The organism is Nocardia sp. NPDC004860 (genome assembly GCF_040609015.1).
In the GTDB taxonomy this organism is placed as follows: Bacteria; Actinomycetota; Actinomycetes; order Mycobacteriales; family Mycobacteriaceae; genus Nocardia.
Window position 1 is genome coordinate 341,736 of record NZ_JBEXJI010000002.1, and the last position, 57,671, is coordinate 399,406.

Annotated in this window: 50 protein-coding genes and 1 pseudogene (2 of these 51 cut by a window edge); 31 read left to right on the forward strand and 20 right to left on the reverse strand. The window is 69.2% G+C overall.

What is annotated here, in order from left to right; all coding sequences use genetic code 11:
- Positions 1-605: the 5' portion of an alpha/beta hydrolase gene (locus ABZV44_RS05530; protein WP_354832355.1), read on the reverse strand. The gene continues 247 nt to the left of window position 1, outside the view; only the first 605 of its 852 coding nucleotides appear in the window; the start codon lies at positions 603-605; its stop codon lies beyond the left edge, outside the window.
- A 37-nt stretch (positions 606-642) separates the two neighbouring features.
- Here ABZV44_RS05530 and mmuM point away from each other — a divergent pair, with 37 nt between their 5' ends.
- From mmuM to ABZV44_RS05565, 7 genes are all read left to right on the forward strand, one after another.
- Positions 643-1,542, forward strand: a complete 900-nt coding sequence (gene mmuM / locus ABZV44_RS05535; protein ID WP_354832357.1) for a homocysteine S-methyltransferase — start codon at positions 643-645, stop codon at positions 1,540-1,542.
- Between the two features lie 240 nt (positions 1,543-1,782).
- Positions 1,783-2,046, forward strand: coding sequence for a hypothetical protein (locus tag ABZV44_RS05540; protein WP_354832359.1), 264 nt, complete (start codon positions 1,783-1,785; stop codon positions 2,044-2,046).
- Positions 2,043-3,296, forward strand: coding sequence for an FAD:protein FMN transferase (locus ABZV44_RS05545; RefSeq protein ID WP_354832361.1), 1,254 nt, complete (start codon positions 2,043-2,045; stop codon positions 3,294-3,296). The genes ABZV44_RS05540 and ABZV44_RS05545 overlap by 4 nt, the downstream gene beginning before the upstream one ends.
- 58 nt (positions 3,297-3,354) lie before the next feature.
- The gene (locus tag ABZV44_RS05550) at positions 3,355-3,924 is read left to right on the forward strand and encodes a ferric reductase-like transmembrane domain-containing protein (RefSeq protein ID WP_354832362.1); all 570 of its coding nucleotides are present in this window, start codon (positions 3,355-3,357) and stop codon (positions 3,922-3,924) included.
- Positions 3,921-5,153 carry an NADH-ubiquinone oxidoreductase-F iron-sulfur binding region domain-containing protein gene (locus ABZV44_RS05555; RefSeq protein WP_354832364.1) on the forward strand — a complete coding sequence of 411 codons (1,233 nt, stop codon included), beginning with the start codon at positions 3,921-3,923 and terminating at the stop codon, positions 5,151-5,153. Before ABZV44_RS05550 ends, ABZV44_RS05555 begins: the two co-directional genes overlap by 4 nt.
- Complete coding sequence (locus tag ABZV44_RS05560) at positions 5,150-5,368, forward strand: ferredoxin (protein WP_354832366.1); 219 nt, start codon at positions 5,150-5,152, stop codon at positions 5,366-5,368. The genes ABZV44_RS05555 and ABZV44_RS05560 overlap by 4 nt, the downstream gene beginning before the upstream one ends.
- A gap of 31 nt (positions 5,369-5,399) precedes the next feature.
- The gene (locus tag ABZV44_RS05565) at positions 5,400-5,921 is read left to right on the forward strand and encodes a hypothetical protein (protein WP_354832368.1); all 522 of its coding nucleotides are present in this window, start codon (positions 5,400-5,402) and stop codon (positions 5,919-5,921) included.
- Between the two features lie 73 nt (positions 5,922-5,994).
- Here the strand turns inward: ABZV44_RS05565 and katG are convergent, their stop codons facing one another.
- Both katG and ABZV44_RS05575 read right to left on the reverse strand, forming a co-directional pair.
- A complete protein-coding gene (gene katG / locus ABZV44_RS05570; RefSeq protein ID WP_354832370.1) occupies positions 5,995-8,202 on the reverse strand; it encodes a catalase/peroxidase HPI in 2,208 nt (735 codons plus the stop codon).
- Between the two features lie 64 nt (positions 8,203-8,266).
- On the reverse strand, positions 8,267-8,707 hold the full coding sequence (locus tag ABZV44_RS05575; RefSeq protein ID WP_354832372.1) for a Fur family transcriptional regulator: 441 nt from the start codon (positions 8,705-8,707) through the stop codon (positions 8,267-8,269).
- 334 nt (positions 8,708-9,041) lie between these two features.
- On the opposite strand from ABZV44_RS05575, the gene ABZV44_RS05580 reads away from it, so the two are divergent.
- The 5 genes from ABZV44_RS05580 (at position 9,042) to ABZV44_RS05600 (ending at position 14,176) form a co-directional block, all read left to right on the forward strand.
- Complete coding sequence (locus ABZV44_RS05580; RefSeq protein WP_354832374.1) at positions 9,042-9,266, forward strand: hypothetical protein; 225 nt, start codon at positions 9,042-9,044, stop codon at positions 9,264-9,266.
- A gap of 951 nt (positions 9,267-10,217) precedes the next feature.
- Positions 10,218-11,858, forward strand: a complete 1,641-nt coding sequence (locus ABZV44_RS05585; protein ID WP_354832376.1) for a GMC family oxidoreductase — start codon at positions 10,218-10,220, stop codon at positions 11,856-11,858.
- 10 nt (positions 11,859-11,868) lie between these two features.
- Positions 11,869-12,261, forward strand: a complete 393-nt coding sequence (locus ABZV44_RS05590; RefSeq protein ID WP_354832378.1) for a hypothetical protein — start codon at positions 11,869-11,871, stop codon at positions 12,259-12,261.
- 48 nt (positions 12,262-12,309) lie between these two features.
- The gene (locus tag ABZV44_RS05595; protein ID WP_354832380.1) at positions 12,310-13,809 is read left to right on the forward strand and encodes a cytosine permease; all 1,500 of its coding nucleotides are present in this window, start codon (positions 12,310-12,312) and stop codon (positions 13,807-13,809) included.
- On the forward strand, positions 13,796-14,176 hold the full coding sequence (locus ABZV44_RS05600) for an aldehyde dehydrogenase family protein (RefSeq protein ID WP_354832382.1): 381 nt from the start codon (positions 13,796-13,798) through the stop codon (positions 14,174-14,176). The genes ABZV44_RS05595 and ABZV44_RS05600 overlap by 14 nt, the downstream gene beginning before the upstream one ends.
- Here ABZV44_RS05600 and ABZV44_RS05605 read toward each other — a convergent pair.
- On the reverse strand, positions 14,121-17,363 hold the full coding sequence (locus ABZV44_RS05605) for a protein kinase (protein ID WP_354832384.1): 3,243 nt from the start codon (positions 17,361-17,363) through the stop codon (positions 14,121-14,123). The genes ABZV44_RS05600 and ABZV44_RS05605 overlap by 56 nt on opposite strands.
- A gap of 540 nt (positions 17,364-17,903) precedes the next feature.
- Here ABZV44_RS05605 and ABZV44_RS05610 point away from each other — a divergent pair.
- Positions 17,904-21,026 (forward strand): NAD-glutamate dehydrogenase domain-containing protein, encoded by a 3,123-nt coding sequence (locus tag ABZV44_RS05610; RefSeq protein WP_354832386.1) that lies wholly within the window; start codon positions 17,904-17,906, stop codon positions 21,024-21,026.
- Here the strand turns inward: ABZV44_RS05610 and ABZV44_RS05615 are convergent.
- Positions 21,010-22,536, reverse strand: a complete 1,527-nt coding sequence (locus tag ABZV44_RS05615; protein WP_354832388.1) for a PucR family transcriptional regulator ligand-binding domain-containing protein — start codon at positions 22,534-22,536, stop codon at positions 21,010-21,012. The genes ABZV44_RS05610 and ABZV44_RS05615 overlap by 17 nt on opposite strands.
- Positions 22,537-22,677: 141 nt before the next feature.
- Between ABZV44_RS05615 and ABZV44_RS05620 the strand changes: the two genes are divergently transcribed.
- The 7 genes from ABZV44_RS05620 to ABZV44_RS05650 all read left to right on the forward strand — a co-directional run bounded on the left by ABZV44_RS05620 (position 22,678) and on the right by ABZV44_RS05650 (position 32,219).
- Positions 22,678-24,108: an aminobutyraldehyde dehydrogenase gene (locus ABZV44_RS05620; protein WP_354832390.1), complete on the forward strand. Its 1,431-nt coding sequence runs from the start codon at positions 22,678-22,680 to the stop codon at positions 24,106-24,108.
- A 47-nt stretch (positions 24,109-24,155) separates the two neighbouring features.
- On the forward strand, positions 24,156-25,496 hold the full coding sequence (gabT, locus tag ABZV44_RS05625; RefSeq protein ID WP_354832392.1) for a 4-aminobutyrate--2-oxoglutarate transaminase: 1,341 nt from the start codon (positions 24,156-24,158) through the stop codon (positions 25,494-25,496).
- 20 nt (positions 25,497-25,516) lie between these two features.
- Entirely contained in the window at positions 25,517-26,974 is a 1,458-nt protein-coding gene (locus ABZV44_RS05630; RefSeq protein ID WP_354832394.1) for an NAD-dependent succinate-semialdehyde dehydrogenase, read from the forward strand.
- A gap of 143 nt (positions 26,975-27,117) precedes the next feature.
- Positions 27,118-28,671 carry an APC family permease gene (locus ABZV44_RS05635; RefSeq protein WP_354832396.1) on the forward strand — a complete coding sequence of 518 codons (1,554 nt, stop codon included), beginning with the start codon at positions 27,118-27,120 and terminating at the stop codon, positions 28,669-28,671.
- A 45-nt stretch (positions 28,672-28,716) separates the two neighbouring features.
- Positions 28,717-29,682: a nitrilase-related carbon-nitrogen hydrolase gene (locus ABZV44_RS05640; protein WP_354832398.1), complete on the forward strand. Its 966-nt coding sequence runs from the start codon at positions 28,717-28,719 to the stop codon at positions 29,680-29,682.
- On the forward strand, positions 29,682-30,707 hold the full coding sequence (locus ABZV44_RS05645) for an agmatine deiminase family protein (RefSeq protein WP_354832400.1): 1,026 nt from the start codon (positions 29,682-29,684) through the stop codon (positions 30,705-30,707). Before ABZV44_RS05640 ends, ABZV44_RS05645 begins: the two co-directional genes overlap by 1 nt.
- A gap of 147 nt (positions 30,708-30,854) precedes the next feature.
- A complete protein-coding gene (locus ABZV44_RS05650; protein ID WP_354832402.1) occupies positions 30,855-32,219 on the forward strand; it encodes an NAD(P)/FAD-dependent oxidoreductase in 1,365 nt (454 codons plus the stop codon).
- A gap of 535 nt (positions 32,220-32,754) precedes the next feature.
- Here ABZV44_RS05650 and ABZV44_RS05655 read toward each other — a convergent pair.
- Positions 32,755-33,273 (reverse strand): hypothetical protein, encoded by a 519-nt coding sequence (locus tag ABZV44_RS05655; RefSeq protein WP_354832404.1) that lies wholly within the window; start codon positions 33,271-33,273, stop codon positions 32,755-32,757.
- 265 nt (positions 33,274-33,538) lie between these two features.
- Between ABZV44_RS05655 and ABZV44_RS05660 the strand changes: the two genes are divergently transcribed.
- Entirely contained in the window at positions 33,539-34,234 is a 696-nt protein-coding gene (locus ABZV44_RS05660; protein ID WP_354832406.1) for a TetR/AcrR family transcriptional regulator, read from the forward strand.
- A gap of 6 nt (positions 34,235-34,240) precedes the next feature.
- Positions 34,241-34,294, forward strand: a pseudogene (locus ABZV44_RS05665) (pentapeptide repeat-containing protein); the annotation flags it as partial.
- Positions 34,295-34,324: 30 nt separating this feature from the next.
- Here ABZV44_RS05665 and ABZV44_RS05670 read toward each other — a convergent pair.
- Entirely contained in the window at positions 34,325-35,053 is a 729-nt protein-coding gene (locus ABZV44_RS05670) for a class I SAM-dependent methyltransferase (protein ID WP_354833118.1), read from the reverse strand.
- A gap of 428 nt (positions 35,054-35,481) precedes the next feature.
- On the opposite strand from ABZV44_RS05670, the gene ABZV44_RS05675 reads away from it, so the two are divergent.
- Complete coding sequence (locus ABZV44_RS05675; protein ID WP_354832408.1) at positions 35,482-36,150, forward strand: hypothetical protein; 669 nt, start codon at positions 35,482-35,484, stop codon at positions 36,148-36,150.
- A 102-nt stretch (positions 36,151-36,252) separates the two neighbouring features.
- Here ABZV44_RS05675 and ABZV44_RS05680 read toward each other — a convergent pair whose 3' ends face one another.
- The 5 genes from ABZV44_RS05680 to ABZV44_RS05700 form a co-directional block, all read right to left on the reverse strand.
- Positions 36,253-37,851, reverse strand: coding sequence for an FAD-binding oxidoreductase (locus ABZV44_RS05680; RefSeq protein WP_354832410.1), 1,599 nt, complete (start codon positions 37,849-37,851; stop codon positions 36,253-36,255).
- Between the two features lie 115 nt (positions 37,852-37,966).
- Complete coding sequence (locus ABZV44_RS05685) at positions 37,967-38,560, reverse strand: TetR/AcrR family transcriptional regulator (RefSeq protein ID WP_354832412.1); 594 nt, start codon at positions 38,558-38,560, stop codon at positions 37,967-37,969.
- Between the two features lie 24 nt (positions 38,561-38,584).
- The gene (locus tag ABZV44_RS05690) at positions 38,585-39,175 is read right to left on the reverse strand and encodes a TetR/AcrR family transcriptional regulator (RefSeq protein WP_354832414.1); all 591 of its coding nucleotides are present in this window, start codon (positions 39,173-39,175) and stop codon (positions 38,585-38,587) included.
- Between the two features lie 278 nt (positions 39,176-39,453).
- Complete coding sequence (locus tag ABZV44_RS05695) at positions 39,454-40,542, reverse strand: dihydrodipicolinate reductase (protein ID WP_354832416.1); 1,089 nt, start codon at positions 40,540-40,542, stop codon at positions 39,454-39,456.
- Positions 40,539-41,363 carry an SDR family oxidoreductase gene (locus tag ABZV44_RS05700; protein WP_354832418.1) on the reverse strand — a complete coding sequence of 275 codons (825 nt, stop codon included), beginning with the start codon at positions 41,361-41,363 and terminating at the stop codon, positions 40,539-40,541. Before ABZV44_RS05700 ends, ABZV44_RS05695 begins: the two co-directional genes overlap by 4 nt.
- 95 nt (positions 41,364-41,458) lie before the next feature.
- Between ABZV44_RS05700 and ABZV44_RS05705 the strand changes: the two genes are divergently transcribed.
- The 5 genes from ABZV44_RS05705 to ABZV44_RS05725 all read left to right on the forward strand — a co-directional run bounded on the left by ABZV44_RS05705 (position 41,459) and on the right by ABZV44_RS05725 (position 45,835).
- On the forward strand, positions 41,459-42,040 hold the full coding sequence (locus tag ABZV44_RS05705; RefSeq protein ID WP_354832420.1) for a TetR/AcrR family transcriptional regulator: 582 nt from the start codon (positions 41,459-41,461) through the stop codon (positions 42,038-42,040).
- Positions 42,041-42,350: 310 nt separating this feature from the next.
- Entirely contained in the window at positions 42,351-42,494 is a 144-nt protein-coding gene (locus ABZV44_RS05710) for a hypothetical protein (RefSeq protein WP_354832422.1), read from the forward strand.
- 82 nt (positions 42,495-42,576) lie between these two features.
- Positions 42,577-44,376 (forward strand): fatty acid--CoA ligase FadD11, encoded by a 1,800-nt coding sequence (gene fadD11, locus ABZV44_RS05715; RefSeq protein WP_354832424.1) that lies wholly within the window; start codon positions 42,577-42,579, stop codon positions 44,374-44,376.
- Between the two features lie 179 nt (positions 44,377-44,555).
- Positions 44,556-45,167, forward strand: a complete 612-nt coding sequence (locus tag ABZV44_RS05720) for a helix-turn-helix domain-containing protein (protein WP_354832426.1) — start codon at positions 44,556-44,558, stop codon at positions 45,165-45,167.
- Positions 45,168-45,181: 14 nt separating this feature from the next.
- Positions 45,182-45,835 (forward strand): enoyl-CoA hydratase-related protein, encoded by a 654-nt coding sequence (locus ABZV44_RS05725; RefSeq protein ID WP_354832428.1) that lies wholly within the window; start codon positions 45,182-45,184, stop codon positions 45,833-45,835.
- A 130-nt stretch (positions 45,836-45,965) separates the two neighbouring features.
- Here ABZV44_RS05725 and ABZV44_RS05730 read toward each other — a convergent pair whose 3' ends face one another.
- Positions 45,966-46,874 (reverse strand): alpha/beta hydrolase, encoded by a 909-nt coding sequence (locus ABZV44_RS05730; protein WP_354832430.1) that lies wholly within the window; start codon positions 46,872-46,874, stop codon positions 45,966-45,968.
- A gap of 127 nt (positions 46,875-47,001) precedes the next feature.
- Complete coding sequence (locus tag ABZV44_RS05735; RefSeq protein WP_354832432.1) at positions 47,002-50,172, reverse strand: crotonase/enoyl-CoA hydratase family protein; 3,171 nt, start codon at positions 50,170-50,172, stop codon at positions 47,002-47,004.
- A gap of 155 nt (positions 50,173-50,327) precedes the next feature.
- On the opposite strand from ABZV44_RS05735, the gene ABZV44_RS05740 reads away from it, so the two are divergent.
- Both ABZV44_RS05740 and ABZV44_RS05745 read left to right on the forward strand, forming a co-directional pair.
- Positions 50,328-50,672 (forward strand): metalloregulator ArsR/SmtB family transcription factor, encoded by a 345-nt coding sequence (locus tag ABZV44_RS05740; protein ID WP_354832434.1) that lies wholly within the window; start codon positions 50,328-50,330, stop codon positions 50,670-50,672.
- Positions 50,669-51,142, forward strand: a complete 474-nt coding sequence (locus ABZV44_RS05745) for an SRPBCC family protein (RefSeq protein WP_354832436.1) — start codon at positions 50,669-50,671, stop codon at positions 51,140-51,142. Before ABZV44_RS05740 ends, ABZV44_RS05745 begins: the two co-directional genes overlap by 4 nt.
- Positions 51,143-51,152: 10 nt before the next feature.
- Here the strand turns inward: ABZV44_RS05745 and ABZV44_RS05750 are convergent, their stop codons facing one another.
- From ABZV44_RS05750 to ABZV44_RS05775, 6 genes are all read right to left on the reverse strand, one after another.
- A complete protein-coding gene (locus tag ABZV44_RS05750) occupies positions 51,153-52,034 on the reverse strand; it encodes a GNAT family N-acetyltransferase (RefSeq protein WP_354832438.1) in 882 nt (293 codons plus the stop codon).
- A 202-nt stretch (positions 52,035-52,236) separates the two neighbouring features.
- Positions 52,237-53,475: a cysteine--1-D-myo-inosityl 2-amino-2-deoxy-alpha-D-glucopyranoside ligase gene (gene mshC / locus ABZV44_RS05755; RefSeq protein ID WP_354832440.1), complete on the reverse strand. Its 1,239-nt coding sequence runs from the start codon at positions 53,473-53,475 to the stop codon at positions 52,237-52,239.
- A 158-nt stretch (positions 53,476-53,633) separates the two neighbouring features.
- On the reverse strand, positions 53,634-54,410 hold the full coding sequence (locus ABZV44_RS05760; RefSeq protein WP_354832442.1) for an SCO1664 family protein: 777 nt from the start codon (positions 54,408-54,410) through the stop codon (positions 53,634-53,636).
- A gap of 4 nt (positions 54,411-54,414) precedes the next feature.
- Positions 54,415-54,999: a DUF3090 domain-containing protein gene (locus ABZV44_RS05765; protein WP_354832444.1), complete on the reverse strand. Its 585-nt coding sequence runs from the start codon at positions 54,997-54,999 to the stop codon at positions 54,415-54,417.
- 26 nt (positions 55,000-55,025) lie between these two features.
- Complete coding sequence (locus tag ABZV44_RS05770; RefSeq protein WP_354832446.1) at positions 55,026-55,760, reverse strand: histidine phosphatase family protein; 735 nt, start codon at positions 55,758-55,760, stop codon at positions 55,026-55,028.
- Positions 55,761-55,776: 16 nt separating this feature from the next.
- Positions 55,777-56,874: an undecaprenyl-diphosphate phosphatase gene (locus ABZV44_RS05775; RefSeq protein ID WP_354832448.1), complete on the reverse strand. Its 1,098-nt coding sequence runs from the start codon at positions 56,872-56,874 to the stop codon at positions 55,777-55,779.
- A gap of 127 nt (positions 56,875-57,001) precedes the next feature.
- Between ABZV44_RS05775 and ABZV44_RS05780 the strand changes: the two genes are divergently transcribed.
- Positions 57,002-57,671: the 5' portion of an aldo/keto reductase gene (locus ABZV44_RS05780; RefSeq protein WP_354832450.1), read on the forward strand. It continues 290 nt past the right edge of the window; the window shows 670 of its 960 coding nt (coding positions 1-670); its start codon is at positions 57,002-57,004; its stop codon lies off the right edge, out of view.

Genomic DNA, 57,671 nt, shown 5'->3' on the forward strand with positions numbered 1-57,671 from the left:
GCAAGCGCTTCGGACCCGTACATGGCCCTGAGACTGGCCTGCGCGGCGGGTTCGGTGGCCGCGGTCCAGCGTTCCTCGACGAGGCTGTCGGTGATCATCTTGGGGTCGTAGATCATGCAGCGCAGCCAGCGCTCCAGGCCCTCGCGACTGGGTTGGTCGGCGAATTCCGACAGCAGCCGGGTGCCCTCGCTGGGGTTGGCGGCGAGCAGGCTGTGGCCGACACCGCCGATGGCGACGATCTTCTCGACCCGCTGCGGATGGTGCACGGCGACATTCACCGCGACGACGCCGCCCATGGAGTTGCCGATCATGGCGGCGGAGTCGATGTGCAACGCATCCATGAACCGGACGACGGAGTCGACGGCGGTGAGGACCGGGTGCCCGGGGACCGGATCGCTGACGCCGAAGCCCGGGAATTCCAGGACGTAGCAGTGGAAATGGTCGGCGTAGAAGCCGAGGTTGCCGCGGAAGTTGCGCCAGCCGTTGACGCCGATTCCGGAGCCGTGCAGCAGAATCAGAGGAGGACCGTCGCCGGCCTCGTGGTAGCGCAGGACGCCTTTGTCGGTGGCGATTTCGCGTCGGGTGCTCTCATAGGTGACATCCACGCCACCCACAGTAGAACAGGTTGCAGTTTGGAGGCCGATGGCCGAGTTCGGAATCCCGGTGGGCGAGGTGACCGTCGCCGACGGAGGAGTGGCGACCGCACTCGAAGCGCGCGGACACGATCTGTCCGACGCGCTGTGGTCGGCGCGTCTGCTCGTCGACGCGCCCGACGAGATCCGAGCCGTGCACACCGCGTTCTTCCGGGCGGGCGCGGTCATCGCGACCACCGCGAGCTACCAGGCCTCGTTCGAGGGATTCGCGGCGCGCGGCATCGATCGAGAACAGACCGCCCGATTGCTGCGGCGCAGTGTCGCGCTCGCGCGTACGGCGCGAGACGAGATCGACGACGGCCGTGAGCGCTGGATCGCCGCCTCGATCGGCCCCTACGGTGCGGCCCTGGCCGACGGTTCCGAATACCGCGGCCGCTACGGGCTTTCCCTGGCCGAGCTGAAGCGCTGGCACCTGCCGCGGCTGGAAGTGCTCGCCGATTCCGGGGCGGATGTGCTTGCGCTGGAGACGATTCCGGATATCGACGAGGCGGAGGCGCTGGCCGGACTGCTCGATGGCAGTGGCGTGCCCGCCTGGCTCAGCTACACCATCGACGGCACCCTGACCCGGGCCGGGCAGCCGCTGCGGGACGCGTTCGCGATCGCCGCCGCGGTTCCGAAGATCGTGGCCGTAGGGGTGAACTGCTGTGCGCCGGACGATGTCGCGGCGGCGATCACCCTGGCCCGGGAGGTGACGGGGAAACCGGTGATCGTCTACCCGAACAGCGGGGAGAAGTGGGACGCCGGGCAACGGTGCTGGACGGGGGAGGCGCGGTTCCCGGCCGGCCTGGCGGAGGAGTGGGCGGGGCTGGGTGCGGCCATCGTCGGTGGATGCTGCCGGGTGCTGCCCGCCGATATCGAGCGGCTGGCCGCGGTCGTCGCCGCAGGCTAGGCGGCAGACACCCGGGTCTGCCCAATGATGAATGTTCGCATGCAGACATGTGCATGTTCGAACATTGTTCAGATTTAAGGAACAAACACAAAAGCGGCCAGGACGGGGCAGTGCCAGGCTCCCGGCGTATTCGCAGCATCCAGGACCCTGCTTCACAGCGCCCTCACAGTGCCGGTTCGCATGCTGAGGTTCGAGCCCATACCGGGAGCGCCCCGGTGATCCGAGCGAACAGGAATCAGCATGCCGTCACATCCGAGCCTGCGGGCCGGGCGTACCGCGACCGCGACCCTGCTCGCGGTGACCGCGGCGGGCACGCTCACCGCGACCGCGCTGGCCTACGTCGACAAGCACGGCAGTCTCCAGAGCGGCGGCAGCGTAACCCAATCCGCCACTCCCGACGCCACCGCGGCCTCCGACGGCACCCCGGCGAACGTCACCGCCGACCCCACCCCGGCGCTGCGCTCGGGTACCGGTCGCGTCCACGCCCGATCGAGCGGCTCATGATCGCCGCCCCCGACCGCACGGCCTCGGCCGAATGGCCGGTATGGAGCACCACCGCGCGCGTGGTCGTCACCGACCCGGCGGCGCTGCGCCCGGCGCGCACCCTGATCCGCGCCCACCTCGCCGAGGTCGACGCCGCCTGCAGCCGGTTCCGCCCGGACTCCGAGATCAGCCGCCTGGCGCGGAGCGCCGGGCAACCGGTGCGTATCAGTGCACTGCTCGCCGGACATCTGCATGCCGCCCTCGGGGCGGCCCGCGACACCGACGGTGATCTCGACCCCACGATCGGTGCCTCGCTCATTGCCCTGGGCTATGACCGTGACTTCACGTTGCTGCTGCCGGGCTCGGCCGCCCGGGCGGCCGAGGACCGTCCGGATGCGGCAGCTCGGAAGCCCGACTCGCGCACCGGGATCCGTGACCTCGCGGACGCGGGCACCAGCCACGAAGTGGGTCGCTCCATACGGGGTAGCCAGACCCGGCGTCCTTCCGCGCCGGCAATCGCGCCGCTGGAAGGTCACCATGAGGAAGGCGGTGTGGCATGGGAGGCGACATCTGCGGAGCGCGTCACCAACGGTGAGGCCGGAGTCGATCGCCGCGGTGAGGCCGACGTCGGCGGGCGTGGCCGAGGGCCTGCTGGGCTGCGGGTACCCGTGGCGCTCACGGTGCGCCCGGACTGGACGCATGTCAGGTTGGATGGCGATCTGCTGAGTGTGCCCGCGGGGGTGCTGCTCGATCTGGGCGCGACGGCGAAGGCGCTTGCCGCCGACCATTGCGCGCAGGTGGTCGCCGATCGGCTCGGCTGTGGTGTGCTGGTGAGCCTGGGCGGTGACATCGCCACCGCGGGCCCCGGCCCGGCAGGCGGCTGGCAGGTGCTGGTCGAGGATCGCCCCGGTGAACCTCGTTCCCGCATAGCCCTTCCCGCAGGCGCGGCACTGGCCACCTCGAGCACGCTGCGCCGCCGCTGGTGGCGGGGCGGCAGTCTGGTGCACCACATCGTCGACCCGCGCACCGGCCTCGCCGCGGATCCGGTGTGGCGGACGGTATCGGTCGCTGCCGGGTCCTGCCTGGCTGCCAATACCGCCGCGACGGCGGCTGTCATTCGTGGCCGTGACGCGCTGACGGGTTTGCGTGGCAAGGGTTTTCCGGCGCGGCTGGTGAGTCGCGACGGTGAGGTCATCACCTTGCGCGGGTGGCCGCAGGCCGCGTCCGGTGACGACGAGCCCGGAACTCGGGAGAACGGAACCGAATCATGAACCGACGGAACCGAATCGTGAACTGGTCGGCGCGGGCGTCCCGGGGCGGTGAATGCTGATGGGGCAGGCGGGGTTCGACGCGGCGTTGTGGGCGTTCGGGCGGGGGACCGGTGTCACGGCGCTGGTGGTGCTGACGGTGGCGGTGGTGGCCGGGATTGTCGCACGGTCGGGGCGGGTCGTCGTGTTGCCGCGGGCCGGGATGGCGGTGTTTCACCGGGGTGCGGCGTTGACCGCGGTCGGGTTGGTGGCCGTGCATGTGGCGAGTCTGCTGGCCGATCCGTGGGCGCAGTTGCGGCTGGTGGATGTGGCGGTGCCGTTCGGCGGGGTGTATCGGCCGGTGTGGGTCGGGTTCGGGACGGTGGCGGTGGATCTGCTCGCCGCGGTGACGGTGTCGGGTCTGCTGCGGCATCGGATCGGCCCGAATGCGTTTCGTGCCGTGCACTGGGCGACGTACGTGCTGTGGCCGGTGACGGTGATCCATGCGCTCGGGGCCGGGACCGACGCGTTCCGGCCGTGGCTGGTGGCAGTGCTGTTGGTCTGTGCGGTCGCGGTGGTGGCCGCGGTGGGCTGGCGGATCAGCCGGGGATTCACCGAGATCGGTGTGGCGGCGGGGCAGGTGGCCCGATGACCGGCGTCGAATCTGGGGGTCGCCGCGCGGTGGCGGTGCGCCGGCTGCTGGCCGCGCCGACGGCTGACCTGGCCGCTCACGAGGCCACGCATGGCCGGTTGCCCGCTGTCACACGGGAATTGATCGATGCGGTGGCGGCCTCGGGGCTGCGCGGGCGCGGCGGCGCGGGGTTTCCGGTGGCGCGCAAGCTGGCTGCGGTGGCCGGTGGGCGTCGCCCGATCGTGGTCGCCAATGGTGCCGAGGGGGAGCCCGACAGCCGCAAGGATGCCGTATTGCTCACTCGCGCACCGCATCTGGTGCTGGACGGCCTGGTCGCGGCGGCGGCTGCGGTCGGGAGCCGGGACTGCCGGGTCTATGCCTCGGAGGCGGTGCTGGAACCGCTGCGCCGGGCACTGGTGGAACGGCGGATGGCGGGGTACCGCGAACCGGCGATCGAACTGACCGCTGCCGCTGAGACTTTCCTGGCGGGGGAGAAGTCGGCGGTCGTGAATCGTCTGTCCGGACGCGCGGCACTCCCGGCCGATCAGGTGGTCTCCACGTCCCGCTCGGGTGTGGGTGGTCGCCCGACGCTGGTCCACAATGTCGAGACGCTGGCCCAGCTGGCGTTGATCGCCCGGCACGGCCCGTCGTGGTTCCGTTCGGTCGGTGCCGGGGATGAGCCGGGCACGATGCTGATCAGCTTGTCGGGCACCAGAATCGCCGGTGTTTTCGAGGTTGCGGCCGGTGCCGAGTTGCCGGAGGTGGTCGCCGGTCTGGGCGGCACCGACCCGGTCCGGGTGCGCGCGGTGCTGGTCGGCGGCCGGCATGGCACCTGGATCTCCGGGTCGGCCCTGCCCGGAGCCGCGTTGTCGGCGCAGGGTTTACGGCATCTGCGTGCAGCCCCGGGCGCCGGGGTGGTGCGGGTGCTGCCGCACGGTGAGTGCGGGTTGCGTGTCACCGCCGAGATCACCGCCTATCTCGCCGCACAGAGTGCCGGGCAGTGCGGTCCGTGCCGCCATGGGTTGCCCACCCTCGCAACCCGATTCGGGCAGCTGGTCGACGGCGTCGGCGATCCCGCCGAGATTGCCCGGGTGGCCCGGCTGGTCGAGGGCAGGGGAGCCTGCCACCACCCCGACGGGACCGCGCGACTGGTGCGGTCCGCGCTGGAGGTGTTCGCCGACGAGGTGGCTCGGCATCGGCACGGCCACTGTGTAGCGGCTGCGCCGGCCCGGACAGGAGCACTGCGATGAGTGAACCGCTTCGCCTGCACATCGATTGGACCCGCTGCGATGGCCGGGGTGTGTGCAGTGAACTGCTGCCCGGCATCTTCGCCCGCGACGACTGGGGATTCCCGCTGACCCGCGATCACCGCGACCCGGTGCTGGAGCACGCGGATCTGCCCGCCGCACGGGATGCGGTGCGGCTGTGCCCGCGCCTCGCTCTACGGTTGCTGCCGCTGGCATGATCGGGGGTCGACAGCGTCGGAAGGGGCAAGCATGGCGACGATGGGCCGAATTCAGCGGCTGCGCAGTCTCATCGAGCATCCGCGCACCGGGCAGGCGGAGCGGGCGGCCGCGCGACGCATGCTGGACCGGTTGCTGGGCAAGACCGGCGGGGGAGCGCACCGGATCGGAGACCGCACCTACGGCGCGCGCCACGATCGTCCCGGACGGCACGCGAGCCTGTCCCGTATCGCCGACATGATCGGCGAGGACATCGCCCTGGCCCGCATCCTCACCCTGCCCGACGGCGAGAGCGACCTCGCCACCCGCGGCGCCCTGCGCGACGCCCCCGACCAGCTCACGTATACCGTCGAAACCCCTTACGACGCAGGCATTCTCATCACGGTCGGCAACCTCCCGCCCGGGTGGGCCACCGGCCCCGACGGCTTCGACACTCCGGCGCTGCGCGCGCTGGTCGAGGAACTGACCGACCTGATGAACGCCTACAACCACGACGGCACCGACATCGCCCGCCGCTTCGTCGGCCGCGTCCGCACCGAGGCGTCCGCCGGCTAGCATCCCCACACGCACGATGCCCCCGAACCGGGTCGGTTCGGGGGCATCGTCCTACTGGTTCAGACGGTTGTCGTCACGCCAGGTCGAAGCGGTCCAGCTCCATGACCTTGGTCCAGGCGGCCACGAAGTCGTTGACGAACTTCTGCTTGGAGTCGTCCTCGGCGTACACCTCGGCCAGGGCCCGCAGCTGCGAGTTGGAGCCGAACACCAGGTCGACGCGCGAACCGGTCCACACGGTCTTGCCGGTGGCGCGGTCCTTGCCCTCGTAGGTGCCGTCGTCGGCGGACGACGGGCCCCACTTGGTGGACATGTCGAGCAGGTTCACGAAGAAGTCCGTGGTGAGCGCACCCGGCTTGTCGGTGAACACGCCCAGCTGCGAACCCTGGTAGTTCGCACCCAGCACACGCAGACCACCGATGAGCACGGTCATCTCCGGCGCCGACAGGGTCAGCAGGTTGGCCTTGTCGAGCAGCAGGTACTCCGCCGGGATGCGGGTGCCCTTGCCGACGTAGTTGCGGAAACCATCGGCGGCCGGCTCGAGCGCGGAGAAGGACTCCACGTCGGTCAGTTCCTGGGTGGCGTCGCCGCGGCCCGCCCGGAACGGCACCTCGACATCGAAGCCGGCGGCCTTGGCGCCATGCTCGACGCCGACGTTACCGGCCAGCACCACCAGGTCGGCGAAGGAGACCGGCTTGCCGAAGGACTCCTGGATGCCCTCGAGCACCCGGATGACCTGCGCCAGCTCGTCGGGCTGGTTGACCTCCCACCCGGCCTGCGGCTGCAGGCGGATGCGGCCGCCGTTGACGCCGCCGCGCATGTCCGAGCCGCGGAACGACGAGGCCGCCGCCCACGCGGTCGACACCAGCTGCGCCACGGTCAGACCCGACTCCGCGATCTTGGCCTTCAGCGCCGCGACATCGGCGGCGTCGATGAGCTCGTGCTCGACGGCCGGGATCGGGTCCTGCCACAGCAGGGTCTCGGCCGGCACCTCGGGGCCCAGGTAGCGGACCTTGGGACCCATGTCGCGGTGGATCAGCTTGTACCAGGCCTTGGCGAACTCCTCGGCCAGCTCTTCGGGGTGGTCGAGCCAGCGGCGGGTGATCTGCTCGTAGACCGGGTCGAACCGCAGCGACAGGTCGGTGGTCAGCATGGTCGGCAGGTGCTTCTTGGACCCGTCGAACGCGTCGGGGATGATCGCCTCGGCGTTCTTGGCGACATACTGGTGCGCACCGGCGGGCGACTTGGACAGCTCCCACTCGTAGCCGTAGAGGGTCTCCAGGAAGGAGTTGTCCCACTGGGTCGGGGTGGGGGTCCAGGTGACCTCGATGCCGGAGGTGATGGCGTCCTTGCCGACACCGGTACCGAAGGTGGACTTCCAGCCCAGGCCCTGCTGTTCGAGCGGGGCGGCCTCGGGCTCGGGGCCGACATTGTCGGCCGGGCCCGCACCGTGGGTCTTACCGAAGGTGTGGCCACCCACGATGAGCGCCGCGGTCTCGACGTCGTTCATGGCCATCCGGCGGAAGGTCTCGCGGATGTCGACGGCCGCGGTCAGCGGATCCGGGTTGCCGTTGGGGCCTTCGGGATTGACGTAGATCAGACCCATCTGGACCGCGGCCAGCGGGTTCTCGAGGTCACGCTCGCCGGTGTAGCGGGCGTCGCCGAGCCACTCGGTCTCCGGACCCCAGTACACGTCCTGCTCGGGCTCCCACTGGTCGACGCGGCCGCCGCCGAAGCCGAACGTCTTCAAGCCCATGTCCTCGAGGGCGACGTTGCCGGCGTAGACGATGAGGTCGGCCCACGACAGCTTCTTGCCGTACTTCTTCTTCACCGGCCACAGCAGACGCCGCGCCTTGTCGAGGGAGGCGTTGTCGGGCCACGAGTTCAGCGGAGCGAAACGCTGCATACCGGCACCGGCTCCACCGCGGCCGTCGTTGATGCGGTAGGTGCCCGCGGCGTGCCAGGACATGCGGATGAAGAACGGGCCGTAGTGGCCGAAATCGGCCGGCCACCAGTCCTGCGAGGTGCGCATGACCTCGACGATGTCCTGCTTGACCGCGGCCAGGTCCAGGGTCTTGAACTCGGCGGCGTAGTCGTAACCCTCGTCCATGGGGTTGGCGACGGCCGGGTTCTTCTGCAGGATGCTCAGGTTCAGCTGGTTGGGCCACCACTGACGGTTGGCGTTACCGCCCTCGGCCGGGTCGTTGAGCCGGCCGTGTACGACGGGGCAGCCACCGGCGGGTTCGGTATTGGCTTCACCGATGGGCGGGTGTTCTTCAGGCACGGTGTGTCCTTTCAGTGAGTGATCATCTGCGTGATCATCTGGCTGTCGGCCACGATTGTGACCGCTACTTGTCTTGTGTCGCAGTAGTTTTCGAGCATTCGGGGCACAGGCCCCAGTAGATGACCTCGGCCTCGTCGAGCGCGAAACCGTTGTCGTCGGACGCGGTCAGGCAGGGCGCGTCGCCCACGGCGCAGTCGACATCGGCGATCACGCCGCACGACCGGCACACCACATGGTGATGGTTGTCCCCGACGCGCGTCTCGTACAGCGCCACGGACCCCATCGGCTGAATGCGGCGAATCAGCCCCGCGCTGGTCAGAGCCTTCAATACGTCGTACACCGCCTGATGTGAAACCCCACCCAGCGTCTCGCGCACGAACCCCAGGATCGAGTCCGTATCCGAGTGCGGGTGTGTGTGCACCGCGGTCAGCACCGCCAGCCGCGGTGCGGTCACACGCAAAGCGGCCCCGCGCAACATGCGCTCGAAATCCGTAGGCGTGGGCACAACCCGAAGTCTGCCCCTTTTTCTGGAATCAATCAAGTCTTTGGGCCGGATCGGCGCCCAAAAAATGATCCCGGCGCCGACCGGCGACACCACCGCCGGCGACCCCGCCCGGCCCGGGAGCCACGGGCGGGTGCAGCCCCTACCATCGAGCGGTGATCACCCGCGACGAGATCCGCACCCGCTCCACCGCCAACCGGTACCCGCTGGTGACCATCGCGGAGTTCTTCGAGGGCAACACCCTCGAAGACTCCATCGCCCCCAACCAGTACGGCGAAGGCCGCCCCGGCCTTGCCGAGATCGCGGCGCGCCCGACCCCGCCGTCGCCTGGATCCGGGTGCAACTGCACGAGGAGATGTTCGACGACGATCACGACGGCATCGCGGCGGAATCGGTGGCGATCTGTACGTCATTGCTGCCCAGCGACATCGACAAGCGACTCGACGTGGGGGAGTTGTGCGCGGAACCAGTATGGGAGGGCTGGTCCTACGACGAGGACACCTACTGCGGTATCCCCGCCATACCCGACGGTCACCGCGTCCTCACCCTCGTCTGGGACTGACCATCTCCCCGCGCCCCGGGCGGCCTCCCGGTACATCGGCGAATTCAACAGCGGCACCGGCGCATTCGAAGGCCGTGGGCGGTTCGAAACCCTACTGACCGCTGGTACACGCAGCCTTTGCCGGCGACGGCCGGGGAGGTATCCCGGTCTGCCCTACTTGACATAATGTCGATTATCGGCGCGGTTACGGCGCGGCAGTTGATCTTGAAACCCGCCATGTGGCCACGCTGTTGTCCGATCCGGAAAAAGGTGCGTGTGAACCACCGCGGGTGCGTGTGCTCCGAGTCAGGTGGATAAATCCGGGAAAACCTGCATGTACAGCGCATTATTCAATGCTGTCTGCATAGTTATGCGTCGAAATGTTGTGTCACTGTGACGAATGTGACTGTTGGTGCGTGTGTGACTTCTTCCGTGACGTGCAGGTCTTTCCGCAGTGAGCGTGCCGACTGAACATCAAGTCCGAGAGGCCTTTACTTGTCGAGCAGACGCGCCTCGACGGGCGTCGTCCCAGCGTCCTGGCGCTTGCTCGACAGTTTGGACTATCCAACACCACCTTCCGTCGCCACTTCCCCGAGGTCGTCAAGGACCTCGGGGAGATCCGTCGGACCCCTTAGCCGTGCAGACCAATTCATTGGCCACTGGCGAGGGGCGTCTTCTCCCCTTCCGGGGCCTAGCCGCTCTCATTACGTCACAGTGACGAACCGCTGGTCGGATTTGGGTTGGTCCCAAGGAACCAGTGCCGTCGTTTGGAGGGGTGTCTCGCGGAATCCGCCGATCCGGTTCACGGCATTGCGGACTGATGATCTGCTGCCTCGACGTCGCGGTGCGTGCGCATTTCATCTCCTTGTGCGTTCGGACAACGCGGGTTCGCCGGTTTGTTGCGGATCGATGGTGGCGGGCAAGGTGTGACCCACGCATCATTGCTCTTGGGCTGACCAGGAGCACCAGCCGATGAACACACAGCACATCGACTACGACACCGCCGAAGGAGCCGACGTCCTCATCGTGGGCGCCGGAGCATCTGGCGGGGTGGCAGCACTCGAGTTGGCCGGCAGAGGCCTCGGGGTCGTGTGTCTGGAGCAGGGCGAATGGACCCTGCCCGACGAGTTCACCGGCGACAAACCGTCGTGGGAGCTCACCCGTCTGAAGCAGTGGAACGCCAGCCCGAATGTGCGTCAGAACCCGGCCGACTATCCGGTCGATGCCACCGAGAGCCCGGTGGAACCGCTGATGTTCAACGGGGTCGGCGGCAGCACGATCCTGTTCTCCGGGCACTGGGTCCGGGCGATGCCGTCGGATTTCCGCGTCAGGACACTCGACGGCGTGGCCGCGGACTGGCCGTTCACCTATGAGGATCTGCGGCCGTTCTACGACGAGGTCACCTACCATATCGGCGCGTCTGGGCTGGAAGGCGACCCCGCCTATCCGGATCCGCACACCTTTCCGCTGCCGCCGCTGCCGATCGGCAAGTACGGGCTGGTCGCGGCCAAAGGGATGGACAAGCTGGGCTGGCACTGGTGGCCGGCACCGAATGCCATCGCGTCGCGCGACTTCAAGAACCGCCCGGCCTGTCTGCGCTACGGCGCGTGTGAATCCGGATGCCCCACCGGGGCCAAGGCCAGCACCGACCTCACACACTGGCGTGAGGCGATCGCGCTGGGTGCGGTGCTGATCACCGGTGCCCGGGTCAGCCGGCTCACCGTGAACGAGCGCGGCCTTGTCACCGGCGCCGAGTACATCGACCGCGACGGGAACCTGCGACACCTGGCGGCCCGGGTGACCGTGATGGCCGCGAACGGTGTGGGCACACCGCGCCTGCTGCTGAACTCGACCTCGTCGCTTTTCCCCGACGGCCTCGCCAACTCCTCCGGGCTGGTGGGCAAGCGTCTGATGACGCACCCGTACGCGTCGGTATTCGGCGCCTACGACGAAGTGCTCGAAACCTGGCTCGGCCCAGCAGGACAGGCGCTGCAGTCGATGCAGTTCTACGAGACCGACACCGACCGCGGTTTCGTGCGGGGAGCGAAGTGGAACCTGATGCCGACCGGTGGCCCGCTCGCCCACGCCCTGTGGGAGCGGGGCCAGGACTGGCGTGGGGGTTTCGGACCCGCCTTCCACAGCCGCCTCGAGCGCACGTTCGGGCGCTGCACCGAATGGGGGATCACCACCGAAGACCTGCCCGACGAGCACAACGCGGTCGTGCTGGCCCCGGACGTCACGGACTCCGACGGGATCCCGGCCGCGAAAATCCACTACACCATCGGTGAGAACTGTGAGCGGATGCTCACATTCAACGTGGAGCGGGCGATCGAGGCGCATCAGGCCGCCGGGGCTGTCGAAATCCACCCGATCCCGGTGGTACGCCACAGCGCCTGGCATCTGCTCGGCACGGCCACCATGGGCACCGACCCGGCCACCTCCGTCGTCGATCAGTGGGGCCGGGCACACGACGTACCCAACTTGTTCATCATCGACGGCAGCGTCTTCGTCACCTCCACGGGTGTGAACCCGACCGCGACCATCATGGCGATTGCTCTGCGCTCGATGCGGCACCTCGCCGAAACCCGCCACAGCATCCAGACCGCGTTCTAAGGACAGCATGATGCTCGATTCCGACCAGCGCCGCACCTTCGCGCTTCTCGCCGACACACTGATTCCCGCGTCCGGCTCCATGCCCTCGGCGAGCGCCGCCGGAGTACCCGACGCGTTGCTCGACCAGGTTCTCGGCTACCGGCCTGATATCGCAGAGGCATTCGCCGCCGCCGTCGCCTCGTGCACCGGCAAGGACCCCGAAGCCGCTCTCGATGAGCTCGCCGCGCACAGGCCCGACCAGTTCGAGGCGCTGACGGTGCTGACGGCAGGCGCGTACTTCCTCAGTCCCGCCGTGAAGGCCGCCATGCCCTATGCCGCGGCACCGCGTCCGGTCCGTGACGACATGGATTCCTACGTCGATCTGCTCGCCGGCGTTGTCGAGCGCGGCTTCGTCATCCGCTGATCAAGCCCGGCCGAAACCTGCCCCGGGGTCCTGCGAAAGGCAACACCAGTGAGTGAAAATCACAGCGGGCGTAAGGAATCTGTCTCCACCATCGAATCGGCCACCATCCAACCGATCCCGGCCGAGCAGCGCCACGGGCGCAACCGGGACATGTTCACGATCTGGTTCGGAACCAACATCATGATCCTGGCGATCGTCACCGGGGCGTTGTCGACGACCCGCTTCGGGCAGCCCGCCTGGTCGGCCGCGCTGGCGATCATCGCGGGAAACCTCTTCGGTGCGATCTTCATGGCGCTGCACTCCGCTCAGGGGCCGCGGCTGGGTGTTCCGCAGATGGTGCAGACCAAGGGCCAATTCGGTTCGCTGGGATCGATTCTCATCGTCGGAGTCGTCGTCTGCATGTATCTCGGGTTCTTCGTCTCGATTCTTGTCTTCGGCGGGCAGTCCCTCGCGTCAGCGATACCGTTCCTGAGCGATGAGGCCGGCATCGTGGTGCTCGCGGCGATCAGCGTCTGCGCGGCCATCTGGGGTTACACCCTGATCCACGCCTACGCGCGCATCATGACATGGGCGTCGGGGCTGGTGCTGCTGATGGCGTTCGTCTGGGTGTTCGCCGTCCACTCGGTGCCCGCTCACTTCTTCAGCACGGGCATCGCGACGCCGGCCGGCTTCCTGAGCACCTTCGGGGCGTGTGCGGTGTGGCAGATCGCCTATGCCCCATACGTTTCCGACTATTCGCGCTACCTGCCGGCAAGGACGGGCTCGAGGCCGGCGTTCTGGATGAGCTACTGGGGCACCTGCCTCGGCTCGATCCTGCCGATGTTCCTCGGGGCAGGTGTCGGAGTGCTGCTCCCCCACGCCGACCCGGTTGTCGCCCTGACCCAGGCCACCGCGGGGATCAGCGTCGTGGTGGTTGTGGTCTTCAGCATCGGAGTCGCCGCGACGAACGCGATGAACCTGTACTGCGGCACGCTGTGCACGGTCACGATGGCGCAGACGATCTTTCCGCGCTTCACTCCACGCGGTCGCGAACGTGCTCTGGTCGCCACCGGACTGGGCGTGCTGGCCACGAGTGTCGCGCTCACCGCGGGCAGCGACTTCGTCGCCACCTACAAGAACTTCCTGGTTCTGCTGCTGGGTGCGCTGGTCCCGTGGACCGCCGTGAATCTCGTGGACTACTACCTGGTCCGGCATGGGGATTACGTCGTCGACGATTTCTACAAGCGCGACGGCGGTCGCTACGGCCGGGTCAACTGGCCCGCGGTCTGTTGCTACCTCATCGGCGTCGCTGTGCAACTCCCGTTCATGATCATCGGGACCGCCTTCGTCGGACCGATCGCGACAATGCTCGGCAACACAGACATCTCGTTCATCGTCGGATTGGCTGTCGTTTCACCGCTCTACTACTTCACAGCCACAGCTCTTGCCCGCCGCAGGAGTCGTTCCGTCGCACGTGACGCCTCGGCGACGCGACCGAAACGAAGAACCTGCCTACAGGCGCCGGACCGGGCGCAGAAAGTACAGGCGAATAATCATGGCATCGACTGAAATTGGGCGATTCACCGTTCGGCGTCCCTCTCCGGATCAGATCCCGGTCGCTGACGTGCCGCCCGCAGGCCACTTCATCGGCGGATCGTTCGTCCAGGGCTCGTCCACGGAAGTCATCGACGTCCTCGATCCGACCACGGAAGAGATCCTCGGATCCGTCCCGGCGGGAACCATCGACGATGTCGATTCGGCGGTGGAGGCGGCCCTCGCGGCTCATGATCAACCACAGCGCATGAGCCCTGGATACGGGGTGGGAAGTCGATGCGTCGCCGGCCGGCCGGACGCAACGCCCGAACATCGATCATGTGAACTCAGGGTGGTCCCGCACCTGCTGCGACCCACCTGGCGATCTGAACCCGCGAGGTGAAACCCAGCTTCGTCAGGATGTGCTCGACGTGCCCCTCCGCAGTGCGCCGTGAGATCATCAGTCGACCAGCGATTGCGCTGTTGGTGAGGCCATCGGCTACCAGTTCGGCGATCTGCTGTTCACGTTTGGTGAGAATCGACGCCGCTCGGTCGGCCAGCGATGGCGGGTCTTCTTCGAGGCCGAAGGCAGCGGCCACGGCGAAACTCATCGCACGGCCCTGCTCGCGGGCTTTCTCGAATTCTCGTGTTCCGAGAGTCTCCTGTGCGCGGCGCTCGCATGCCTGGTGATAGGTGGCCAGGTTGGGGAACAGGATGGAGGAGCTGCCTGCGGCCCGGCCCAGTGCTTCGGCCGCGCCCATCAACACCGAGGCGCGGCGGACATCGTCGCGATCGGAAGTGATCCATGCGAGAGCTTCCAGACTGGTCGCGGCGATGAGTGGATCATCCACCGAGCGCGCATGACGAAGGCTCTGCTTCACCAGGTCCGTGGCTCGGTCGAGCGCACCCTGCCTCCAGACGGCCGTGCCCAGTGCCCACAACAGCCAGGAGCGAAATGACGTCTCTCCTCCGCGAGAGTCCGCGAATGCCAGCGTCTGCTCGTGACAGGCGACCGCGCGCCGCAGATCCCCACCGAGTTGGTATGCCCACCCCAGCAATAGGGAAGAGTCCATTCGCAATACGGGATCACTACAGCCTGTGACCAGTTCCGCGGCCTCCTCCAGGCGGGCGACGGCATGGCCGAGATCGTCGCTGACCAGCGCGGTGTAACCGTCCGCGACGGCCACCCAGGTGGCGATCTCCGGGCCGGCCATCTGCCTGGCCAGCCCCCTGAGTTCCGCCACCCGCGCTGTCGCCGCGGCCAGGTCGGCCTGGGCCGCGGCCAGCATCCCGGCCGAGTAGAGCGCCTTGGCGCGATCTCGACCTTGTGCGACGACGGAGTGGGCCAGAGTTCGGTCGAGCCAGCTGCGGCCCTCGGTGATGCGGCCACCCATGTACCAGAACGAAAACAGAGCTGCCGCGATCCTCATGCCGCCGGTACCGGTCTCGTCGAACTCCATTGCCTTGCGCAGATTCGGCAGTTCCTGCTTCAGGCGAGAATCCCACTCGAGTTGGCGGGGACTGATCCACTCGGCCTCCGCGTCGAACGCCAACCGCTCATACCAATCCCGATGCCGGCGACCGATCTCCCGGTCCTCACCTGCCTCCTCGAGCTTTGTCCTGCCGTAGTTCTGCACTGTGTCGAGCATCCGAAACCTGACCGCGCCACCGGATTCCTCCCGGATCAGGATCGACTTGTCCACCAACGCGAACAATGCGTCGAGCAGGTCGGGGTCGGGTGCGGCGGTGCCGCACACCTGTTCAGCCGCGTCGAGATCGAAGCCGTGAGCGAAGATCGACAGTTGCGACCACAGCTGCTGTTCGCGTGGTGTGCACAGGTCGTAACTCCAGCCGATGCACCACCACAGAGTCTGCTGGCGCGTCGGGACATCCCGATTGCCCGCTGTGAGCAGGGTGTACCGGTCGTCGAGCCGTCGGAGGATCTGATCGACGGACAGCACGCGCAACCGGGCCGTGGCCAGCTCGATCGCCAATGGCAAACCGTCGAGCCGGGCACAAATCCGGGCTACGGCAAGCCGGTTGTCTCGAGTCAGCTCGAACCCGGGCACTACCGCGGCCGCTCGTTCGACGAACAATTCCACCGCATCGTATCGGGACACTTCTCCCAGCGTGGGCATGCTGGACGGATCCGGAAAACCCAGTGGCGTCACCGGCAACACGGATTCGCCGCCGATTCCGAGGACCTCGCGGCTGGTGGCCAAGATCGACAGGTCCACGCAGGCACGCAGCAGCGACTCCGCGAGGTACGCGACCGCCTCCACCAGGTGCTCGCAGTTGTCGAGCACCAGCAAAAGTTTGCGTGTCGAGAGGAACTCGACCAGTACCTCCCTCGTCGGCCTGTCGGCCAGGTTCCGTACGCCGACCGAAGCAGCCACAATGTCGTCCACCAACTCTGGGTCGTCGATGTCGCCGAACTCGACCAATCTGACCCCGTCTGCATAACTGCGGCGCAACTTGCTCGCCGCCCGCGCCGCGAGCCGCGTCTTGCCGACCCCACCGATGCCCGTCAACGTAACCAGACGCGATTCCGACAGCGCCTTCTTCACCTCGGACAGTTGTGCCTTCCGACCGACAAAGCTGGTCAGTTCCAACCGAAGGGCACCCGTATCCCCTCTGCGACGACCTTGTCCTCGCGCCGGTACGTGCGCTTTGGGCACGTTGTCGGGTTCACCGCGGATGGTCATCTCATCGACGGCGTAACCATGGTCGCGCTGGATCTGCTGCAGCTGCTTACCGAGGGCGAGAGCGGAGGGGCGCTGCGCCGGGTCGCGGTCCATCGCGGTCTCGATTGCCGCGCACACATCGTCGGGGATCCCGCCGGTGCGCAGATCCGGCACCGGATCGGTGGTGATCCGGAGAAACTGCGCAACGACCTGTTCGCCGCTGCGGCGTTCGAAAGCGGCATGTCCGGTGAGCGCGCAGAACAACGTACTTGCCAGCCCGTACACGTCCGACGCCACATTGGGCGGATGGCCGTCGAGAACCTCGGGAGCAGCAAACGCCGGCGACGCCGTGACCGTTCCCGTCGTGGTCTCGAATCCGCCGGCGATACGGGCGATGCCGAAATCGCTCAACGCCGGCTCCCCGTATTCGGTGAACAGGATATTCGCCGGTTTGACGTCACGGTGCACGATACCGAGCCGGTGCGCCGTCTCGAGCGCTCCGGCCACCTTGATCCCGAGCCGCAGCACCTCCTGCACAGAGAGCGGACCGTCCCTGCGGATCCGGTCCTCGAGGGATCCGCGCTCGTGGCACTGCATCACCAAATACGGTCTCCCAGGCGAGATCTCGCCGATCTGCAGGACTCCGACGATGTTCGGGTGGCCGGTCAGTCGCCCCATCGCGCGTTGCTCCCGCACAAATCGCGCTCTGCTTTCCTCGTCCGGTTCAGCGGTGGTGAGCACCTTCACCGCGACGACGCGATCCAAGTCGCGCTGGATGCAGCGGCAGACCACGCCGAACCCGCCCCGCCCGATCTCCTCGGCGTCCTCGAACCCCGCCGAACTCAGCTCCGCGACCGGTGTGGCCGCCATATCCCGGCGTGTTCTGAGGGGGTCATCCTCGACCATATGGGTCACCTGCAATTCACACCCCCCGAATTCCCCATGATAATCCGCTGTGCTGCCGAAGGATCCGATCAGGCGCAGCGCTCGGGCGCGTGGTGTGCAGCGGTGAGGTGCAATGATCTGCCGCTGGAGTAGAGGCGGTGCGGTTCCCCTCCTGCTCCAGCGGCAGCCGACCTGCCCGCGTGTCTCGAGCAGGCGGTCCCCGCGATCTCGCCGTCGAGATCTGACGACTACGGGGTGGCCGCGGTGTGGCCGAAGGCGCGCGACTCGGTGAACGACGCGCTGCGAGCGTCGGGCCGTACGCCGACCACGTCGCCGGATTTCTTGCATCTCGCGCTCGCCACTGGATGCGTGTTCCGCTTCTTCTCCGGGTGCAGTCTGGGGCGGCATGGACGCTTCCCCTCGGGCGAGTGGGGTCGGCCGGCAATGGACAGGGCGGCGGATTGGGGTGGGGTGAGCGTGCCGGTTCGTCCACTGTGTCGTGGGTCTCCCATGCGGCAGATTGGCTGCGGACGGACCCATCGCGCACAGGGAGTTGAACGGATGCATCGCGGAGCAGGCACCGGCACGCTGGACGAACAGCGGATCGATGCTGTCCCCCGGCTGGAATTCGAGCGGATCGCGGGTGAGTCGCCGTCGGCGCGATTGGTCTGGCATGGCGCGCCGCCGCCTCTCACCACGCTGATCGAGGTCTTCTCGGCGCTGGGATTGCCGGTGATCACCCATGAGGTGAGCGGCGATGAGTTGCGCGCCGTGCATCGGTTCACCTTCCGCCCCACCGCTTTTCCGCTGCACGAGCGGACGGCCGCGCTGATCGCGGAAGCGTTCCTGGCGGCCGTGGACACCGCCGTGGAGGTCGACGGGTTGATCGGGTTGGTCGGCACGGCCGAGCTGGCCTGGCGGGATGTGGTGCTGGTGCGTGCCGCGTGCCGCTATCTACGGCAGGTGGGACTGCGCCTGAGCGAGGCCACGGTCACCGAGATCCTTTCCGCCCATGCCGAATTCGTGCGCGCGTTCGTGGAGTTGTTCCACGCCAGGTTCGATCCGGCGCGCACTGCCGGGCGGGCCGAGTCGGTGGCCGCCGCCGATGCGGCGGTGCAGCGGCGGCTGGAGGCCGCGGCCACGCTGCCGGAGGATCAGCTGCTGCGCGGCCTGCACACCTTCTGCACCGCGGTGCTGCGCACCAACTGGTATCAGCCCGGTCGCGCGGTGGCCGCGTTCAAGGTCGATCCGGCCCGGCTCTCGATCTCGGCCCCGGTCACGCCCTATCGCGAGATCTTCGTGCACGCCGCCGAGGTGGAGGGCAGCCACGTGCGCGGCGGCGCGATCGCCCGTGGCGGCGTGCGCTGGTCGGATCGCGGCGACGATTTCCGCACCGAGGTGCTCGGGCTGATGAAGACCCAGACGGTCAAGAACGCGGTCATCGTGCCGGCCGGCGCGAAGGGTGTGTTCGTGGCCCGGCGCGGAAGCGATCCCGCCACTGTCGAATCGGCGTACTCGGCGTTCGTCGGCGGTCTGCTCGATGTCACCGACAATATCGTCGACGGCGTGACGGTCCCGCCCGCGCACTGCGTGGTGTACGACGACCACGATCCGTATCTGGTGGTCGCGGCGGACAAGGGCACCGCGCGCTTGTCCGATCTGGCCAATGGCATTGCGGTATCGCGGGGTTTCTGGCTCGGTGACGCGTTCGCCTCGGGCGGTTCCAGCGGCTACGACCACAAGGCGCTGGGCATCACCGCGCGTGGCGTGTGGTGCTCGATCCGGCAGCATCTGGCCGAGCTGGGCATCGACGCCGACGCGCAGCCGTTCACGGTGGCGGGCATCGGCGATATGTCGGGCGACGTCTTCGGCAACGGCATGCTCGAAACCGATCGGATTCTGCTGGTGGCGGCCTTCGACCACCGCCACATCTTCCTCGACCCGGACCCGGATCCGCTGCTGTCGCATGGCGAGCGCCGCCGCCTGGCCGGTCTGGAGCGCAGCAGCTGGGCCGACTACGACCGCGCCCTGATCTCGAAGGGCGGCGGCGTGTGGCCGCGCACCGCCAAGTCCATCCCGCTCTCCCCCGAGGTGCGTGATCGGCTGGGCGTCACCGCGACGGAACTGCCCGCGCCCGAGGTGATTCGGGCGATTCTGAGTGCGGAGGTGGACCTGCTGTTCAATGGCGGCATCGGCACCTATGTGCGCGGCGGCGACGAGCCGGACACCGCGGTCGCCGACCCGGCCAATGACGAGGTGCGGATTGCGGCGTCGCGGCTACGCTGCCGGGTGGTCGGCGAGGGCGGCAATCTGGGTCTGACCCAGCGGGCGCGTATCGAGTTCGCGGTGGCGGGCGGCCGGGTCAATGCCGATTTCATCGATAATGCTGCGGGCGTGGCGATTTCGGATCGCGAGGTGAATCTCAAGATCGCGCTCGCGGCCGCGGTGAGCGCGGGTGCGCTGACCCCGGCCGAACGGGATCGGCTGCTGGCCGACAATGCCGGCGCGGTGGTCGCCGCCGTACTCGCCGACTGTGATCGGCAGGCGCTGGCCATCAGCCTGGCCGAGGCGCACGCCCCGTTCCTGATCGATCGGCACGGCCGTTTGATCGAGAACCTCGAGCAGGCCACCGGTCTGGACCGCGCCGCCGAGTTCCTGCCCACCCCGGCGGAGCTCACCGCCCGCCGCCGCGCGGGAACCGGCCTGGTGCGTCCGGAGATCGCGGTGCTGCTGGCCATGGCCAAGAACCTGGTCCGCGATGAACTGCTGGCCGCCGGAATCCTCGACGATCCGGTGGTGGCCGGGACCGTGTTCGGCTACTTCCCCGATTCGGTGCGCACCGGGCTGGGTGCGGACGTGCTGCGCCGGCACCCGGTGGCCCGGGAGATCGTGGCCGTGGCGGTGGCGAACCAGGTGATCAACCGGGTCGGCCCCGGCATGATCCACCGCCTGGAGGAGCGGCTCGGCGCGGGTACCGCGCACATCGTGCTGGCCTGCACGGTGGTGCACAGCGTGCTCGATATCGACGGTTGGTGGCGCGATGCCCTGGCCCTGCCCGGCGTCTCGCCGCGGGTGCGCATGAGCATCCTCAACGGTATCCAGGCGGCCGTCGAACAGGCCACCGCCTGGTTGCTGACCCAGCCCGGGTCGGGCTCCTGGTCCGAGGAGATCGACCGTCACGCACCGCTGGTCGCGGACTTGATCACGGTGCTGCCGCGACCCTGCGGGCATACCGGACGCGATAAGGCGAACCTGCGTCTGCTGGCGCAGGCGCTGCCGCTGAGCGACATCGCCCGGCGCGCACAGCTTCCGGTGCCGCTGGTTGCGCAGACCTACCGCGAGCTGGGCGATCTCATCGGTTTGGACTGGCTGGCAACGGCTTTCGACGCCGAGCCCGCGTCGGATCGCTGGGAGACCCTGGCTGCCGCCGTGCTGGGCGATGAATTGCAGTCGCGGTGGCACGCGCTCACGGTCGCGGTCCTCGCCGGGGCCGACCCCACCGCCTCGGCCCGCGATCTCGTGAGGGCCTGGGGTGAAACCGATTCCGCGGCCAGGCTGCTGGAACTGGCCGGTGGTCTGCGCCGCTCCGGTGTCGTCGATCTCGCGCGCCTGTGCGTGGTCAACGCCGGATTGGCGGAGGCGGCCAAGCTCAGCGCCGGGCGACAGGTCAGCGCTGGGCGATAACGGCCAGCAGCAGCTCGGCGCGCACCCGGGCGGTGTCGAGCCGGCAGCCGAGCACCGATTCGATCTTGACGATCCGGCTGCGCAGCGTATGCCGGTGCACGCCGAGGGCGTTGGCGGCGGCTTCCCATTGCCCGTGCGCCTCGAGGTAGGCGCGCAGCGAGTCGACCAGGTTGGTGTCGTGGCGCTCGTCGTAGCCGACGAGCGGCGCCAGCATGGCCTCCGACACTGCGCCGAGCACCCGTCGCGCCTCCGGGAAGGTCAGCAGGGAGTGCCCGGCCCGCGCGGAGAGCTCCTGCGGGCTCGCCCCCGGCGGCGCCGCGGACGCGGCCAGCTCCGCGTGTTCGATGGCGGCGGCGAAGCGGCGCAGGGGATGTGGCGCGCTGATCCCGGCACGCACGCTGGCGCGCACGCTCGCGGGCAAGGACCGCAGCAGCTGCTCCGCCGATTCCTCGGTATCGGTTCCGGCCAGCAGGATGGCGGCCCGATCGTCGGCCAGATGGGCGAACAGCTGCCTGCTCTGCGTCGCCAGCCGCGTGTCGACGGCCTCGACGACCCGTTCGGCGGTCTCCGCCGAGGGGCAGCGCAGCACCAGTGCCCGCACGCGCCCGGCCCGGTCGGCGGCCGGAGTCAGATGCGCCCACACGGTGTCGAGCGCGGTCGGTTCCTCGAGCAGCATGGCGATGGCCTGGGTGTTCAAGCGGTTCTGCGCGATGCGCAGTCGCGCGGGTTTCTCGAAGTCCAGGGCGAGCAGTGAGCTGGCGTGCCCGAGCAGCACCTGGTCGACCGGGCTCAGCGCGGTCGTGGTCACGACGGCGAGGTGCCCGTGCGTGGCGGGCCCGGCCGCGATGGCCTGCACGGCGATGAAAACGTCCGGGGCCGTGTGGATCACGCCGCTGGCCGCGCCGTCGCCGCGGGTCCCGAGAAATTCGGTGATCTTGTCGATGATCTCGGCGGACACCGGCCCGGGATGCGCGTCGGTCACCACGCCATCGGCTCCGACGACGATCGCGGTGGCCGACAGGGCCGCCGACAATTCCTTGATGACGGCGGGTACGCCCTGGATCGCGGCGCGGGTCATGCGCGGCTGGCTGCGCGAGGCCCGCAGCACCTTTTCGTATTCCTGTTCGGCGAGCCGCTGCATGACCTTCTTGGTGATCGCGCCGAACGGTGTCGGCAGCGGCACCTCGAACAGCGGCAGCCCGAGCTCGTCGGCGGCCTCGACCAGGTCCTCGGGCACGGCCGGGTGCGAGAGCCCGACTCCGAATCCGACGCCGACCACCCCCACCGAGTCCAGATCACGCAGGTAGCGCAGTCGATCGGGGCGACTGAGCGGCAAACCCATGCCGGTGGTGAGGACCAGTTCCCCGCCGGAGAGCCATTGCTGCGGTTCGGTGAGTTCGGAGGTGAGCGCGAGCGCGATTTCCCGGCCCAGTCCGGCAGCGCCGCCTTTGAGCACCAATCCCAGCTCAGGCTGCGACAGGATCCATCGGACCGGAATTCCCACACTCATAGCTCTCCCACAGCAACTGGACACAATGGTGAAACCCCCCTCTCGGGTCACGCCGATTCGGCAGGTGACGCAGGGGTGTGTCGCGCAGCACACTCGGTGGCAATCGAGCAGCACTCCCACATCGCACGAGAACGGGCAGACATGACCACGGAGATACTTCGCAACTACATCGACGGCCAGTTTACGGCCGCCACCGCGGCGGAGTCGTTCGACCTGATCAGCCCGGTGGACGAGTCCGTGACCGGCCGCAGCCCGATCTCCGGGCCCGCCGATGTGGATGCCGCCGTGGCCGCCGCCGCCCGCGCCTTCCCGGCCTGGAAGGCCGCGACTCCGAGCCGCCGTCAGGCCGCCCTGCTGGCACTGGCCGACGCCGTCGAAGCCAATGCGCAGGCCCTGGTCGAGGCGCAGTCCCTCGATACCGGCCAGCCCAAGCATCTGATCGCCTCCGAGGAGGTCGCCGCGGGCGCGGATCACCTGCGCTTCTTCGCCGGGGCGGCGCGGCTGCTGGAGGGCAAGTCGGCCGGTGAGTACATGGAGGGCTTCACCTCCTATGTGCGCCGCGAGCCGGTCGGCGTGATCGGCCAGGTGACGCCGTGGAACTACCCGCTCATGATGGCCATCTGGAAGATCGGCCCGGCGCTGGCGACCGGCAATACGGTCGTCCTCAAGCCCAGTGACACCACGCCCCGCAGCACCCTGGTGCTGGCCGAACTGACCCGCGACATCCTGCCCGCCGGCGTCCTGAACGTGGTGCTCGGCACCGCGGGCACCGGGGCCGCGCTGGTCGCGCATCCGGTCCTGGACATGGTGGCCATCACCGGTTCGGTGCGCGCGGGCATCGAGGTGGCCACCGCCGCCGCCCATCAGGTGAAGCGGGCGCATCTGGAATTGGGTGGCAATGCGCCGGTCCTGGTGTTCGGCGACGCGGATCTGGCGCTGGCCGCCGATCGCATCGGCGATGCCGCCTACTTCAACGCCGGTCAGGACTGCACGGCCGCCACCCGCGTGCTGGTGCACGAGTCGGTGCACGACGCGTTCGTGGAGGCTCTGGTGAAGAAGGCGCAGACGGTGCGGCCGGGCCTGCCCGACAATCCGGATGCCGCCTACGGACCGCTCAACAACATCCGCCACTTCGAGTCGGTGACCGGCAAGATCGCGGCGCTGCCCGCGCACACCACCATCGCCACCGGCGGTGCGCGGATCGGCGAGCGCGGCTTCTTCTTCGCGCCGACCGTGGTGACCGGTGTGCGGCAGGACGATCCGATCGTGCAGGAGGAGATCTTCGGCCCGGTGATCACCGTGCAGACCTTCGCCGACGAGTCCGAGGCCATCCGTCTGGCCAATGACGTGGTCTACGGCCTGGCCTCGAGCGTGTGGAGCCGCGATCACGGTGTGGTGCAGCGGGTTTCGGCCGCACTGGACTTCGGCGCGGTGTGGGTGAACTGCCATATTCCGCTGGTCGCCGAGATGCCGCACGGCGGTTTCAAACGCTCCGGTCACGGCAAGGATCTGTCCGCCTACGGCGTCGAGGACTACACGCGCATCAAGCACGTCATGAGCGCACACGACTGATCCCGGTTGCACCGGCCATCGAATTCCCTTCCCGCAGAAAGATTTTCATGACAGCGATCAGCTACCGGATTCCGCAGCAGCGGGTGCTCCGGACCGCCCTGCCCGGCCCGCGCTCGCAGGAACTGGCGGTGCGCCGCAAGGGCGCCGTCGCCGCGGGCGTCGGTTCCACCGCCCCGGTGTACACCGCCGACGCCGATGGTGGCGTCATCGTCGACGTGGACGGCAATGCGCTCATCGATCTCGCCGCGGGCATCGCGGTCACCAGCGTCGGGGCCTCGCATCCCAAAGTCGTTGCGGCGATCCAGGATCAGGCCGAGCGGTTCACCCACACCTGTTTCATGGTGGCCCCCTACGAGGGCTACATCGAGGTGGCCGAGCAGCTGGCCGCGCTGACTCCGGGCGATCACGAGAAGCGCAGCGTGCTGTTCAATTCCGGCGCGGAAGCGGTGGAGAACGCCATCAAGGTGGCGCGCCTGGCCACCGGCCGCCCCGCGGTGGTCGCCTTCGATCACGCCTATCACGGCCGCACCAACCTGACCATGGCGCTGACCGCGAAATCCATGCCGTACAAGCAGAATTTCGGCCCGTTCGCCCCCGAGGTCTACCGGATGCCGATGTCGTATCCGTTCCGCGACGGCGGCCAGGACGGCGCGGCGGCGGCGCGGGAGGCGATCACCCGCATCGAGAAGCAGATCGGCGCGACCTCGGTGGCGGCCCTCATCATCGAGCCCATCCAGGGCGAGGGCGGTTTCATCGTGCCCGCACCGGGATTCCTTCCGGCGCTGGCCGAGTGGGCCCGTGCCAATGGCGTGGTGTTCATCGCCGACGAGGTGCAGACCGGTTTCGCCCGCACCGGCGACTGGTTCGCCTGCGCGCACGAGGGCGTGGTGCCCGACATCATCACCATGGCCAAGGGCATCGCGGGCGGTATGCCGCTCTCGGCGATCACCGGCCGCGCCGATCTCATGGACGCGGTCCACCCCGGCGGCCTGGGCGGCACCTACGGCGGCAATCCGGTCGCCTGCGCCGCCGCGCTGGCCGCCATCGACGCCATCCGCGAGCACGATCTCAATGCCCGCGCCCGCCGCATCGGCGAGATCGCCACGACCCGCTTGCGCGCACTCGCGCAGCAGGTTCCGGCCATCGGCGAGGTGCGCGGCCGGGGCGCGATGCTGGCGCTGGAGTTCGTCCGCCCCGGCGGCACCGAACCCGATGCCGCCCTGACCGCCGCCATCGCCGCCCGCTGCCTCGAGCAGGGCGTGCTCACCTTGACCTGCGGCACCTTCGGCAATGTGATCCGGCTGCTGCCGCCGCTGGTGATCGGCGAAGCCCTGCTCGACGACGCCCTGGATGTGTTGTGCACCGCCATCGGTGATCTGTCCGCGTAATCGACTGCTGAGGAAATCTGTTGTCCGAGTTCGACTTCGTGCGCGCCCTCGTTCCCACCGGTGTGTGGATCGACGGAGCCGCGGCCCCCGCGTCCGGCGGCGGCACCTTCACCGTGACCGATCCGGCCACCGGCGACCTGCTCACCGAGGTCGCCGACGCGGGCCGCGAGGACGCCCTGCGGGCCCTCGACTCGGCCTGCCGGGTGCAATCGCAGTGGGCCGCGACGGCTCCCCGCGAACGCTCCGCGATCCTGCGGCGGGCCTGGGAACTGCTGGTGGATCGCACCGAGGAGATCGCGCTGCTGATGACCCTGGAGATGGGCAAGACCATCGCCGAGTCGCGCGGCGAGGTGGCCTACGGCGCGGAGTTCCTGCGCTGGTTCAGCGAGGAGGCGGTCCGGATCGGCGGCCGCTACACCACCGCGCCCGCCGGCACCGGCCGCATCCTGGTCACCCGGCAGCCGGTCGGCCCGGTGCTGGCCATCACACCGTGGAACTTCCCGCTGGCCATGGGCACGCGCAAGATCGGCCCGGCCCTGGCGGCCGGGTGCACCGTGATCGCGAAGCCCGCCGAGGACACCCCGCTCACCACGCTCGCGCTGGCCGCGATCTTCGCCGAGGCCGGCCTGCCCGAGGGCGTGCTGTCGGTGCTGCCGGGCAGCGACGCCGCCGCCATCACCGCGCCGCTGCTGGCCGATGCGCGGTTGCGCAAGGTGACCTTCACCGGGTCCACCCGCGTGGGCAAGCTGCTACTGGGGCAGGCCGCCGCCAATGTGCTGCGCACGTCCATGGAACTGGGCGGCAATGCGCCGTTCATCGTGTTCGACGACGCCGATCTGGACCAGGCCCTCGAGGGCGCGATGGCCGCGAAGATGCGCAACGGCGGTCAGGCGTGCACGGCGGCGAACCGTCTCTACGTGCACAATTCGCTACGCGAGCAGTTCGCGTCCCGCTTCGCCGAACGGCTGGCCGCGTTGCGCGTCGGCCCCGGCTACCAGCCGGAGGTCGATCTCGGACCGCTGATCAACGAGCGGCAGCGCGCGAGCGTGACCGCACTGGTGGACGACGCGATCGCCGCCGGCGCCGTGCTGCGCGCCGGCGGCAAACCGCTCGACGGTCCGGGCTGCTTCTTCGAGCCCACCGTGCTCGACGATGTGCCGCGCACCGCGCGGATGCACCGGGAAGAGATCTTCGGCCCGGTCGCCGCCATCTACGGTTTCGATACCGAAGCCGAGGTGGTGGCCGCCGCCAATGACACCGAATTCGGTTTGGCGGCTTATGTTTTCACCACAGACCTCGATCGCGCTCTGCGCGTGAGCGACGCCCTGGAAGCCGGCATGGTCGGCATCAATCGCGGCGTCGTCTCCGATCCGGCCGCTCCCTTCGGCGGAGTCAAGCAGTCCGGCCTGGGCAGCGAGGGCGGGTCCGAGGGGATCCACGAATACCTCGACACCAAATACGTCGCGCTCACTCGCTGACGTCCTCTCCCGGCACCCCGGCCCCTGCGCCGGATCTCGTGCCGAACCGGCCCTTGCAGGCCGGTGTCTCCACCGTGGCGCGGCGCCGGTGGGAGCGCGCTTCTCGCTCCCGCCGCCGCCAGACCCTCGCAAGAGGAGCTCTCATGCTCATCCAGAATTCTCCGGGGATCGAATCCTCCGCCTCGAGCGGCAAGGGATTGGCTACCAACAAGGTCGGCGTGCTGGCCGGGGCCGTGCTCAGTATCGCCTCCATCGCGCCCGCCTATACGACGACGGCCAGTCTGGGTCTGATCGTCGCCGCTGTCGGCCTCAAGATGCCGGCGCTGCTGATCGCCGGATTCGTTCCGATGTTCCTGGCGGCCTACGCCTATCGCGAGTTCAATGCCGAAACCCCGGACTGCGGAGCCTCGTTCACCTGGTCGGCACGATCGCTGGGCCCCTACGTCGGCTGGATGGCCGGGTGGGGTTCGGTGATCGCCGTGGTGATCGTGCTGGCCAACATCGCCGCGGTCGGCGCGGAGTTCCTGTATCTGTTCGTGGGCAAACTGGTGGGGTCGGAGACCATCGCGACCCTCGGTGACAACAAGCCGATCAATATCGTGACCACGCTGGCGTTCCTGGCGGCGGCCGGGTGGGCGGCCGGCCGCGGCATCACCTCGAGCGAGCGCCTGCAGTATGTGCTGGTCGGCTTTCAGCTGACGGTGCTGCTGGTGTTCGCCGGGATGGCGCTGTGGAAGGCGCTGGCCGGGGACGCGCCCTCGGGGCTGAGCTTCGATATCGACTGGTTCGATCCGTTCACCGGACTCACCCTGGGCGCGTTCGCCATGGGCTTGATCGGGTCGGTGTTCCTGTACTGGGGCTGGGACACCGCGCTCACCCTCGGCGAGGAGTGCAAGGATCCGCAGCGCACCCCCGGGCGGGCCGGAGTGCTGTCGATCCTGACGGTGCTCGGCACCTATCTGCTGCTGGCGGTGTCGCTCATGTGGTACGCCGGAGTCGGCGAAACCGGTATCGGACTGGGCAATCCGCAGACCTCGGACAATGTGTTCGGCGCGCTGGCCCGACCGGTGCTCGGCGGCAACGGCGAGATTCTGCTGTACCTCGCGGTACTGGTCTCCACCATCGCCAGCCTGCAGGCCACCTTCCTGCCCGCCGCGCGCGCCATGCTCGCCATGGGCACCTACCGGGCGCTGCCCAGCCGGTTCGCCTCGGTGCACCCGCGCTATCAGGTGCCACGGTTCGCCACCGCGGTCGCCGCGCTGGTGGCGGGCGCTTTCTACGCGCTGACCGCGCTGCTGTCCGAGCACGTCCTGCAGGACACCATCGCCGCGCTGGGTATCATGATCTGCTGGTATTACGGACTGACCGCGTTCGCGTGCGTCTGGTACTTCCGCAAGCGGTGGTTCGCCTCCGGCCGCGATTTCCTGTTCAAGCTGCTGTTCCCGCTGCTCGGCGGGGCCATGCTGCTGATCATCTTCGCCATCTCGGTGCGGGAGAGCCTGGATCCGGCAACCGGGAGCGGCGCCGAGCTCTTCGGCATCGGGCTGGTGTTCTATCTGGGGTTCGGGATTCTGCTGCTGGGCGCGGCGCTGATGCTGGTGCAGCGCTGGCGCGATCCCGCGTACTTCCGGAGCCGGACCCTGCCGCGCGCGGTGTCGGGCGATCCGATGCCCGCCGTGCAGGCGCCCACCGTCTAGCGAATCCCGCTGCGCCGCAGTCCTATTCCCACTACAGGAGGAATCATGCACGTCGTCACCTGTTTCGAGCCGCCCGTCTCGCACGCCCGGGTCGGTGAGCCGGTCCGCCCGCCGCTGCGGGTGGCCCTGGTACAGCACCGCTGGCAGGCCGACGCGGATGCGCTGCGCGCCGAGCTGAGCGCGGGCATCGCCCAGGCCGCCGAGCTGGGAGCCAGGGCCGTGTTCCTGCCGGAACTGACGCTGAGCAAATACCCGGCGTTCGTGCGCGGCGGCGACAACCCGTGCGCCGAGGCCGAGGACCTGACGACCGGGCCCACCGTCACCTTCGCGGCGAAGGCGGCCATCGAACACGGCGTGTTCGTGCACGCCTCGCTCTACGAGCGCGCCGATCAGGGCGACGGGCTGGGCTTCAATACCGCGATCCTGGTGTCCCCCAGCGGCGAACTGGTCGGCCGCACCCGCAAGCTGCACATTCCGATCAGCGCCGGCTACTACGAGGACACCTACTTCCGCGCGGGCCCCGCGACCGAGGAGTCCTACCGCCCGCACACCCATCCCGACCTCGGTGACGTCCGCATCGGCATGCCGACCTGCTGGGACGAATGGTTCCCCGAAGTGGCGCGGCTGTACTCGCTGGCCGGAGCGGAGGTGATCGTCTACCCGACCGCCATCGGCTCCGAACCGTCCTTCCCGGCCTTCGACACCCAGCCGCTGTGGCAGCACGTGATCGTCGGCAACGGCATCACCAGCGGCACCTTCATGGTGGTGCCCAACCGTTTCGGCGACGAGGGCGAGATCACCTTCTACGGTTCGTCGTTCATCTCCGACCCCTACGGCCGGATCCTGGTGCAGGCCCCGCGCGACGAGGCGGCGGTGCTGGTCGCCGATCTGGACCTGGATCAGCGCCGCGACTGGCTGACCCTGTTCCCGTTCCTGGACACCCGCCGGCCCGACACCTACGCGCGCCTGACCGCGCCGGTCGATCACCAGCACCCCTTCGGGCGGCCCTGATGAGCTGGCACATGCCCGCCGAGCACGCACCGCACCGGCGCACCTGGATGGCGTTCCCGCCCGCCGGGTCGCAGATCACCGCGACCCCGCAGGCGGTGACCGAGGCCCGCACGGCGTGGACGGCGGTGGCGCACGCGGTCGCCGAGTTCGAACCGGTCACCATGATCGTGGATCCGGCCGATGCGGCGGCAGCCCGGACCTGGCTGTCGAGTGCGATCGAGATCGTCGAAGCACCCCTCGACGATGCCTGGATGCGCGATATCGGGCCGAGCTTCGTGCACGCCGCGGACGGGTCGGTCGCGGCGGTGGACTGGGTGTTCAACGGCTGGGGCCAACAGGAATGGGCCAGGTGGGACCACGATGCGAGGATCGGCCGGGCGGTCGCCGCGGCGGCCGGGACGCCGGTGGTGGAGTCGGCGCTGGTCAACGAGGGTGGCGGCATCCAGGTCGACGGCTGCGGGACGGTCCTGGTCACCGAGACCGTGCAGCTGGACCCCTACCGCAATCCGGGCCTGACCAAGGCGGAGATCGAGGCCGAGTTGCGCCGCACCATCGGCGCCGGCACGGTGATCTGGCTGCCGCGCGGACTGTGGCGGGACTCGCAGCGATTCGGCACCCGCGGGCACGCGGACATCGTCGCCGCGCTGCCCGCGCCGGGTGTGGTCCTGGTGCACGATCAGCGTGATCCCGAGCACCCCGACCATGCGCTCAGCCGGCAGCTCATGAAGCAGCTGGCCGCCGAAACCGATTGGGCCGGAAAGCCTTTCGAGGTGGTGCCGGTGCCCGCCCCGCGAACGCTGCGGGACGGGGAGGGCTTCGTGGACTACAGCTACATCAACCACTACGTGTGCAACGGCGCGGTCATCCTGTGCGGATTCGACGACCGCCATGACGCCGAGGCCGCGGCCGTGCTGGCCGATGTCTATCCCGGCCGCGTCATCGTGACCGTCGACGCGCGCGAGATCTTCGCGCGCGGGGGCGGCATCCACTGCATCACCCAGAACGAGCCCCTGCCCGCCCGCTGACCGCTCGGCCGGCACGCCGCACTGGCGATTGAGGGGCCGGCCGATTCGCCGCAGTGGAGCGAGCAGGACCGTGAACGCACCCACATACTAGAAACAGCAACCCTCGGGTTATCTCCAGGAAAACTCGATGTTCAGCAAGGAGTTCTCGTGCCTGTCATCACTCGCGACGTCGTGATCGTCGGCGCCGGGCCGTCCGGCCTGACCGCCGCCACCGAACTACACAAGGCCGGTCTGACCGTGGCCGTGCTGGAGGCTCGTGATCGAGTCGGCGGACGCACCTGGACCGGCGACATCGAGAACGCGATGATCGAGATCGGCGGCCAGTGGCTGTCCCCGCATCACACCGCCGCCCTCGAGCTGGTCGAGGAACTCGGCCTGAAGACCTTCTCCCGCTACCGCGACGGCGAATCGGTCTACCTCGCCGCCGACGGCACCCGCCAGCAGTTCACCGGCGACGTCTTCCCCGCGCCCGCCGACACCGCCGCCGAGATCGACCGCCTCATCGGGCTGCTCGACGGGCTGGCCGCCGAGGTCGGCGCGGAGCAGCCGTGGGCGCATCCGCTTGCGGCCGACCTGGATGCGATCCCGTTCAGCCTGTGGCTGGAGCGGCAGTCCGACAACGACTACGCCCGCGAGACGGTGGCGTTCTTCGTCTCCGGAGCCATGCTGACCAAGCCCGCACACACCTTCTCGACGCTGCAGGCACTGCACATGGCCGCCGCGCAGGGGTCCTACACCGCGCTGGCCACCGACACCTTCATGCTGGACAAGCGGGTCATCGGTGGCATGCAACAGGTTTCGCAACGCCTGGCCGCCGCCCTCGGCGACGATGTGCACCTGAATTCGCCGGTGCGGAAGGTGCGATGGTCCGAGAACGGCGTCAGCGTCGTCGCCGACGGCGATCTGGAGGTGCGCGCGGACCGCGTGGTGCTGGCGGTGCCACCGAACCTGTACTCCGGCATCAGCTTCGATCCGCCCATGCCACGTCGTCGCCAGCAGATGTACCAGCACATGTCGTTCGGTTTCGTGGTCAAGGTGCACGCGGTGTACCCGACCCCGTTCTGGCGCGCGAAGGGCCTGTCCGGCACCGGTTTCAGCGATACCGACATCGTGTCGGAGGTCTACGACAACACCAACCACGACGCCACCAACGGCGCGATGGTCGGCTTCATCGCCCACGAACAGGCCGACGCCGTGTTCGAGATGAGCCCCGCCGAGCGCAAACAGGCCGTGCTCGACTGCCTGGTCCGCTACCTCGGCCCCGAGGCCGCCGACCCGATCGTCTACTACGAATCCGACTGGGGCGCAGAGGAATGGACCCGCGGCGCCTACGGCGTCAGCTTCGACCTGGGCGGCATGACCCGCTACGGCCGCGACCACCGCGACCCGGTCGGCCCGATCCACTTCTGCTGCTCGGACCTGGCAGGGCACGGCTTCCAACACGTGGACGGCGCGATCCGGATGGGCCGCCGCGCGGCCGCCGCCATCGTGGCCGAGCGCAACCTCGTATAGCCACACCGTCACAACCGGTCTGTTCCCGGGTGTGCGGCGGCTCGGGCCGGACGCCGCACACCGATACCGGACACGGTGAGGGCACCGCCCTCACCTCCGGCCGCCCGGAGGTCGGCGGCGCGCTCGATCGCGCAGCTCACCCCTCGTCGCCGCCGTGAAATCGCTGGGCGTCCCGAAGCCGGTCGGTCGCACCAGTCGATTCCCACCTCCGGACAGGCGGCGATGGAATCCTCGAGCACTGCATGAGCATCCGCGGCGGAACCTCGATGTGGCGTACCCGTCGGCCCAACGCTAGCCGCCGCGGCGGAAGTCCTACCACCACGGCGCGCTGCGCTCGGCCTTGATCGAGGCGGGCATCCCCCGACCCCGCCCTCGGTCGTTAATTCGTCACAGTGGCGTATTGATCTGGACTGGCTGGATGGTGGAATCTGTTGCTATCGGGGCGAATTCGCTCCCGGATCAGCTCTCCGGTGTCGCGAGACGGTGGGATTTCGTGCATCCCGGCCTCGCCCTTCGGTACGCGCCGGGATGGGCCTCAGCCCGCGGGCTGGGTGCGCCCGATGCCTCGCCAGCCCAGCGGAAGCTGGACGCGGCCTGCTCGGATATCGCCGATGAGGTGGGTGTAGCCGTCACGAACTTCGCCGAGATGGACCCACGCGGAGTGCCGAAGCTCCTCGCAGTCGCTGTGCAGCACCGTCCACCACGCCTCGGCGTAGGTCTTCGCCACATGGCTGATCACCTCGCCGAAGGTGTGCGTGTGGCGACGGGCGCACCGGGCGTGGCGCGTATAGGACGCGGCCCAAGAGTTGATCTTGTCGATGACCTTCGCGATATCCGCGCACAGCGCCGCCTCGGTGACCTCCGGGGCATTGCGCTGCGGATTCAGAACCGCCGAAATCAGCGCGGCATGCAGATCGCCGAGTTCTCTCGCCCACGTGATGAGCGGGAACGGCTCGGTGAGCCGCCCGGCGATCGCGGCCAATAGCTGATCCGCCGACAGCAGAGAGACCGCGTCCGTCGCCGGATTCCCGTACGCCACTGCACCCGCATTCATCGGGGACCACACGTGGTGCTGCCGGAGAAGCGGGTTGTCATGCGATGTGTTCGGAGGCTCGTCGCTCAATGCCGGCCTCGGCGGAATGGGTGTGCTGATACATGGGCGGTAAGTCAACTTTTCGCGATGAATGGTCGAAGTAGAGAACGCGCCGCTGCGACTCGGGGCATTATGCTAATACTGACTGCGCACTCAGTCAACGATTGGTCGAGCAGGCGGTCGATGCGAGGGTGTCCGGGAAATTGGACGAGGAGGGGCGGGATCAGTGAGTGAACGTGCGGTGGGACCGGGAAAGTCGGGCGCGATTCTCGATATTTTCACGCGCCATGTCGCCGAGAAAGGCTATGACGGAACGAGTTTCAGCGGTGTCGCCAGCGAGCTGGGCATCTCGCAGGGCTTGATCGTCCACCATTACGGCACGAAGGCGCGGCTGCTGGAAGTTCTGCACGTTTCCTATATGCGGCGCCGTATCGATGAGGCGCAGCGCATCGTGTCGACCTTCGCCACACCGCCCGAGCAGCTGGCCGGGCTGTTGCACGCGGCCATGCTGTATCAGGTGCACGACCGCAACGGGACCGTCGCATTCCAGCGCGAGGTCGCACGGCTCGCGCAGGAGGATACGGATTCCGAGGGGCGCAAGCTGCGCAGGCATTACATCGGAATCCTGCTCGGTGTCCTCGACGCGGGTATCGCGTCCGGTGACTTCCGGCCCGTCGATACCAGCATCCGGAGCCTGCTCATTTTCGGTGCCGCGCAATGGGCGTGGACGTGGTTCGATCCGCAAGGGCGCAGATCTGCCGAACAGGTCGGTGCCGAACTGGTAGATCTCGCTCTCGGATCCCTGCTGGAGGACAGGACCTCGTTGCCGCGCCTCCGCGATCCCGAAGGCCAGGTCGTCGCAACGGTGATCGGCATCATCTCCACTGCCCCGGAGTCGTCCCGAGCAGTGCTGGGGGAATGACCCGGCGCCGACCTGAACCATGCCGACCTGAACCATGCCGACCTGAACCATGCCGACCTGAACCATTCGGGGTGCGGCAACTCGGCAGGGCTAGTCGAGGCGGGTGGCGGCCACGGCCCACACGGGCACGTGCACCCGGTTGTTCTTCAGCAACGGCCCGATGATCTGGAGTTGTTCCATCATCGGCTTCATCCGATCAGCCCATCCGGAGTCGTCGCTCATCTCCTTGGTCATGTAGGCGAACGTCTCCGGGCCGAAGTTGGCCTGGTAGGTGGTGGTTCCCAGGTGGTCGATGACCCACCCGGCCGCGGAAAGCACGCGGTCGAAATTCTCCGCCGGCAAACCTTCGAGCTGAACGCCGTTGACGTTGTGGCGGCCGAATTCGAACATGAACAGTCGTGCCCCCCGTCTGGTGGCGCGGTGCAGGGCCTGCGCGTACCGGATCTGGGTTTCTTCGTCGTCGAGGAACACGTGGTAGAAGGCGCTGTCGACGACGGTGTCGAAGCGATCCTCCAAGCCCTCGAGTTTGGTGGCATCGGCCACCTCGAAGTTCACCGTCACCTCGGCGCGCTCCGCGTTGCGCTTGGCCCGCTCGATGGCCGACGGCGACGAGTCGATACCGGTGACCGAGTAGCCCTTGGACGCGTAGTAGATCGCGTGATGCCCCGGGCCGGTTCCGGGGTCGAGCACCTCGCCCCGCACGGCGCCGTAGGCCACCAACTGCTGCACCACCGGCTGTGGGCCGCCGATGTCCCAGGGGATCAATGCGGGAGCGCCCGGTTCCGATGCCGTGTCGTGGTACAGGGCTTCGAAGTCCATCTGATCGTCGTGCTTCGGTTCGGTGCCCATGGCTCCTCCTTCGATTGCGGATGGGCAACACATGAAGGGTCGTGCCGGCGATGCGACGAATTGTTCCGATGCTGGGTCGTGAGTTCTCGGATCATCAGTTTAGTTGTTGCACCAACCGACGGTGGCCCGGTGCTGTTGTTCATTCCGCGCCCGGTGCCGAACATGCTGATCCGGCGAATGGAAACCCTTTGACGTATTTGGCTTTTGGTGAAATTTCTGATTCGACCGAAGTTGGCAATGGCCGATGCTGGATGGTGTGGAAACGGTTGCCACCAGAGCGGGTTGGTTCGGGTTGCTAACAGTTCCGCTCAGTGGGACACGGGCCGGGTGCCGTCCCGAAGGCTGGGTTACTGTCCGGTTGGTTCGATGATCAGCATCACATTCCGGGTAGCAGGGCTATGAAACTGACGTATTTGCTGTGGGGGGCCGAATTGAAGACACGCCTGCACGATGGCGAACTGCGGCGGGCGCTGTCCTGCTGCGGTGTCAGCGAACTGCAGGTGAATATCCGTGACGAGTACGTCGCCGCCGCCGAGCTGTGGATGTGCACCTATGACGCGCCCGTCGACGCCGTGGTGACGCTGCGTGGGGTCGAGGACCCCGATCAGATCACCGCGCTGCTGCGGCCGCTGGCCGATCGGCTCGACGGGTTCGTCGTCGACGAGCTCACCCCGTTGCGCCCGCCGCGCACCGACAGCGGTGTCCGCGCCGACGCACTGGCGCGCATCGCGGTGATGAGGATTCCCGCGGGGATGACCCGGGCGCAGTGGCTGGAGAACTGGATCGGCGACCACACCCAGGTCGCGCTGGACAACCAGGCCAGTCTGGGCTACATCCAGAATCCGGTGCTGGGCTCGATCACCCCCGACGGGCGGGTGGACGCCGTTGTCGAGGAACTGTTCCCGATGGCCGCGATGTCGGATCCGCACGCCTACTGGGGAAGCGGCGGTGACGACGCCGAACTCGAGCGGCGCTGTACCCGCATGCTCGACAGCATCGCCCGTTTCGGCGCCGACCGCGACCTCGACGTCATCCCGACCAGCCGCTACGTCTATTCGCTGCGCTGACCGTGCGCCGACCCCCGGCCGAGCCCGAGCCGGCGCCGGGGCCGGTAGCAGGTGGCGGTTTCGACCCGCACCGGGCGCCGAACCCTTCGAGCAGGTGGCTGTTCATGACTGCCCCTCGCGGTCGATGAGGACGCCCGGGTTGAGGATCCACGCGGGGTCGAGTGCGTTTTTGGTGGCGCGCAGGGCGGTGGCGAACGGTCCCGGTCGTTCCCGGTCGTACCAGGGCCGGTGGTCGCGGCCGACGGCGTGATGGTGGGTGATGGTGCCGCCGTTGGCGGAAATGGCTTCGGAGACAGCGGTTTTGATCTCGTCCCACTGTTCGACGGTGCTCCCCCACCGGCCGGCGGCGTACACACCGAAGTAAGGTGCGGGCCCGTCGGGATAGACGTGGGTGAACCGGCAGGTCAGCACCCCGGTGACACCGGTGGACCGGAACGCGTCGGCGGCCGCGGTCTCGATGGCCGCGCGCAGCTGGTCGAATCGATCCCAGGTGCAGGCGGTTTCGAAGGTTTCGGTGATCATCGACTGGGCGGCGAGGGCGTCGCGCTGATAGGGCATGCGCAGGAACGACGAGCGCCAGGTGTCGGACGGGTCGGCCTCGGATGCGGTGGCGGGCGCCTCGTCGCGGGTGCGGCCACCGAAACCGGCGCAGATCTCGACGGCGCGGCGCAAGGATTCGTCGACGGGGTGGTCGGCGGATTCGAACCCCAGGACCAGGACTCCCCCGGCCGCGAGGACCCCGGCGTTGAGGAACGCTTCGGCGGGGTCGAGCAGCCGGCAGTTGGCCGGGTTCAGCCCGGATTGGGCCAGGGTGCGGGTGGCGTCGACGGCGGCGCGGTAGTCGTCGAACAGGACCGAGGCCTTCGCGCGCCAGCGGGGCCGATCCTGCAGCCGCATCCACGCTTCGGTGATGACGCCGAGGGTGCCCTCCGAGCCGAGGAACAGGCGGTCGGGGGCCGGTCCGGCGCCGGAGGCGGGCAGCCGCCGCGATTCGCCGACCCCGGCGGGGGTGACGACGCGCATCGATTCGAGCAGGTCGTCGATGTGGGTGTAGAGGGTGGCGAAGTGTCCGCCGGCGCGGGTGGCGAGCCAGCCGCCGAGGGTGGAGAACTCGAACGATTGCGGGAAGTGCCGCAGGGTCAGGTCGTGGGGGCGCAGCGCGGATTCCAGTGCGGGCCCGAGGATTCCGGCCTGGATACGGGCCGCGCGGCTGGTGCGGTCGATCTCGAGGACCCGGTCGAGCGCGGTCAGGTCGAGCGCGACGCTGCCGGGATAGTCGCCGCAGTCGCGGGGTTCGACACCGCCCACGACCGAGGTGCCGCCACCGAAGGGGATGACCGCGAGTCCCGCGCCGGCGCACCAGTCGAGGACGTCGACCACGTCCTGCTCGGTGCGCGGGCGCACGACCAGGTCGGGGACATCGCCGATGCGGCCGAGCAGATTGCGCACGATATCGCGGAAGGCCTGGCCGTGGCCGTGCAGCACGCGGTCGGCGGTGTCGTAGGAGGCGATCCCGGCCAGGGCCTGCGGGGCGCGGGTGCGCGGTTGCGGGATCGGGAGTGCGGTGAGCTCGGGTGGCTGGTGGACGGTGAGGTCGGCGTCGGGCAGCAGCGCCGCGATCCGCTGGGTGAGTGCGCTGCGTTCGGCGCCGGTGACGGCGTCCTCGACGGTGCCCCATCCCCACCACGATCTGGTTGCCATGGTCGTATCCTCCACTCGCCACATTAATGACTGATCGGTAAATTACTACATGGTCAATAATGGCGGCGGCAAGAGGCACCATCGCGGACACCGCTGCGCGGCCACCGGATTCGAGTCAGGCGAACGCGGCGATGAGCCGGCGGGTGCGGGCCGCCAGCTCCGGCCCCGGCACCTGCGGATGCCGCTGCCACCAGTGGATCAACGCGGTCACCGCACCGATCCACACCTCGGTGAACGCCGCCAGATCCACCGGATCGGTGATCGCACGCGCGGCCATGAACACCGACATCGCGCGCGCGGCCTGCTCCTCGATCCGCGCGCGCGCCGCGTTCGCGGCCTCGGCGGCCGGGCCGGCGGCGGGATGGGTGCGATCCAGCAGCACGTTCCAGTCGTGCGGGCGGTGCTCGAGCGCGCCGAAGATCGCCAGCAGGGTCTGCTCGGCCATGGTCAGATCCGCGGTCCCCGACAGCACCGGCTCGACCGCCTCGGTGACGGCCCGGGCGGCCCGGTCCACACACGCGGCATAGAGCCCGTCCCTGGTGTCGAAACAGGTGTGCACCAACGCCTTCGACACCCCGGCCTGCTTGGCGACGGCCGCCATCGACAGACCCGCGTAGCCGACCCGCGCGATCTGCGCGGCGGCGGCGTCGAGGATCTGTTCCTCGCGTTCGGCGCGCGGCACATTCCTGCTGCCCGCGGTGCGTGCCATCTCAGCCCTTCCCGGATGCGGCGGTCACGACAGAGCCGTGATCAGGCGGCGGCTGCGCGCGATCATCGCCGCGGCGGATTGGTCGGGATGACGGATCCACCACGACACCAGCGCGGTGACCGAACCCATCCAGATATCGGTGACCACCGACAGATCCTGCGGATCGCCGACCCCGCGCGCCCGCATCACCGCGCCCGCCCCGTGCGCGGCCTGCGCGGCGATCCGCCGGCGCGCCGCCCGGGCGGCGTCGGCGGCCGGACCGTCGGCGGGATGACTGCGATCGAAGAGCACATTCCAGTAGTACGGGCGATGCTCGAGAACCCCGAAGATCGCCGCGAGGGTGTTCGCCGCCATCTCCAGCTCGGCCGGACCGGCGATGACGGTGTCGATCGCGTCACCGATCGCCGCGGCGGCCCGCTCCACACACGCCGCGTACAACTGGTCCTTCGTGCCGAAGTAGGTGTACACCAACGGTTTCGACACCCCGGCCTGGGCGGCGACCTCACCGGGATTCAACCCGGCATACCCGACCGCGGCGATACGTTCGGCGGCGATCTCCAGGATCTGATTCTCCCGCTCGGCGCGCGGCACACCCTTGGTTCCCGCCCTACCCATTCCACCGTCCTCGGTCACACACCCGGTCACCAGCAACCTACCGAATCGGCGACCACGCCCGGCCCACCCGCCATGCGCGCCGGGAACCGGGCGGACCTGTCGGGGTGGGCTCGCGACGTGGTCGGCCGCGCCGGCTCTCACGCGTGCCGTGCTGGACGCCGGGTGGCTACCGGCGAGTGGAAGCTGGTGCCGCCGAGGAGGATCGGTGGTTCGCGACCCGGGCACGAGACAGCCCCCTCCGGGCAGGTGCCGGGAGGGGGCTCGCGCACTGCGTCCGGTCAGCGGATGGTGCCGGCGCCCGGGATCAACGGCAGGTCCAGCGGGGTGACCCAGCCCGGCGGCAGGGCGTTGACCGCGGGCACGGCGTTGAGGGCGCGCATGCCGGTGGCCAGGCACCCGGCGACGGCGGGGGTGCGGCCGGAACCGTCGGTGAAACGGAACGAGGTCTCCTGCGAGATCGACGGGCTGCCGATGATGTCGACCCGGTAGACGTCGTCCTTGGTGCCCGCGGGCCAGTCCGGGGCGGCATCGAGGCCGATGCGGTTCACGTGTTCGAGGGTGATGACCTCGCGGCCGCGATACACGCCGTTGATGGTGAAGCGGATCGCGGCGACCGTGCCGGCCTTGATGATGCCCTTGGCCGAGGGCCGGTCCTCGGGCGTCACCCACTTGTCCCAGGTGGTGGTGATGGCTTCGAGTTCGATCCCGGCGGCGGTGGCGATCATGGGAACCGTTGCGCCCCAGGCCATCACGAGCATGTCGGGGTGTTCGAGCAGGGCGGTGAACTCGGGCGGGTGGCCGATGCCCATCTCGAATTCGTAGTCGCCCTCGTAGTCGGTGTAGTCGAGCAGCTCGGAGGCGCGCACGGATTCGACCTCACCGCACAGGCCCATCAGGGTCATGGGGAACAGGTCGTTGGCGAAGCCCGGGTCGATGCCGGTGGTGAAGCACGACGCCCCGCCGGCCGCGCACGCCTCGGTGATCGGGTCACGCCAGAACGCGGGCAGTTTGTCCATGTGCGGCCACACCCACGGGGTCATCGCGGTCGAGCACACGTCGATGCCCGCGCGCAGGAACGACCCGATGACGCGCATGTTCTCCTCGGCGAACGCCGCCGTCGGCCCGTAGTGCACGACCGCGTCCGGGCGCAGCGCGATCAGCTCCTCGACCGAATCGGTCGCGAGCACACCGGTTTTCGCGGCCCCGCACAGGTCCCCGGCGTCCTTGCCGACCTTGTCGGGATTGCTGACGCCGACCCCGACCAGCTCGAAGCGCGGGTGGCGCACGATCTCGGCCAGCACCATGGACCCGACCACGCCGGTCCCCCACAGCACGACGCGCTTGTTCACGGTTGCTCCTGTACTCATCGGTGGAACTCGCCGCAGTCGACGGTGAGCATCTGGCCGGTGACGGCGGTGGCGAGATCACTGGCCAGGAACAGGGCCGCGCGCGCGACCTCCTCGGGTCCGGCGAGGCGGCCCAGGTCGGTGGGTGCGGCCTTCTGCCGGTAGATGTCGTCGTGGGTGACCCCGGCCTGGCCGGCCAGCCAATCGAAATAGGCCTTGTTGATGTCCTCGTACACATACGACGGTGCGACCGAATTGACGCGGATGCCGCGCGGCCCGAGCTCGGTGGCCAGCGACGAAGCCAGGTGCGCGAGTGCGCCTTTGGACAGTTTGTAGCCCGAGTACTCCGGTTGCGAGCTGTAGGACACGCACGAGTTGAGCATGATGACCGACCCGCGCGAGCGTTCCAGCGCGTCGGCGAACAGCGCCGACAGTCGCAGCGGCGCGAACACGTTCGTCTCGTTGGCGTGGCGCAGCGCCTCCACCTCGATCTGGGTGATCGGGTACATGGGCGGGATGGCGAAGGCGTTGTTGATGAGGCAGTCGACCCGGCCCAGTGCGGCCAGCGTGGTCTCGACGAGCGCGGCGCGCTGGGATTCGTCGGTGATGTCGGTCTTGGCGACCACCGCGGCGCGGCCGAGGGCGCGGACCTCGTCGGCGTATTCGTGCAGGCGTTTCTCGGTGCGTCCGGCCAGCACCAGATCCGCGCCCATGCGGGCGGCTTCGATGGTGAGCGAATGGCCCAGGCCCGGTCCGACGCCGGAGACCACGATGACCTTGCCGGCCAGCAGCGGCACCGGCTGGTAGGTGTCGGCGGGGGTGACCTGCGGGGCAGCTGACACGACTCCTCCTCGAGTCCTCAGCGGTTACAGAATGTAACGACTTTGATGTGACAGACTGTATCGACTCCTGCCCGCAGCGACAAGGACGGATTTCCGTGACCACACGCCACCGGCTGGGCCCGCACCGCGACCCCGCGGTGGACACCGCGGTCCTCGACGCCGCCCGCGCCCTCGTCGTCGAAGCGGGCTACGGCGCCACCTCCATCGACGCCATCGCCGCCCGCGCCGGCGTCAGCCGCCCCGCCATCTACCGGCGCTGGCCCTCCAAGGCCCACCTCATCGCCCAGGCCGTGTTCCCCGACGTCGGATCCGCGGTCGTCGCCCCCGATCTGCTCGCCGAGATCCGCAAGGTCATCCGCGGCACCATCCAGCTGTTCGGATCGGCCGAAACCCGCGCCGCCATGCCCGGACTCATGGCCGAGATGCGCCAGGACTCGGGCCTGTACGAGAAACTGTCCGCCCGCTTGGACACCCCCACCCGCGACGAACTCGCCGACTACCTGCCCGGCGACGCCGAACGCCCGGGCCTGGACCCGAACACCGTGCTCGACACCATCGCCGGCGCCGCCCTGTTCGCCATGTGCATCCGCGACATCGACGACCTGGACGGATTCGCCACCTCCCTCGAGGACCTGCTGCTCTACGGCATCCTGGGCGCCCGCCCCGACACCGAATGACCCGGTGCGGCCTCACCTCCCGGCGAGACCGACACCCAGCCTCAGCGTCAGCGAGTCGAACAGCGGCCTGAATTCGATCACCTTGCCCTGGGTCACCCGCACGAAACCCCTCCGCCGACTCGATCGTCGCGCCCGTCGGCGGCGCGGACCGGAACTCGCCGCCATGGATGCCGCGCGGGGGCGACCCTGCACCTCATGGCGACCCGCCGCAACAACCCGGTGAGCCGGCCCGGTCGTCGCCCAGCGGAGCGAATTTCGGTGGGCGGAAAGGTCTTTCGGCGGTAGCGTACCCGCCAGGGCGGCCAAGACCGTGCACGCGCTGCTGATCGAGACCCCGCCCGCTCCCGCCGAGCTGAAATCGGTGCAGATCGGCGGCGATACCACCGGATCGGCGGGCGTGGTCGCGCAGGTCAGCGAGATCGTGGCCGCGCTGCGGCCCACCCGGGACTGCTGACCTGCCGCATTCGGGCCCGCGACACCCACTCCGCCCCTTACCGTCTGAGAAGGCTTCGATGGTGAGTGGAACGAGAAGTGTGATGAGCGAACCGAATACGTCCCCCGCCGCCTTCCAGGCGACCGCCGCGATCGACCCCGGCGCGGTCGCGGTCCGCGATATCGGCGGCGCCCACGCCCTGACCTGGGCCGACTACGCCACCCAGGTACGCGAGGTCGCCGCCGGGCTGGCCGCACTGGGGGTGGGGCGCGGGGACACGGTGGCGTTCATGATGGCCAACCGCGTCGAGTTCTACCCCCTCGAGGTCGGCGCCCAGCACACCGGCGCCACCTCGTTCTCGGTGTACAACACGCTCTCGGCCGAACAGCTGCACTACGTGTTCAGCAACGCCGGTAACCGGGTCGTGCTGTGCGAGGCCCAATACGTCGACCGCATTCGCGCCTGCGGAGTGCCCATGCAGACCATCGTGTGCGTCGATGAGCCCGCCCCGGGCACGCTGACCGTCGCGCAGCTCAAGCAGTTGGGGCGCACCGATTTCGACTTCGACGCCACCTGGCAGGCGATCCGGCCCGACGACATCGTCACCCTCTGCTACACCTCCGGCACCACCGGCAACCCCAAGGGCGTGGAGATCTCCCACGCCAACCTCGCCTTCGAATGCCGCGCCTACGCCTCGGTCATGCCCGTCGAGTTCGGCGACCGCATCACCTCGTTCCTGCCGACCGCGCACATGGCCGACCGGGTCACCAACCTGTACCTGCACCAATACTTCGGCACCCAGATCACCGTCGTGCCCGACCGCACCCAGCTGCCCGCCGCCCTGGCCGACGTGCACCCCACCATCTGGGGCGCGGTCCCGCGCGTGTGGGAGAAACTCAAAGCGGCCGTGGAATATTCGGTCACCGCCGAACCCGACCCCACTCGCCGCGCCGCCCTCATCTGGGGGCTCGAGGTCGCCGCCCGCAAGGCCGCCGCCCAGCTGGCCGGGCAGCCGATCGACACCGACCTGGCCGCCGAATGGGACAAGGCCGACGCCGCGGTGTTGGGGCCGCTGCGCGCCAAACTCGGCCTGGACCAACTCAAATGGGCGCTGTCGGGGGCCGCGCCGATCCCGCCGGAAACCCTCGGATTCTTCTTCGGCCTGGGCATCCCCATCTCCGAGGTGTGGGGCATGTCCGAACTGACCTGCATCGTCAGCGTCTCCCCGCCCGCCGAAGCCCGCCTGGGCACCGTCGGTCGGCTGCTGCCCGGACTGGAATCCAAGATCGCCGACGACGGCGAGTTCCTGGTCCGCGGGCCCCTGGTCATGCGCGAATACCGGCACGAACCCCAGAAGACCGCCGAGGCCCTCGACCCGGACGGCTGGCTGGCCACCGGCGACATCATCACCTGCGACGCCGACGGCTACCTGCGCGTGGTCGACCGCAAGAAGGAACTCATCATCAACTCCGCGGGAAAGAACATGTCCCCGGCCAACATCGAGAACACCGTCAAAGCCGCCACCCCGCTCATCGGCGCCCTGGCCACCATCGGCGACAACCGCGCCTACAACACCGCCCTCGTCGTCCTCGACGCCGAATCCGCCGCACCCTACGCCGCTCAGCACCGGCTACCCGACGCCTCCGCGGCCGCCCTCGCCGCCGATCCGGGCGTCATCGCCGAGATCGCGCGCGGCGTCGCCGCCGGCAACGCCAAACTCTCACGCGTCGAACAGATCAAACGCTTCACCATCCTGCCCACCTTCTGGGAACCCGGCGGCGACGAGATCACCCTCACCATGAAACTGCGCCGCACACCCATCGCCCGCAAATACGCCGCCGACATCGACCGCATGTACACCCCCGCCCTCGCCGACGGTGTCCACGAACCCACCACACCCTGACCCGCACCGGCATCCGATCCGGCCGTCTCCGCACCCCGTCGCGGAGGCGGCCGGATCGTGTTCGCGCCGCGGGAGGGGAGTCTCGGGCGGCGCGGCGCTCGCGCGCTGGTCACGTCGCTGGACGGGCCGGCAAGGAACCGACCCTTTATAACAGAGCACTTGCTCTGTATGGTCGGTGCATGCCCCGCCCCCGCACCCACGACCCCGACCTCGTGCTCGATGCCGCCGAGGCCCTGGCCGTGCGATCCGGGCCCGCCGCGGTCACCATCCGCGCGGTCGCCGCCGCCACCGGCGTCTCCAACGGAGCGCTGTACCACACCTTCGGGTCACGCGCGGAACTGGTGGGGCGCACCTGGATCCGGGCCGCCCACCGGTTTCTCGCACTCCAGGCCGCCATGGTCGCCGAGGCCGGCGACGGCGTGGCAGCGGTCATCGCCGCCGCCGAGGCGCCCGCGGAATTCGCCGCCCGCCACCCCATGTCGACCCGGCTGTTCTTCACCGTCCGCCGCGACGACCTGCTCGGCGACGACCTGCCCGAATCCGTCCGCGCCCAACTCGCGGCCACCCAGGCCACCCTGGTCGAGCTGATGAAGACCCTCGCCCGCCGACTCTGGGACCGCGCCGACGCCGCCGCCGTCGACACCCTCACCCTGTGCCTGGTCGACCTGCCGACAGCGATCCTGCTCGACCGCGACCGCCTCGCCAATCCCCTTGCCCGCGGGCAGCTCCGGGCCGCCGTCCGCGCGGTCCTCGACCTCGGGCCCGCACCCGCACGACCGAAAACCACCTGAGGAAGGACACCCCCATGCCCACACTCACCTACCACGACAAGATCGCCGTGCTGGACCTCGGCGGCGACGAGAACCGCTTCTCACCCGCATTCCTCGACCAGATCGGTGCGCACCTCGACACCGCCGTCGCCGACGGCGCACACGCCCTGGTCACCACCGCTTCGGGCAAGTTCTACTCCAACGGCCTGGACCTGGACTGGCTCTCGGCCAACGGTGAACGCGCCGAATGGTATGTGGCGCAGGTGCAGTCGCTGCTGGCCCGCGTGCTCACCTTCGAACTGCCCACCGCGGCCGCCCTGCCCGGGCACGCCTTCGGCGCCGGCGCCATGCTCGCCCTCGCCCACGACTACCGGGTCATGCGCGCCGACCGCGGCTACTTCTGCTTGCCCGAAGTCGACATCCACATCCCCTTCACCCGCGGCATGGCCGCGCTCATCCAGGCCAAACTCACCCCCAAGACCGCGATCGCGTCCATGACCACCGGACGCCGCTTCGGCGGCCCCGACGCCCTCGCCCACGACATCGTCGACGCCACCACCGGCCTCGACACCCTCACCGACGCCGCGCTCGCGATGCTCGCCCCGCTCGGGGCCAAGGACCCGGCCACCCTCGGCGCCATCAAGGCCACCATGTTCGCCGACGCCGTCGCCGCCCTGAACAACGCCTGACCCGGCTCACCGGGTGCGGCCGGCCACCGACACCGCCGGCCGCATCCGGTTGCCGCACGACGAGCACTCCATTGCGATGGGTGACGGGCTCACGGGGACACAGGATTCCGGCCCCACGGCGGCCACCGACTTATCCGGTGTGCGCGCCGGCTGCCCGGAGATGCGGCAACAGCAACTCCGCGACCGCATCCGGGCGTTCGGCCTGCAGGAAATGCCCACAGCCGGGCAATTGCGCGTGCTGGACCTGTGCATGCTCTGCCAGTACCCGCTGCAGATCCGGCGACAGGCAGCCATCGCGCAGCCCGGCCAGCGCGAGCGTGGGCAGCGGGGCGGCCTCGGCCATCAGGATGTCGCTGAACTCGCGAGTCGCCCTGCGCTGCACCGTGAACAGCGACCGGTAATACCGCGTGGCCGCCCACGCCATCACCGGATCGGTGAAAACGGCTGCCACCGGCGCGAACTCGTCGTCGGTGAACGCCCACCCCGGCGACCACCGCCGCCACAGCGCCCGTACGAACCCTGCGTCCCGGCGGGTCAGCAACCGCGGCGACAGCCCCGACTGCATGACCGGAATGTAGGACGACAACACCAGCTGCCGCGGCAGATACCGCCACATACCCGGCGCCACCCCGCCCCCGAACGGCGGAATCGCCAGCAGTGTCAACGACTCCCACCGCCGCGGATCCTGTTTGGCCAGGATCATCGCCACGAACGCGCCCCAGTCGTGTCCCACCAGATGCGCGCGCGGCCCACCCAGCTCCGTATGCCAGGCCGCCACATCCGCACTCACCGCCATCAGGTCATAGCGCGCCGCCCGCGACGCCGACCCCGGCGTATAGCCGCGCAACCACGGCGCCAGCACCTGATACCCGGCCTCGACCAGCAGCGGGATCAACCCGTCCCACGTGTGCGGCGTATCCGGAAACCCGTGCAGCAGGATCAGCAGCGGCGCGTCGTCCGGACCGAAGTGACGAGCGGACAGTTCCAGGCCGTCACGGCGCAACGTCAGCGTGCGCGCAACAGGATGATCGAACGGCATGCACACACCCTCTCACTGGAGTCGACTGTCGAATTCCTCGACACCTGAACACATTCGGCCCCACGGCACGAAGCCGCGACCCGGCGGCGGGTTCGCCGGCGGCTACCAGCCGAACCCGCCGCCGCGGTCAGCGGCCCTGCCAGACCGGGGGACGTTTCTCCACGAACGCGCGCATACCCTCCCCGGCGTCCTGCGACGACAGGGCGGCCGCGGCGACCCGACCCTGCTTGCCGAACGCCTCGGCCACCGACCAGTCCGGGGCCTGTTCGATGATCTGCTTGCTCGCATCGATACTCAGCGGAGCGTTCACCGCGATCCGCTGCGCCAGCGCCAGCGCCGCCTCGAGCGCCTTGCCCGGTGCGGCGACCTCGTTGATCAAACCGATCTCGGCGGCCCGGGCCGCGGTGATCGGGTCACCGGTCAAAGCCAGTTCCATGGCGATCGCCCGGGGTAGGCGCTGCGACAGGCGCAGCACGCCACCGCCGACGGCGACCAGGCCGCGTTTGACCTCCGGGATGCCGAACGTCGAATCACTCGCCGCGACAATGAGATCGGCGGCCAGCGCCAATTCGCAGCCGCCCGCCAGCGCGGGCCCCTCCACCGCCGCGATGAGCGGCTTGCGCGGCGGCTGGGAGACGATGCCGAGGATGCCGCGCTTCTCGGTGACCGGCACCTCGCCACGAGCGGCCGCCTTGAGATCCATACCGGCACTGAAATATCCGCCCGCACCGGTGAGAATCGCGATGCGCGCATTCGAGTCGCCCTCGTAGGCGTCGATCGCGCGTTCCAGGCCCAGCGCGGTGGCCAGGTTGATCGCGTTGCGCGCCCGGGGCCGGTTGATGGTGATGATCATGACGTGGCCGCGGCGCTCGATGAGCACCGGCGCGGGCGGCGGAGGCGGCAACGCGACCCGGGGCAGACCCGCGGTGCTCAACCCGCGACCAGGCGTCTCCGCCACCGTCGTATCCGGAGCAGTGTCAGTGGATACACCGGTATCGGTGGCGACGGCATCGGATTCCACCGCGCCGGACTCGGAGGTCACCGGGCCGGCATCGGATTCCCCTGTGCTGTACTCGGCTTCGCTGACCTGCGCGGGCCTCGGGACGATCGCGTCGCCGTCCACGGTCACCGGCAGGCCCAGCCAGTCGTCGTCGGTGAGAGCGGTGAGCAGGGCGGAATCGGTGGAGCGCACCAGGACTCGCTCACCCTGCGGGGTCAGCACGCTCACGATCGCGGCCTCGGGACGGCCGTCGCGGCCGTAGGGCAGCGTGTAGGCCTCCACCACGGCCTCGCCGCTGAAGCCGGTGCGGGCCGGGCGGGCCGGGGGATGCTCGATGACCGGGGTCAGATGCCGGTAGCTCTGCCGGGGCGGGGTCGCCGAGTACACGCCGAGGGCGTGCTTGGTCAGATACCAGCCCAGAGACGTTGCCAGACCGAAGGATTCCGGCTCGGCGCGCAACCGCTGCACCAGCGTCGCCACCGCGTGACCGCCGTAATTGTTGCCCGGCCCGCCACCGAAGGTCAGGCCCCCGGTCACCGACAGCGGCCGCTTGGGATCCTCCACCGGCAGCCCCAGCTCACGGGCCGCGATCTGCACCGCCACCGGGAAACACGCATACAGATCGACATGGGCCAGCGCGTCGGCGGTGATGCCCGCATGGTCGAGCACCGCCGCACCCAGTGTGCGGATCGCGGGCGACGCCGCCAAATCGCTGCGCTCACTGACGAACCACTCGTCGGTGCCCGAGGCGCCCGCGTGCAGGAACACCCACTTGTCCTGCGGAATACCCGCCGCCTCGGCGGCCGCCGCGCTGGCCACGATGATGCCCGAAGCCATGTCCACCATCAGGTTCGCGCACTCGAGTTTGGTGTAGGGCGCGGAGATCATGCGATTGGCCTCGGTCACCGTCGCGATCTCGGGGGCCGGGAACTCCTGCGGCTGCCAGGCATTCGGATTGGCCGCCGCCACCGCCGAGAACCGCGACCACATCTCGGCCACCGCCGCCGCGTGCTCGGCCGGAGTACGGCCCAGCCGCCCCCGATTGGCCGACTCCAGCAGCGCGTACATATTGATCGGCGCCTGCAGCCCCGCCGCCGACTCGGCCGCATTGTTGGCCGCCTTGTCGATCCCCACCGTGCGCGTCGGCGCCACCGCCGGATCCTGTACCGGCCAATCCAATTCGATCCCGGCGCGCTGCGCCGCCGCCTGCGTGGCCCCGGCCTCGGCGCCGGTCACCAGCACCAGGTCGTAGTCGCCGGCCGCGATCGCCGCGGCCGCCTCGTTGAGCACCAGCTGCCCGCCGTCACCGCCGAAGGGGCTCGACTGCACCGTCTCCGCCCCGCGCGCGCCCACCGCGCGCGCCACCAGCGCACCCAGATCCCGGTACTGCCACGACGTCGGCGCCACCGCGAACACCGCATTCGCCTGCGCCAGCAGCGCTTCCCCCGCCCCGGCATCAGCGGCCGCGGCGCGCAACGCCCGCACCGCCAGCTGCGCGGGATCGCCGTAGGACGGGTCGGGGGTGCGCTGCACCACCTGCCCGACGCCCACCAGCACCGGCGTGCCCGGCGCCAGCAGCGTCCCGGATGCCCGGTGCCGCACCGCCTTGTGCGCCGTCCGCTCCGTCGAGCTCGACTTGGCCGCCGTCACCGCCGCGGGCAGCGCCGCCAGGGAATCGCGCAGCGCGTCACCGAGCGCCCGGGCCACCGTCGCGCCCAGCGGCCCGTCGACCGGCTGCCCCGACAGGCCCGCATCGAGGTACACACTCGACCCGGACCCGTTGGGCGCCACCGTGATCCACCACCCCAGGCCCAGCCCCTGCGGCCCGCGCCCGCGCATCGCCAGCCCGGCGTCGCCGACCTCGGTCACCGTCCACGCCACATCCGCCGGGATCCCCATGAACTTGGCCACCTGCGTGTACTCCACGCCCACCGCCGCCGCCCCCGGCGCCTCCCCGCGCCAGCCCGCATGGAACACCACCCACTCCGGAAGTCGTTGCAGCTGCGCCAGATACGCCAGCGTCGCGGCCGGCCCGGTCTCGAGATCGTGATGGGCGTGCGCGGTGCGCGGGTAGTCCGCCAGCCCCGCCGGCACCGCGTGCTCGACCGGGACCGCCGCCTCGCCGGTACCGCCGTGACCGGTCAACCCGGCGATCAGCTCCCGCACGATGCGCGGATCGCGGCGCACACTGTCGACCAGCTGCCCGCCCGCACGCAACTGTTTACGCACCGACGCACTCCGATCGAGCCCCTGCCCGACCACCGCACGCAAACGTTCGAAACCCGGCACCGCACTCACGGCCCACCTCCTCGCTGAGGGTCCACACCATCCGGCCCTCACGGTATCGGCCGCCGACCGGCCGCGGGAAGGGAGACGGCGACTTCACACCCCCGCCAACCGGATTCGCCACCACCCCTTTCACCCGACTGTGTGTAAGTGTAGACTTACGGTTCGTGGGTACTTACCAAAGCGCCGCTCTCGACGCCCTCGACGCCCTCGGTGACCCGACCCGGCGAGCCATCTTCGAACGCCTCGGCCGAGGCCCGTGCGCGGTCGGCGAACTCGCCCAGGAGCTTCCCGTGTCCCGGCCCGCCGTCTCCCAGCACCTCAAGGTGCTCAAACAGGCCGGCCTGGTCCGCGACGAAGCCGTCGGCACCCGGCGCGTCTACCGGCTCGACCCCAGCGGCATCGACGCGCTGCGCGCGTACTTCACCCACTTCTGGTCGACCGCGCTGTCGGCCTTTCGCGACGAAGTGAACCGCCACGCCCAGCAGGACCACACCCAGGAGCAGTCATGACCCAGCACACCGACACCGTCACCGTCGACGTCACCGTCGACGCACCCATCGACAAGGCCTACCGCGTCTTCACCACCGGCATGGACACCTGGTGGCCGCGCGAGCACCACATCGGCTCCGGCCCGCTGGCCGAAGTCGTCGTCGAACCCCACGTCGGCGGCCGCCTCTACGGCCGCGAAGCCGACGGCACCGAATGCCCGTGGGGCCGGGTGCTGGAGTGGTCACCCGACACCCACTTCGCCTTCTCCTGGGACATCGACCTGAGCTGGAAACCCGAATCCGACCCGGCCCGCACCAGCCGCGTCGATGTCACCTTCACCGCCCTCGACCCCGGCCGCACCGCCGTCACCCTGGTGCACTCCGGCTTCGAAAACCACGGCCCCGGCTGGGAATCCATGCGCGACGCCGTCGGCTCCCCGGGCGGCTGGCCCGCACTGCGCGACAACTACGCCAAGGTCGTCGCCGCCTGAGCGGGCACCCTCACAGCAGGCGGGTGAACCACACCTGATCCCGCAACCGGATCCCGTCCACCACGATCTCCTCCGCATACCCAGCCGCGGCGGTGAACACATCGGGCACCACCCGCGTCATCCGGAACCCGCACCGCTGATAGAACCGCAGATTGCCCACATCGGCGGTGGCGGTGGCCACCTCCAGCCGGCACACCCCGGCGTCGGTGGCCACCGCCACCACCCGATCGATCAGCCGCCTGCCCACCCCGGTGCCCCGCACCGGTTCCGCCACAGCGGTATTGACGATCTCCCAGGTCGATTCCCCGGCCCCCGGCGCAGCCTGGATATGGCCGACCACCGCCCCGGAGTCGTTGCGCGCCACCCACACCCGTCCCCGGCCGATATACCCGGCCAGCGCCTGCTCGGAATCCTCGGCCATCCGGAACGACCACGCGATCTCGGCGCGATCACCGAGGAACTCCTCGATCCGCGCCTCGCGCGCCGCCTCCGGCACCACGATCAGCATCCACCCCTCCGGATCCAGCACCGCGAACGCCCCCGCCGCCACCCAATACGGATTGTCCGGAACCACCTCGGCCACACCATGATCGGCCAGCCGCGCCCGCAACCGCGCGAACCCCGACCGCAGATACAGCACCACCGCATGCTCGGGGCCCGGCGGTGGCGGTGGCGGCGCGCCCTCGCGGCGCACCAGCTCCAGCTGCGCCGACGCGTCCGGCAGACCGAACACGAACCCGCTGTAGCCGGCATGATCCTCGAACACGAAAAGTTCGGTCAGTCCGACGATCTCCCGGTAGAACGCCGCACACTCCACCACCCGATCGGTCTCCCGCGCGAAACGCGCCGCCGCCAGCGACCACTCGCCGCGACCGGACTCCGAGGCAACCACAGGCACATCCTCCTCACAGACAACGACACCCGCACGCCGGGCCGCTCGGCCCGGCACCGAGCAGTCAACCCAGTGCTCTCCAACCGCCCGCCCGGCCCCGCGACAACGCACACCTTGCCGAATGCCGACCGGCCGAAACACGAAACACGAACGCGCGAGCCCGGATCCGGGCTCGCGCGTCCGACTCACGCCCTCGTGCGGCTCAGAGCGCGACACCCAGCAGGGCGTCGACGGTGTCCTTGATCAGACCCGGCGCCGCGGTGTCGGGTCCGCCGTAGGCCAGCGCCTGCTGTGCCCACGCGTCGATCGCCGCGATCGCCTTCGGCGTGTCCAGATCGTCGGCCAGATGCCGCCGCACCCGCGCCACCGTGTCACCGGCCTCGGGACCCGACTCCAGCGCCACCGCCGCCCGCCACCGCTGCAGCCGCGAAAGCGCCTCGGCCAGTACCGCATCCGACCACTCCCGGTCGGCGCGATAGTGGCCCGCGAACAACCCCAGCCGGATCGCGGCCGGGTCGGTGCCCGCGCGGCGCAGCTTCGACACGAACACCAGATTGCCGCGCGACTTCGACATCTTCTCGCCGTCGAGCCCGATCAGGCCCGCGTGCACGTAGTGACGGGCGAAACGGCGTCCCTTCACCAGCGCCTCGGCGTGCGCGGCCGAATACTCGTGGTGCGGGTAGATCAGATCGCTGCCGCCGCCCTGCACGTCGAACTCGGTGCCGATGCGGTTGAGCGCGATCGCCGCGCACTCGATGTGCCAGCCGGGACGGCCCGCCCCGAACGGCGCCGGCCACGACGGCTCACCCGGCCGCTCCGCGCGCCACAGCAGCGCGTCGATCGGATCCCGTTTGCCCGGCCGCTGCGGATCCCCGCCGCGCTCGGCGAACAGTCGCTCCATCGTCGCCCGGTCGTAGCCGGACTCGTACCCGAACTGCTCGGTCGCGTCGTGACGGAAGTAGATGTCGGCGTACTCCGGATCGTCGACCACATACGCCGCACCCGAGGCGAGCAGCTTGTCGACCAGCTCCACGACCTCCTGCACCGACTCGATCGCGCCGATGTAGTCGCGCGGCGGGATCACCCGCAACGCGTCCATGTCCTCACGGAACAGATTGATCTCCCGGGTGCCGAGCTCACGCCAGTCGATGCCGTCGCGCTGGGCGCGCTCGAACAGCGGATCGTCGACATCGGTGGTGTTCTGCACGTAGTGCACCTCGTGCCCGCCGTCGCGCCACAACCGGTTGACCAGGTCGAAGGTCAGATAGGTGGCCGCGTGCCCGAGATGGGTCGCGTCATAGGGGGTGATGCCGCACACGTACATCGTCGCGGTGGCGCCGGGGGTCACCGGGCGCACCTGCTTGTCGGCGGTGTCGAACAACCGCAACGCCGGTCCGGATCCGGGAACGGTCGGGACAGCGATATCGGACCAGGACTGCATGAATCGAGGTTAACGCTGTGATCGCGCCCCACCCCCGCCGCCCCCGCACCGGTGTGCCGTGCGACACCTGCCCGCCCTGGCCGACCAGCACCCTAGTCGCGGGCGCGAGGGTGTCAAGAGTTGCAATCACGACGAGGCGAACGTCGCCGCCGGCCGGGTCAGAACGCGGGCCAGGGAATCGGGCGCTGACTCACCGGCATCGGCATCACCGGCTCCTCCAGCAGGGCCCGCCCGCGCGCCTCGAGCGCCTCGATCTCGGCGTCGGTGAGGAACTCCGCCAGCCGCTCACCCAGCTCACCGGGCAGCGCCTTGACGAAAACCGTGATGTCGGTGAGCAATTCGTCACCGATCGGCTCACCGGCCCAGCCCCACAACACCGTGCGCAACTTCGGGTCGCGATGCAGGCAGATGCCGTGATCGACACCGTAGACCCGCCCATCGAGCCCGACGAGAGCGTGCCCGCCCTTGCGGTCGGCATTGTTGAGCAGCACATCCAGCACCGCCATCCGATGCAGCCGCGGATCATCGGCGTGCACCAGCGACACCGGATGCCCACCCGGATCCAGCGCCCGCAACACCTCCCGATACCCCTCGGGCACCGCATCCACCGGGCACAGATCCACCAGATCCGGGCCCGTGGCATCCTCGGCGGTCTCGATCCAGCGTTGCACCATGCCCGGCCCGAAAGGCCCCTCCCGCAACACGGTTTCCGGGATCACGCCCCAGCCGATCGCCTCCGACACCAGATACGAGGCCACCTCCCGCCCGGCCAGCGTGCCGTCGGGGAAATCCCACAGCGGCCGCTCCCCGCGCACCGGCTTGTACACCACCCGCAGCCCCGCGCCGTCGGTCTCGCAGACGAGCGTCACATTGCTGGCGGTGGTGACCTGCCCGATCACCGTCAGCTCGGCGGTGCGCAGCCCGTCCTCGCTCACGCCGTCATTCCTCGAGTTCATTGCCGCCGAAGATGTCGCCGCGCTTGTAGCCGTTGGTGCGCACGCACATGTGCCCCTTGGACGACAGCGGTTCCCCGCACAGCGGGCACGGCGGGCGCCCGGCGGCGATCACGCGCGCCGAGCGCAGCGCGAACTCGCGTGCCTGTACCGGGGTCAGGAACACCCGTACCGCGTCGGGACCCTCCTCGGTGTCGTCGAGCACCACCGATTCGTCCACCTCGGTCTCGGTGATCGCCAGCAGCTCCACCACCACCGCGCCCGCGTCGGCGTCCCAGCCCAAACCCATGGTGCCGACCCGGAATTCGGCATCGATCGGGGTGATCAACGGCGCGGTGTCGGCCACGTCGGCGGCCTGCGGCGGCACGGTGGTGCCGAAGCGTCGTTGGACCTCGTCCAGCAGCAGACCCATCCGATCGGCCAGCACCTTCACCTGCTGCTTCTCCAGCAGCACGCTGATCACCCGCGGGTCCTGCACGGCCTGCAGGTAGAACGCGCGGTCGCCCGGCTCGCCGACGGTGCCGGCGACGAAACGATCGGGGGTGCGGAAGATATGGATTGCTCGGCCCATTGCACCTCCATTCGGTTCACTCACACTTATGAATCGGGGCGTTCCGCTACCCCATTATCCGTACTGATGGTGGTACCCGTTTCTCCGCCGGGAACCGGCCCCGAGCGCGATTCGCCGCCGGTTCGCGGTGAAATCGCCGCCAACGCGGACAGGTCCGTCCCGGTGTCGTTGACCCGCCACACGTACGGGGCGGTCGGGGTGTAGCGGATGACGCTGATCGACGCCGGCTCCACCACGATGCGCTGGAACCCGTCGAGGTGAATGCCGAAGGCGTCGGCCAGCACCGATTTGATGACGTCGCCGTGCGTGCACGCAATCCACAACACATCGCTACCATGCCGGGCCGCGAACTGCCGATCCCGTTCGCGGACAGCGGACACGGCCCGAAACTGCACCTGTGCCAAGGACTCTCCGGAGGGGAAGGTCGCTGCCGAGGCGTGGCGCTGCACCACCTTCCACAACGGCTCGCTCATCAGGTCCGCCAGTGCCTTGCCGGTCCAGTCGCCGTAGTCGACCTCGAGCAGGCGTTCGTCGGGTTCGGGTTCGAGTCCGAGCTTGTCGGCCAGGGGGGCGACGGTGCGCTGGCAGCGCAGCAGCGGCGAGCACACGATGTGTTCGATGGGCAGTGATCCCAGCCGCTCCATCAGGCTCTGCGCCTGTTCGCGTCCGCGGTCGGTCAGATCGACGCCCGCGCTGCGGCCGGCCAGGGTGCGAGCGGTATTCGACGTGGACACGCCGTGCCGCAACAGGATCACCGTCACCGGGACAGCCTACTGGCTACGTCGCCGACACGACGCCGGTCGTCAGCAGCACCATCACGGTCAACCCCAGCAGGATGCGGTAACCGACGAACCAGTCCAGCGAGTGCCGTGCCACGAACTTCAGCAGCCACGCCACCGACGCATACCCCACCGCGAAGGACACGATGGTCGCCACCAGCAGCTGCGGACCCGACGCGTTGAGGCCCTCACCAGCGGGTTCGAACGCGTCGGGAAGACTGAACAGGCCCGAGGCCAGCACCGCCGGGATCGCCAGCAGGAACGAGAACCGCACCGACGCCTCCCGGGTCAGCCCGCAGAACAGGCCCGCCGACGAGGTCGCGCCCGAACGCGACACGCCCGGGATGAGGGCCAGGCACTGCGCCAGCCCCATGATCAGGCCGTCGCGGGTGGTCAGCAGCTCGATCGGGCGGCGCCGGCGACCGTAGGCCTTGCCCGAGTAGTACTCCGCGGCCGCGATCACCAGGGCGAACACGATCAGCATGATCGACACCAGCCACAGATTCCGTGCGCCGGTGCGGATCTGGTCCTTGAGCAGCAGACCCAGAATCCCGATCGGGACGGTGGCGATGATCACATACCAGCCGATCCGATAGTCCAGCTCGCGCTGCACGTCGGGATCGGGGCCGAAGGAGAAGCGCCCGTCCTCGGTCAGCACCGGCAGCCGGGTGGTCGCGCGCTCGGACACCGGCACCGAAACCCGTTGCGGCGCGGCCACCTTCGACCACATCGTGGTGCACCAGGCAACCAGGATGCGCCAGATGTCCTTGGCGAAGTACACCAGCACCGCCGCCTCGGTGCCCAGCTGGGTGACCGCGGTGAACGAGGCGCCCGCATCGTCACCGAAGAACACCGCCGAGGTGATCCGCAGATGCGCCGAGGAGGAGATCGGCAGAAACTCCGTCAGCCCCTGCACCAGGCCCAGCACCAGCGCCTGCACCCACGTCATCGACTCGCCCACACACCCTCCAGTCCCGAATCGTCGGCTCCCGGTGCGGATTTCGGCGCCACATCGCGCCCGAACCGCCACCGCCCCGGCGCATCCGCGCCGCAACACCGCAGCGACCCTACCGGGCGGGTGTCCGAATTCGGACATGCATGCGCGAAATGGGCGGAGTTGCCCGGTGCGGACGTCGACCCGCCGCGCTCGCCGCGGGCCGTAGCCCGGCGGATGCGACAGGTGGGCCTAGGCTGACGCGTGTGACGAAGGTGCAAGCGCGGTGATGGAACAACGGACGGTCGGCCGCAGCGGACTGCGGGTCTCGAGGCTCGGGCTGGCCACCCACACCTGGGGCAGGGAAACCGACGCCGAGGACGCGGCCGCCCAGCTGATGGCGTTCGTCGAAGCGGGCGGCACCCTGGTCGACACCTCCCCCGCCTACGGGGACGGCGCCGCGCAACACATTCTCGGCGAACTGCTCTCCGAGATCGGGCGCGAGGACCTCGTGCTGTCCGGAAGTGCCGGATACACACCGATACTCAGCGATGCCGCCGCGGAAGCGCCCGCCGCCGTGCGCTGGACCGTCGACGCCTCCCGGCGCACCATGCGGCGCCAGCTCGACCACACCCTGCGCCAGCTCGGCACCGACCACCTCGACCTGTGGACCGTCGCCGCCTGGGACCCGCACACCCCTCTCGAGGAGATCGCCGACACCCTGTCGTGGGCGGTGCGCTCGGGGCGGGTGCGCTACGCGGGCGCGCGCGGCTACGACGGCTGGCAGCTGGCCACCCTGGCGGCCGCGGCGCCCATCACCGCCGCGACCACCCAGTACTCGCTGCTCGCCCGCGGGGTCGAGCACGAATTCGTGCCCGCCGCACAGCATCACGGCATCGGCCTGATCGCCACCGCGCCCCTGGCCGGGGGCATCCTCACCGGCAAATACCGCGACGGCG

Coding starts and splice junctions, on each gene's coding strand:
- mmuM (WP_354832357.1), top strand. CDS start 643: ATGGCCGAGTTCGGAATCCCGGTGGGCGAGGTGACCGTCGCCGACGGA.
- ABZV44_RS05540 (WP_354832359.1), top strand. CDS start 1,783: ATGCCGTCACATCCGAGCCTGCGGGCCGGGCGTACCGCGACCGCGACC.
- ABZV44_RS05545 (WP_354832361.1), top strand. CDS start 2,043: ATGATCGCCGCCCCCGACCGCACGGCCTCGGCCGAATGGCCGGTATGG.
- ABZV44_RS05550 (WP_354832362.1), top strand. CDS start 3,355: ATGGGGCAGGCGGGGTTCGACGCGGCGTTGTGGGCGTTCGGGCGGGGG.
- ABZV44_RS05555 (WP_354832364.1), top strand. CDS start 3,921: ATGACCGGCGTCGAATCTGGGGGTCGCCGCGCGGTGGCGGTGCGCCGG.
- ABZV44_RS05560 (WP_354832366.1), top strand. CDS start 5,150: ATGAGTGAACCGCTTCGCCTGCACATCGATTGGACCCGCTGCGATGGC.
- ABZV44_RS05565 (WP_354832368.1), top strand. CDS start 5,400: ATGGCGACGATGGGCCGAATTCAGCGGCTGCGCAGTCTCATCGAGCAT.
- ABZV44_RS05585 (WP_354832376.1), top strand. CDS start 10,218: ATGAACACACAGCACATCGACTACGACACCGCCGAAGGAGCCGACGTC.
- ABZV44_RS05590 (WP_354832378.1), top strand. CDS start 11,869: ATGCTCGATTCCGACCAGCGCCGCACCTTCGCGCTTCTCGCCGACACA.
- ABZV44_RS05600 (WP_354832382.1), top strand. CDS start 13,796: ATGGCATCGACTGAAATTGGGCGATTCACCGTTCGGCGTCCCTCTCCG.
- ABZV44_RS05605 (WP_354832384.1), bottom strand. CDS start 17,363: ATGGTCGAGGATGACCCCCTCAGAACACGCCGGGATATGGCGGCCACA.
- ABZV44_RS05610 (WP_354832386.1), top strand. CDS start 17,904: ATGCATCGCGGAGCAGGCACCGGCACGCTGGACGAACAGCGGATCGAT.
- ABZV44_RS05615 (WP_354832388.1), bottom strand. CDS start 22,536: ATGAGTGTGGGAATTCCGGTCCGATGGATCCTGTCGCAGCCTGAGCTG.
- ABZV44_RS05620 (WP_354832390.1), top strand. CDS start 22,678: ATGACCACGGAGATACTTCGCAACTACATCGACGGCCAGTTTACGGCC.
- gabT (WP_354832392.1), top strand. CDS start 24,156: ATGACAGCGATCAGCTACCGGATTCCGCAGCAGCGGGTGCTCCGGACC.
- ABZV44_RS05635 (WP_354832396.1), top strand. CDS start 27,118: ATGCTCATCCAGAATTCTCCGGGGATCGAATCCTCCGCCTCGAGCGGC.
- ABZV44_RS05640 (WP_354832398.1), top strand. CDS start 28,717: ATGCACGTCGTCACCTGTTTCGAGCCGCCCGTCTCGCACGCCCGGGTC.
- ABZV44_RS05645 (WP_354832400.1), top strand. CDS start 29,682: ATGAGCTGGCACATGCCCGCCGAGCACGCACCGCACCGGCGCACCTGG.
- ABZV44_RS05655 (WP_354832404.1), bottom strand. CDS start 33,273: ATGAATGCGGGTGCAGTGGCGTACGGGAATCCGGCGACGGACGCGGTC.
- ABZV44_RS05670 (WP_354833118.1), bottom strand. CDS start 35,053: ATGGACTTCGAAGCCCTGTACCACGACACGGCATCGGAACCGGGCGCT.
- ABZV44_RS05675 (WP_354832408.1), top strand. CDS start 35,482: ATGAAACTGACGTATTTGCTGTGGGGGGCCGAATTGAAGACACGCCTG.
- ABZV44_RS05680 (WP_354832410.1), bottom strand. CDS start 37,851: ATGGCAACCAGATCGTGGTGGGGATGGGGCACCGTCGAGGACGCCGTC.
- ABZV44_RS05685 (WP_354832412.1), bottom strand. CDS start 38,560: ATGGCACGCACCGCGGGCAGCAGGAATGTGCCGCGCGCCGAACGCGAG.
- ABZV44_RS05690 (WP_354832414.1), bottom strand. CDS start 39,175: ATGGGTAGGGCGGGAACCAAGGGTGTGCCGCGCGCCGAGCGGGAGAAT.
- ABZV44_RS05695 (WP_354832416.1), bottom strand. CDS start 40,542: ATGAGTACAGGAGCAACCGTGAACAAGCGCGTCGTGCTGTGGGGGACC.
- fadD11 (WP_354832424.1), top strand. CDS start 42,577: ATGAGCGAACCGAATACGTCCCCCGCCGCCTTCCAGGCGACCGCCGCG.
- ABZV44_RS05720 (WP_354832426.1), top strand. CDS start 44,556: ATGCCCCGCCCCCGCACCCACGACCCCGACCTCGTGCTCGATGCCGCC.
- ABZV44_RS05725 (WP_354832428.1), top strand. CDS start 45,182: ATGCCCACACTCACCTACCACGACAAGATCGCCGTGCTGGACCTCGGC.
- ABZV44_RS05730 (WP_354832430.1), bottom strand. CDS start 46,874: ATGCCGTTCGATCATCCTGTTGCGCGCACGCTGACGTTGCGCCGTGAC.
- ABZV44_RS05745 (WP_354832436.1), top strand. CDS start 50,669: ATGACCCAGCACACCGACACCGTCACCGTCGACGTCACCGTCGACGCA.
- mshC (WP_354832440.1), bottom strand. CDS start 53,475: ATGCAGTCCTGGTCCGATATCGCTGTCCCGACCGTTCCCGGATCCGGA.
- ABZV44_RS05765 (WP_354832444.1), bottom strand. CDS start 54,999: ATGGGCCGAGCAATCCATATCTTCCGCACCCCCGATCGTTTCGTCGCC.
- ABZV44_RS05775 (WP_354832448.1), bottom strand. CDS start 56,874: ATGTCCGAATTCGGACACCCGCCCGGTAGGGTCGCTGCGGTGTTGCGG.